The organism is Caulobacter sp. FG7 (genome assembly GCF_057808875.1).
Genome location: NZ_JBMDIW010000005.1, coordinates 169,406 through 219,954, shown reverse-complemented (window position 1 = coordinate 219,954; position 50,549 = coordinate 169,406). Strand labels below are relative to the sequence as shown.

Below are 50,549 nucleotides of genomic sequence, written 5' to 3'. Positions count from 1 at the left end.
TCGGTGCGGCGAGACAGGTAGAGTGTACGGCGGGTTTGAGCGCGTCTGATCGACGGGCGTGAGAAAGTTGGAAGTGATTGGATTTGTTCAGGAGTTTTTGGCGAGCGCCGGGGATGGACGGGGCTCTATCCCCGTCAGACCGCCTTCTCCCTTCCCCCTTGATGGGGGAAGGGCCGGGGTTGGGGGTGGTTGCGGCGGTCAGGCTTGAAACGGCGGTGCGGGTTGAACGCGCGAAGTCACCCCCATCCCAACCCTTCCCCCATCAAAGGGGGAAGGGCTTTGAGTGGCGGTGGGCGTGGGTGGAAGGTCGGCCGACGCCTCAAAAGCTGAAAACGTCCCCCCCTCCGGCCCTTCGGGCCACCTCCCCCGGAGGGGGAGGATCTATTCCACAGCAGCCAGCACCTTCCTGATCGTCTCGACGACCTGGTCGATCTGCGTCTCCTCGATGATCAGCGGCGGCGAGAGGGCGATGATGTCGCCCGTGACCCGGATCAGCAGGCCCTGGTCGAAGGCGGCTTCGAAGGCCTCCATGGCCCGGGCCGTGGGGGCGCCGGGGCGGGGGGAGAGCTCGATGCCGGCGATCAGGCCGAAGTCGCGGATGTCGATGACGTGGCGGGCGTCGCGCAGGGAATGGACGGCCGCGCGCCAGTAGGGCTCGACCGAGAGCGCGCGCTCGAACAGGCCCTCGCCCTGGTAGATCTCCAGCGTGGCCAGGCCCGCCGCGCAGGCCAGCGGATGGCCCGAATAGGTGTAGCCGTGAAAGAGCTCGATCGGTGCGTCGGCGCCGTCGAGCATGGTCTCGTAGATGGCGGTGCTGGCGGCCACCGCGCCGGCCGGCACGGCGGCGTTGGTCAGGCCCTTGGCCATGCACAGAAGGTCGGGCGTGACGCCGAAGCGGTCGGCGGCGAAGGGCGCGCCGACCCGGCCAAAACCGGTGATCACCTCGTCGAAGATCAGCAGGATGTCGTGCCGGTCGCAGATCGCCCGCAGCTTCTGAAGGTAGCCCTCGGGCGGCACGAGCACGCCGGTCGAGCCGGCGACGGGCTCGACGATGACGGCGGCGATGTTGGAGGCGTCGTGCAGGGCGACGATGCGTTCCAGGTCGTCGGCCAGGTGCGCGCCGTGCTGGGGCAGGCCCTGGCTGAACAGGTTCTCGGGCAGGCCGTGGGTATGGGGCAGGTGGTCGACGCCGGTGAGCAAGGATCCGAAATACATGCGGTTCTTGGGGATGCCGCCCACCGAGATGCCGCCGAAGCCGACGCCGTGATAGCCGCGCTCGCGGCCGATCAGCCGGGTCTTGGTCCCCTTGCCGCGGGAGCGGTGATAGGCCAGGGCGATCTTCAGCGCCGTGTCGACCGACTCCGAGCCGCTGTTGGTGAAGAAGATCCGGTCCAGGCCCTTCGGCGTCACCTGCGCCAGGCGCGAGGCGAACGAGAACGCCAGCGGGTGGCCCAGGTTGAAGCTCGGCGCATAGTCCATCTCGCCGGCCTGCCTGCGGATGGCCTGCGTGATCGCTTCGCGGCCGTGGCCGGCGTTGACGCACCACAGGCCCGAGGTGGCGTCGAGGATCTGGCGGCCGTCGGGCGTGGCGTAGTGCATGCCCTTGGCGCTGGCGAGCAGGCGCGGATTGGCCTTGAAGCGCCGGTTGGGCGTGAACGGCATCCAGTAGGCGTCGAGGTCGTTGGCGCCGAAGTCGGGCATCTCGCGCTCCAGGGTCTGAGACCTTGCATTGTGATCGCAATTATCGACTAGCTGGCAACCCCTGGATTGAGCCGGAGTGAAGAGGGGACATGGTCGAGCCGAAAACGCGCCGTTCCCTGGCCGATTCCACGGCGGTGCACGACCAAGTCTACGACTCCATTCGCCAGGCCCTGATCACCGGCAAGATCGCGCCGGGCGTCGGCGTATCCTTGCGCAGCCTGGCCGCCGAGCTGGGGGTGTCGCCGATGCCGGTGCGCGACGCCGTGCGGCGCCTCGTGGCCGAGCGGGCCCTGGCCATCAACCCGGCCAACAAGCGCCTTAGCGTGCCTTCCCTGACCGCCGAGCGGCTGGAGCAGCTGGAGCTGGCGCGCCAGTGGATCGAGCCGGAGCTGGCCGCCCGCGCCGCGCCCCGGGCCGACGAGGCCTTGGTGCGCAAGCTGAAAGCCATCGACCAGGACCTGGAAGAGGCCCTGCGGGTGGGCGACGTCGACCGCTACATGGTGGCCAACCACGCCTTCCACTTCGCCATCTACGAGCGGGCCGGAACCGATGTGCTGCTGGCCATGGCCGGCGGCCTGTGGCTGCAGATCGGTCCGTTCATGCGGGTGGTGTTCGGTCGTGTCGGCACGGGCAGCCTGCCGGCCGACCGCCACGCCGAGGCCATGGACGCCCTGAAGGCCCGCGACGCCGAGGGCGCCCGCCGGGCCATCGCCGCTGACCTGTCCGAAGGCATGGACAAGATGCGCGCGGCGGTCGAGGCCGGCGCCGGCTTGACAGTCGCTCCGGCGGGGCAAACTGTGATCACAGTTTCATGAGGCAGGACGTGAGCGTTCCCGCATCCATCTCCGAGCACCTGCGCCGCCTGGCCCTTCCTGGCCGGGCGGTGATCGACGGCGTGCTGGTCGGCGCGGCCTCGGGCGGAACCTTCGACAATGTCGGGCCGCGCGACGGGGCGGTGCTCAACACGGTGGCTGCCTGCGACGTCGCCGACGTCGAGCGCGCCGTGGCCGCCGCCCGCGCCACCTTCGAGGACGGCCGCTGGCGAGACCTGCATCCGCGCCAGAAGAAGAAGGTGCTGTTCCGGCTGGCCGAGCTGATGGAGCGGGACGCCGAGGACCTGGCCCTGCTGGAGAGCCTGGACGTCGGCAAGCCGATCCGCGATGCGCGCAGCGTGGACGTGCCCCTCGCGATCAACACCACCCGCTGGTACGCCGAGGCCCTGGACAAGGTCTATGGCGAGGTCGGCGCCTCGCCGGCGGACCGTCTTTCCTTCGCCACCCACGAGCCGCTGGGCGTGATCGGCGCGATCGTGCCGTGGAACTTCCCGCTGCACATGGCGATGTGGAAGGTCGCGCCGGCCCTGGCCATGGGCAATTCCGTCGTGCTCAAGCCCGCCGAGCAGTCGCCGCTGACGGCGTTGAAGCTGGGGGAGCTGGCCCTCGAAGCCGGGCTTCCGGCAGGGGTGCTGAACGTGGTTCCGGGCTTCGGCGCGATCGCCGGCCAGGCCCTGGCGCGATCGATGGACGTCGACATGATCGCCTTCACCGGCTCGGGCCCCACCGGCCGGCGGCTGATGGAGTACGCCGCGCAGAGCAACCTCAAGCGCGTGTCGCTGGAGCTGGGCGGCAAGTCGCCCCAGATCGTCTTCGCCGACTGCCCCGATCTCGACGCGGCCGCGGAGGCCGCCGCCTGGGGCGTGTTCTATAACCAGGGCGAGGTCTGTACGGCCGCCTCGCGCCTGCTGGTCGAGGCCTCGATCAAGGACGAGTTCCTGGAGAAGGTGGTCGCGGTCGCCAAGACAATCCAGGTCGGCGATCCGCTGGATCCGCAGACGGGTTTCGGGGCGATGGTCAGCGAGCGGCAGATGCAGACCGCGCTCAGCTATATCGACAAGGCCCGGGAAGAGGGCGGCGCGCCGGTGCTGGGCGGGTCGCAGGTGCGGATCGAGACCGGCGGGTTCTATGTGGAGCCGACCATCTTCGACGGCGTGTTGCCGAGCCACAAGCTCGCCCGGGAAGAGGTGTTCGGACCCGTCCTGGGCGTGATGAGCTTCACCGGCGAGGACGAGGCCTTCGCCCTGGCCAACGACACGGTCTATGGCCTGGCCGCCGGCCTGTGGACCAGCGACATCAATCGGGGCCTGAAGGGGGCGCGGAAGCTGAAGGCGGGCCTCGTTTGGGTCAACGGCTGGGACGCCTGCGACATCACCATGCCGTTCGGGGGCTTCAAGCAGTCGGGTTTTGGCCGCGACCGCAGCCTACATGCGTTGCACAAGTACGCCGACCTGAAGTCGGTGTCCGTAACGCTGAGGTAGCCTGCCATGACCGCCCTGAACCTTGTCGAAACCGAAGCCTTCATCGACGGCCTGTGGATCGAGGGCGAGGCGACCTTCGACGTGACCAATCCGGCCGACGGCTCGCTGATCGCCAGGGTGGCCGACCTGGGGGCGGGCGAGACGCGGATCGCCATCGAGGCGGCGCACCGGGCGTTCCCGGCCTGGGCGGGCAAGACGGCCAAGGAGCGCGGGGCGATCCTGCGCAAGTGGAGCGACCTGATGCTCGCCCACGCCGACGACCTAGCCCGGCTGATGACCGCCGAGCAGGGCAAGCCGCTGGCGGAGTCGAAGGGCGAGGTGGCCTACGGCGCCAGCTTCATCGACTGGTTCGCCGAGGAGGCCAAGCGCGGCTACGGCCACACCATTCCGACGCCGGATCCGAAGAAGCGGCTGGCCTCGATCAAGCAGCCGATCGGGGTGTGCGCGGCGATCGCGCCGTGGAACTTTCCGATCGCCATGATCACCCGCAAGGTCGGCCCGGCCCTGGCGGCCGGCTGCACCGTGGTGGTCAAGCCGGCGGCCGAGACGCCGCTGTGCGCCCTGGCCATCGCCCGCCTGGCCATCGAGGCGGGCGTGCCGGCCGGCGTACTCAACATCGTCACCGGCACGGACGCCAGCGCCATCGGCAAGGCCCTGTGCGAGGACGGCCGGGTGCGCAAGCTGTCGTTCACCGGGTCTACCCCCGTGGGCAAGGTGCTCTACGGCCAGTGCGCCGGCACGATGAAGAAGCTTTCCCTCGAGCTGGGCGGCAACGCGCCCTTCATCGTCTTCGACGACGCCGACCTGGAGGCCGCCGTCGACGGCGCGATCGCCAGCAAGTACCGCAACACCGGCCAGACCTGCGTCTGCGCCAACCGCCTGATCGTGCAGGCCGGCATCCACGACGCCTTCGCCAAACGCCTGACCGAGAAGGTCGCGGCGATGAAGGTGGGCGCAGGCACGGGCGAGGGCGTGGTGATCGGCCCGCTGATCAACGACAAGGCCATCGTCAAGGTCGAGGCCCTGGTGCGCGAGGCCGTCGCGGCCGGCGCGCGGGTCGAGGTCGGCGGCGAGCGCCACGAACTGGGCGGCCTGTTCTACCAGCCCACCGTGCTGACCGGCGCGACGGCGGACATGCGCCTGTTCAACGAGGAGATTTTCGGCCCCGTCGCGCCGATCGTGAAGTTCGAGACCGAGGACGAGGCGGTCGCCCTGGCCAACGCCACGCCGTTCGGCCTGGCGGCCTATTTCTACAGCCGCGACGTCGGCCGCTGCTGGCGCGTGGCCGAGGCCATCGAGGCCGGCATGGTCGGGATCAACGAAGGCCTGATCTCGACCGAGGTGGCGCCGTTCGGCGGGGTCAAGGAGTCGGGCCTGGGCCGTGAGGGCAGCTCCGAGGGTCTCGATGAGTATTTCGAGACCAAGTACCTGTGCTTTGGCGGGGTGGCATGAGGGGAGAGGCCGCATACGCGCTCCCTTCCCCCTTGATGGGGGAAGGGAAAAGAGGGGTGTCGGCATGATCGCTGAGCTTACCCGCACGCTCCCCGACCTCATCGCTAGCGAACGCGCCAAGTTCCTGGCCGAGCATCCGCGCAGCGTCGCCATGGCCAAGGCGGCATCGGCCGTGTGGCGCGGAGGCGTGCCGATGCACTGGATGGGCGACTGGGCCTGCCCCAGCCCGATCTTCGCCGCCCAGGGCGTCGGCGCGCAGATCACCGACGTCGACGGCAAGCTGTATGACGACTTCTGCCTGGGGGACACGCCGTCGATGTTCGGCCATGGCGACGCCTCCGTGGCCGCTGCCGTCGCGGATCAGGCCAAGCGGGGCGCCGGGTTCATGCTGCCCACCGCCTCGGCGGTGATCGTCGGCAAGCTCTTGGCCGAGCGGTTCGGCCTGCCGCTGTGGCAGGCGGCGACCACGGCCAGCGACGCCAACCGCGCGGCCATCCGCTGGGCGCGGGCGGTGACGCGGCGGCCGGTCGTGCTGGTGTTCGACGGCTGCTACCACGGCATGGTCGAGGACGCCTTCGTGGTGCTGAAGGACGGCGCGTCCGCGATGAAGCCCGGCCTGCTGGGCCAGGTGCAGGACCTGACGGCCACCACCCGCGTCGTGCCGTTCAACGATCTCGACGCGCTGGAAGCGGCCCTGGCCCCCGGCGACGTCGCCGCGGTGCTGGCCGAGCCGGTGATGACCAACTGCGGGATGATCCTGCCTGACCCGGGATTCCACGACGCCTTGCGCAGGCTGACGCGCGAGGCGGGGACACTGCTGATCGTCGACGAGACCCACACGATCTCGACCGGTCCCGGCGGCTACACGAAAGCGCATGGCCTGGAGCCCGACGTCTTCGTGCTGGGCAAGGCCGTGGCCGGCGGCGTGCCGGCCGCCGTCTGGGGCGTGACCGCCGAGCTTTCGGCGCGGATGGACGAGGCGCAAGGCCGCATCGGTCCGGGCCAGTCGGGGATCGGCACCACGCTGTCGGGCAATGCGCTGGCCATGGCGGCCATGCGGGCCATGCTGTCGGAGGTGATGACCGACGCGGCCTACGCCAGGATGCTGGCCGGCGCCGAGCGCCTGGTGACCGGGCTGAAGGGCGTGATCGCCGCGCGCGGCCTTGGGTGGTCGGTGGTGCATGTCGGCGCGCGGGTGGAGCTGGTCTTCGCCGACCCGCCGCCGCGCGACGCCGCGTCGATGCGGAAAGTTCTGGACCACGAGGCTGTCGAAGCGCTGCATCTGTGGCTGATCAACCGAGGGGTGCTGATCGCGCCCTTCCACAACATGATGCTGGTCTCGCCCGTCACCGAGGACGCGGCGGTGGACCGGCTGGTCGCGGCGGTCGATGCGTTCGCCGTGGCTGTCGGGGAGGTGTCGGCATGACGTGTTTTCACTTTCCCTCCCCCTTCGATGGGGGAGGGGCAGGGGTGGGGGTGACACCGCCGGCGGGCCTTGGCTCGGCCGCGCAGGATCACCAACCGCCGCTGTCACCCCCATCCCCGACCCTTCCCCCATCAAGGGGGAAGGGGGAGTCTTGCCTATGACCGCCGTCGCCTCTCCAGACGAATGCCGCGACTTCCTGGCCGCCAACCCGCAGGTGAAGTTCGTCGAGGTGTTCTTCACCTCGATGACCGGGGTGCCGCGCGGCAAGCGGTTGCGGGTGCACGAACTGCAGGCGATCTACGACTACGGCCGGTTCCTGCCCGGCTCGATCCTGGTGGTCGACACCGTGGGGGCCGACTGCGAGGAGACGGGCCTGGTCTGGGAAGACGGCGACGCCGACCGCCGCGCGCGGCCCGTGCCCGGGACCCTGACCCTGGCCCCGTGGCTGGGCCCCGACGTCGCCCAGGTGATGCTGTCGCTGTACGAACTGGACGGGACGCCCAACGATCTTGATCCGCGCCACGTGCTGCAACGAGTGCTCGACCGCTACGCCGCCGACGGCCTGACGCCGGTCGCGGCCTGCGAACTGGAATACTACCTGGTCGACATCGAGCGCGGGCCCGGCGGCGAGCTCCTGCCCGCCAAGTCGGTGCTGACCGGCCAGCGACCGACCGGCATCCAGGTCTATGGCCTGCCGGAGCTGGAGGCCAACGCCCCGTTCCTGCGCGAACTGTGGGACACGGCCGACGTGCTCGGGGTGCCGCTGGAAGGGGCGATCTCGGAGTTCGCCCCGGCCCAGGTGGAGCTGACCCTCAAGCACAAGCCCGACGCCCTGCGGGCCGCCGACGACGCGGTGCTCTACAAGCGCGCCGCCAAGGGAGTGGCCCTGCGCCACGGCTGCGAGGCGACCTTCATGGCCAAGCCCTGGGCCGACAAGGCGGGCAACGGCTTCCACGTGCATGTGAGCTTCAACGACGGCGACGGAAACAACCTGTGCGCCGCCGAGGATCCGGAAGGATCAAGCCTGCTCAAGCACGCCATCGGCGGCATGAAGGCGCTGCTGGGCGAGGGCATGGCGATCCTGGCGCCCAACGCCAACAGCTATCGCCGCTTCAAGGCCAATAGCTACGCGCCCGTGGCTCCGACCTGGGGCGTCAACAACCGCACGGTTTCCCTGCGCGTGCCGGCGGGGCCTGCGCCGACGCGGCACGTGGAGCACCGCGTGGCCGGGGCCGATGGCAATCCGTACCTGGTGATGGCGACGCTGCTGGCGGCCGCCCACCACGGCATCACCAACAGGATCGATCCGGGCCCGGCGGTGGTCGGCGACGGCTATGCCGCCGCGGCCAAGGAGAACGTGCGCCTGCCGTCCAACTGGTTCGCCGCCGTCGACCTCTTCGAGAAGTCCGACGTGCTGGCCGACTACCTGGGCGCGCGCTTCGTCGAGATGTTCGTCTCGGTGAAGCGCACCGAGCAGGCACGGTTCTTCGAGGTGGTCGGACAGCTCGACTATGACTGGTATCTGCGCAACGCCTGACGGCGGGACGCCAGGAGTAAGGCTTTAGGTTGAACCGGCGGCGGGGAAGGGGCCTCGTCCGCTTCATGCGAACGAAAGAGGGAGTTTCGAGGCCATGAGCACCAACCACTTCCGGGGGGCCTCGCGCCGCTCGCTGCTGACCGCGTTCGGCGCGGCGGCCATCGGCCTGTCGTTCACCGCCTGCGGCGAGAAGCCCGCGCCGTCGGAGGGCGGCGAAGAGGCCAAGCTGAACTTCTACAACTGGGACACCTATATCGGCGAAACCACGCTGGGCGACTTCAAGAAGGCCAGCGGCGTCGACGTGAACATGAGCCTGTTCGCGACCAACGACGAACTGTTCGCCAAGCTGAAGGCGGGCAATCCGGGTTTCGACGTCATCGTGCCGTCCAACGAGTTCGTCACCCGCATGGCCCAGGCCGGCATGCTGGAGGCGCTGGACCACGCCAAGGTCCCCAACATCAAGAACATCGACCCGACCTTCATGAACCCGGACTTCGACCCGGGCCGGAAGTTCTCGCTGCCCTATACCTGGCTGGTGCTGGGCATCGGCTATCGCAAGAGCAAGGTCAAAGGCGTTCCCGACAGCTGGAAGTGGCTGTTCGACAGCAACCAGTACGCCGGCAAGATCGCCCTGCTGTCGGAAAGCGCCGACCTAGTGCGCCTGTCGGCCAAGTACCTGGGCCATTCGGTCAACGACATCCCGGCCGACATGCTGCCGAGGATCGAGCAGATGCTGATAAAGCAGAAGCCGTTCGTGAAGGCCTTCCACGACGACAACGGCCAGGACCTGCTGCTGTCGGGCGAGGTGGACGTCGTGCTCGAATACAACGGCGACATCGCCCAGGCGATGAAGGACGACGACGACGTCGACTTCGTGGTGCCCAAGGAAGGCAGCCTCATCAATTCGGACTGCCTGTGCATCCCGAAGGGCGCGCCGCGTCCGAACAACGCCCACAAGTTCATCAACTACCTGCTGGACGCCCAGGCCGGCGCCGAGATCAGCAAGACGATCCTCTATCCGACGCCCAATGCGGCGGCCAAGGCGCTGATGCCGGACGACTACAAGAACAATCCGGTGATCTTCCCGCCCGCCGCCATCATGGCCAAGTGCGAGTATGGGGCCTTCGAGGGGGCGGAGAAGGCCAGCCTCTACGAGGAGATCATCACCCGCGTGCGGGCGGCGTAAGCGCGCCGGTGATCCTCCCCCTCTGGGGGAGGTGGCCCGGAGGGCCGGAGGCGGGACGTTTTCAGCTTCCGCTGAGCGTCTCGCCTTCGCAGCTACACCCCCCTCCGTCGGCTTCGCCGACACCTCCCCCAGAGGGGGAGGATCTTGGAGCTCCGTGAAAATGGAACAGAGCTGGAAGAAGGCCAAGGCGGTGTTCGCCGCCGCGCTGGGACCGCCGCTGGTCTGGCTGGTGGTGTTCTTCGTCGCGCCGATGGCGATCGTCTGGGCCTACAGCTTCGGTCACAATGTCGGGCTGACCGAGATCTCGTTCACCGGCACGATCGCCAACTACGCCCGGGCGCTGGAGCCGCTGTACCTGAAGATCTTCGTCAAGTCGGCCTGGGTGGCGGCGCTGACGACGGCGCTGTGCCTGGTGATCGGCTTCCCGGTGGCCCTGGCCATCACCTTCGCTTCGCAGAAGGCCAAGACCTGGCTCCTGCTGCTGGTCATGCTGCCGTTCTGGACCAACCTCCTGATCCGCACCTATGCGCTGATCGCGGTGCTGCGGACCGAGGGCTACGTCAACCAGACCTTCGAGTGGTTCTGGAACATCGGCGCCAAGGTCGCGCCGCTGGGCGCCTACCAGCCGCTGGAACTGCTGCACAACAATTTCGCGGTGATCCTGGGCCTCGTCTACGTGCACCTGCCGTTCATGGTGCTGCCGCTCTATTCGGCGCTGGACCGGCTGGACAAGTCGCTGCTGGAGGCCAGCCTCGACCTCGGCGCCGGGCACCTGCGCACCCTGTTCCGCATCGTCGTGCCGCTGGCCCTGCCGGGTATCGCCTCGGGCATACTGATAACCTTCATCCCGGCGCTGGGCGCCTATCTGACGCCCGACCTGCTGGGCGGCCCCGACAGCCAGATGATCGCCAACGTCATCGAGCGCCAGTTCAAGCGCGCCAACGACTGGCCGTTCGGCGCGGCCCTGTCTTTCCTGCTGATGTACCTGACCTTCATCGCCATCGCCGTGCAGGCGCTGCTGTCGAAGGGCCGGAAGAAGGAGGGCGTGGGATGAGCTCGCCGCTTCTTTCTTCTCCCTCCCCCTTTGATGGGGGAGGGGCAGGGGTGGGGGTGACCCCGTCGGCGGGCCTGGGCCCGGCCGCGCCACATCCTGAAACGCCGCTGTCACCCCCATCCCCGGCCCTTCCCCCATCGAGGGGGAAGGGGGAGGTTTTCCGATGACCAAGCGCGCTCCGCCAGGTCCGCTTGAATACCTGCGCCGCTGGCCGATCCGGCTGTGGCTGCTGGCGGTGGGGGTGTTCCTCTATGCGCCGCTGATCGCCCTGATGGCCTTCAGCTTCAACGACAGCCGGCGCAACATCGTCTGGAAGGGCTTCACGCTCAAATATTACGAGAAGGCCTTCAACAACGACGGCCTGATCGAGGCCTTCGCCAACAGCCTGACGATCGCGGCGGTCTCGACCGTGCTCAGCGTGGTGCTGGGCGCCATGGTCGCCCTGGCCCTGTGGCGGTTCCGCTTTCCGGGCAAGACGGTGGTGGACGGGGCGCTGGCCCTGCCGATCGTGGTGCCCGAGATCTGCATGGGCGTGGGCATGCTGGTGTTCTTCGCCAAGGTGCTGCCCTGGCCGCAGGGCCTGGTCTGGCCGTTGAACCTGGGGGCGATCATCATCGCCCACGTGACCTTCTCGTTCCCGTTCGTGGCGGTGGTGGTGAGGGCCCGCATGGCCAGCTTCAACCGCGAGCTGGAGGAGGCCGCGCGCGACCTGGGGGCCGGCGAGTTTCGCACCATCAAGGATGTGATCCTGCCGCACATGACCCCGTCGCTGGTGGCCGGGGCCTTGCTGGCCTTCACGCTGAGCCTCGACGACTTCGTCATCACCTTCTTCACGGCGGGCCCCGACACCGTGACCTTCCCGGTGAAGGTCTATTCGATGGTGCGCTTCTCGGTGACGCCCGAGGTCAACGCCGCCTCGACCATCCTGATCGTGCTGACCGTGATCCTGACCGCCGTGGCGCTGAAGCTGCAGGGCGATCCGGCGGCGACGGCCGGGGCGCATGGGGGGGATGGGAAATGAGTGCGCGGGAAACCCCCTCAGTCGGCTTTGCCGACAGCTCCCCCAGAGGGGGAGCATCTGCTCGGCATAGATCCTCCCCCTCTGGGGGAGGTGGCCCGGAGGGCCGGAGGGGGCCTTGGCCGCTGACGTTTTCGGGGGGAATGACGAAGTGACCGAAGCCAAATCCATCATCACCTTCGAGAACGTCACCAAGCGCTTCGGCAAGCTGGCGGCGGTCGACAACGTGTCGCTGAGCATCCGGGAGGGCGAGTTCTTCGCGCTCTTGGGGCCGTCGGGCTGCGGCAAGACCACCCTGCTGCGGATGCTGGCCGGGTTCGAGACGCCGACCGAGGGGCGGATCCTGATCGACGGCCAGGACATCTCGAACGTGCCGCCCAACAAGCGGCCGGTGAACATGGTGTTCCAGTCCTACGCGGTGTTCCCGCACATGACGGTGGCCGACAATGTCGCCTACGGCCTGAAGGTCGACCGGGTGAGCAAGGCCGAGCGCGACCGGCGGGTCGAGGAGGCGCTGGAGCTGGTGCAACTGGGCGGCCTTGGCCAGCGCAAGCCCGACCAGCTGTCGGGCGGGCAGCGGCAGCGGGTCGCCCTGGCCCGGGCGCTGGTCAAGCGGCCGCGGGTGCTGCTGCTGGACGAGCCGCTGTCGGCCCTGGACGCCAAGCTGCGCGAGCAGATGCGCACCGAGCTGTGCACCCTGCAGGAGAAGGTGGGCATCACCTTCATCATGGTCACCCACGACCAGGACGAGGCCCTGGCGCTGGCGACGCGCTGCGCGGTGATGAGCAAGGGGCTCTTGCAGCAGGTGGCCGCGCCCAACGACCTCTACGAGTTTCCCAACAGCCGCTTCGTGGCCGACTTCATCGGCAGCGTGAACCTGTTCGAGGGCGTGCTGGCGGTGGACGAGCCGAGCCACGCGGTGATCCGTTCGCCGGGGCTGCCGACCGACATCTTTCTCGACCACGGCGTGACCGGTCCGCGCGGCGGCACGGTGTGGGCGGCGATCCGGCCCGAGAAGATCGAGCTGCACAAGCGCCCCGACGACGGCGAGCCGCCGAACATGGGCGACGCGCCCAAGGGCACCAACGCGGTGGCGGGCGTCATCCGGCACGAGGCCTATCTGGGCGGGGTGTCGACCTACGAGGTGGAAATCGAGGGCGGCCGCCGCGTGAAGGTGCAGCGCCCCAACCTGACCCGCTGGGACCAGGAGGACTTCCGGCTGGGCGAGGCGGTGTGGATCGCCTGGCACGCCTGCTCGCCGGCGGTGCTGCTGTCGTGAGCACGCCCGCACATTTCCCCTCCCCCTTGATGGGGGAGGGGCCAGGGGTGGGGGTGGTTGCGGCGCTGGCGGCTGCGCCAGGTCCTGACGCGCTGTCACCCCCATCCCCGACCCTTCCCCCATCAAGGGGGAAGGGAGGAGACTGCTGATGCGACCCGTCGCCGGCGTCATCTGCTGCACCCGCACCGTCGGGATCGAGCCGGCCCAGGCGGTGATGAACCGCTATGTCGCCGGCGCGATGAAATACGCCGACGCCGCGGCCCTGCTGGTGCCGTCGATGCCGGGGCTGATGAAGGCCTCGGAGGTCGCCGCCCGGCTGGACGGCCTGATGCTGACCGGCAGCCCGTCGAACCTCGACCCCGCCTTCTACGACGAGGCGGTGGACGACGCGCCGGGGCCGTTCGACCGAGATCGCGACGTCATGACCCGGGATCTGATCAAGGCCATGCTGGATCTGGGCCGGCCGGTGTTCGGGGTGTGCCGGGGCTTCCAGGAGATCAACGTCGCCTTCGGCGGCACCCTGCGGCGCGACATGGCGACCAGCGCCGAACTGATCGCCCATCATGCGCCCGACGAGGTCGACTTCGCCGGCATGTTCGACCATCGCCACCCGGTCGACCTGACCCCCGGCGGGGTGCTGGCCACGGCGTTCGGGACCGAGCGGGCGGTGGTCAATTCGGTGCACTACCAGGGTGTCGACCGGCTGGGCGAGGGCCTGGCGGTCGAGGCTCGGGCGCAGGACGGCGTCGTCGAGGCGGTGTCGGCCAGCGTGGGCGGCGCGCCGGTGCTGGCCGTGCAGTGGCATCCGGAATGGAAGCCGGAGGAGAACCCTCAGAGCCAGGTGTTCTTCCAGCTGTTCGGCCAGGCGCTGCGCAAGGAATTCCCCTCCCCCTCGATGGGGGAGGGGGCAGGGGTGGGGGTGACTGCGGCGGTTCGGCCCGAGCCATGACCTGACACGCTGTCACCCCCATCCCCGACCCTTCCCCCATCAAAGGGGGAAGGGAGAAAAAAGAAAGTCATCGAGGAAGAGCAACCATGACCGCCCCCCTCCGCAACCACGACATCGCCGAGCTCAAGCGCCTGGACCTGGCTCACCACCTGCCGGCCCAGGCCGATCACAAGGTCATCGCCGAGCAGGGCGGCAGCCGCATCATCACGCGGGCCGAGGGCGTCTACATCCACGACGGCGAGGGCCACCGGATCCTCGACGGCATGGCCGGGCTGTGGTGCGTCAATGTCGGCTATGGCCGCACCGAGCTGGCCCAGGCGGCCTACGACCAGATGCTGGAGCTGCCGTACTACAACACCTTCTTCAAGACCGCGACGCCGCCGCCGATCCAGCTGGCGGCCAAGATCGCGCAGAAGATGGGCGGGCATCTTTCCCACGTCTTCTACAACTCGTCGGGGTCGGAGGCGAACGACACCGTCTTCCGCCTGGTGCGCCATTACTGGAAGCTCAAAGGCCAGCCGAGCCGCACGGTCTTCATCAGCCGCTGGAACGCCTATCACGGCTCGACCGTGGCCGGCGTGTCGCTGGGCGGCATGAAGCACATGCACCGCCAAGGCGACCTGCCGATCGCCGGCGTCGAGCACGTGATGCAGCCCTACCTGTTCGGCGACGGCTTCGGCGAGGATCCGGCCGCCTTCCGCGACCGGGCGGTCAAGGCGATCGAGGACAAGATCCTCGAGGTCGGGCCCGAGAACGTCGCGGCCTTCATCGGCGAGCCGGTGCAGGGGGCGGGCGGGGTGATCATTCCGCCGGACGGCTATTGGCCGGCGGTCGAGGCCCTGTGCCGCAAGTACGGCATACTGCTGGTCTGCGACGAGGTGATCTGCGGCTTTGGCCGGCTGGGCGCGTGGTTCGGCCACCAGCACTACGGGATCAAGCCCGACCTGATCGCCATGGCCAAGGGGCTGTCGTCCGGCTACCTGCCGATCTCGGCCGTGGGCGTGGCCGACCACATCGTCGCCGAGCTGCGCGAGAAGGGCGGCGACTTCATTCACGGCTTTACCTATTCGGGCCATCCGACGGCGGCGGCCGTGGCGCTGAAGAACATCGAGATCATGGAGCGCGAGGGGCTGGTCGAGCGTACGGCCACCGAGACCGGCCCCTATCTGGCGCAGGCGCTGGCGTCGCTGAACGACCATCCGCTGGTGGGCGAGACCCGCTCGCTTGGCCTGATCGGCGCGGTCGAGATCGTGCGCGAGAAGGGGACCAACCATCGCTTCCTCGACAAGGAGGGCGAGGCGGGACCGATCGTGCGCGACCTGTGTATCAAGAACGGCCTGATGGTGCGCGCCATCCGCGACAGCATCGTCTGCTGCCCGCCGCTGATCATCACCAAGGCGCAGATCGACGAGCTGGTCGGCATCATCAGGAAGTCGCTCGACGAGGCCGAGCCGGTGCTGCGGGCCCTGAAGCCGAAGGAGGGCGATGCGTGAGTATCGCCTCAGTCCGGCCCGCGCGCGCCGTGTCGGACTTCCAGGATCCAGATGGCGTCCTCGCGAACCTGGTATCGGATCAGGTAGGGAGGGACGACAGCCAATTCTCGCCGGCCGCGGCTTATCGTTCGGCCTCGATCGGAATTGGTCTCGAGAGCGTCGCCCGCCGCAATGAGGCGGTGAGCCAAGCGTTGGGCTGCGATCGGACTATGCTGGCTGACAATGTAAGCCACGACGGCTTCGATGTCGGCCAGCGCCCTGTCGGTTCAGATCACTTCCGCCACGAATACGGGGTCGGCTTCTGGTCCGGCGTGCCGACCGTCTTGAGCCACTCGCGCATGCGCTCGTGCGGAACGCCGCGACCGGCTTCGACGTCGGCGTCGGCCGCCGCTTCGGCGCGGCGTTCAGCCTCGTCGTCGACGATGTCGAAGATGGCGGGATCGGGCTCGGCCATGCCCAACACTATCACGGACACCGCCTGAGCGGAACGCCGCCGCCAAGCGTTACAATTCTCAATCAGCCCAAACTTCAGCAAGCGCGAGGAGCGCCCTCATGAAGCCCAAGCATAAGAAGAACCACGACGGTCCGAAGGTCACCCGGGGGGTAAAGACGCTGGACGAGGCCCAGGCCTGGTTCCGCAGTCAGAACATCGAGGAGATCGAGTGCGTCGTGCCCGACCTGGCCGGCGTGGCGCGCGGCAAGATCATGCCGGTGCGCAAGTTCCTGGGGACCCCTTCGATGAACCTGCCGCTGGCGGTGTTCTACCAGACCATCACCGGCGACTTTCCCGAGTTCGAGGGGGCGGTGAACGCGGTGCAGTCGGACACCGACATCTTCCTGACCCCGGACCTGGCCACCCTGGCCACCGTGCCCTGGGCCCAGGACCCGACCGCCCAGGTGATCCACGACGCCTTCCACCCCGACGGCCGGCCGGTGGAGGAGAGCCCCCGCCAGGTGCTGCGCCGGGTGCTGTCGCTGTACCGCGAGAAGGGCTGGAGCCCGATCGTGGCGCCGGAGATCGAGTTCTATCTGGTCGAGAAGAACATCGACTGGGACTATCCGCTGAAGCCGCCCGTCGGCCGGTCGGGCCGGCCCGAGAGCGGCCGCCAGGGCTATTCGATCAGCGCGGTCAACGAGTTCGACGCCCTGTTCGAGGACATGTACGAATATTCCGAGCGCCAGGGCCTGGAGATCGACACCCTGATCCACGAGAGCGGGGTGGCGCAGATGGAGATCAACCTGCGCCACGGCACGCCGCTGGAGCTGGCCGACCAGGTGTTCATGATGAAGCGCACCATCCGCGAGGCGGCGATGGAGCACGACATCTACGCCACCTTCATGGCCAAGCCGATGGCCGGCGAGCCTGGCAGCGCCATGCACGTGCACCAGTCGATCCTGACCGAGGACGGCGACAACCTGTTTTCGGATCCGAAGACCGGCGAGGCGACGCCGTCCTTCTACGCCTTCATCGCCGGGCAGCAGCGCTATCTGCCGGCGATCATGGCCATTCTGGCGCCCTACGTGAACAGCTATCGCCGCATCGCCCGCGACAGCGGCGCGCCGGTCAACACCCAGTGGGGCTACGACAACCGCACCTGCGGCCTGCGCGTGCCGCCGTCCGATCCGGCCAATCGCCGGGTGGAGAACCGCATCCCCTCGTCGGACGCCAATCCGTACCTCGCCATCGCCGCGGTGCTGGCCTGCGGCTATCTGGGCATGACCCAGAACCTGGCCCCCACGGCGCCGGTGGAGATCGACGCCGGCGCCCGGGGCATCGAACTGCCGCGCAGCCTCCTGGAGTCGGTGACGCTGTTCGAGGAGGCCAAGGCCCTGACCGACATCCTCGGCGCCACCTTCTGCACGGCCTACGCCCGGGTGAAGCAGGCCGAGTACGAGACCTTCATGCGCACCATCAGCCCCTGGGAGCGGGAGTTCCTGCTGCTGAATGTTTAGCGCCATGCAGCCCTTCCCCCTTGATGGGGGAAGGTGGCCGCCCTCGGGTCGCGCGAAGCGCGCGCCCAAGGATAAACTCCGCGGTCGGATGGGGGTGAACGCGAAGCGTTCTTTGCCGGGCCTCGGCCGCTTCACCCCCATCCCCGACCTTTCCCCCATCAAGGGGGAAGGGAGATGCTGAATACCGGCCACCCCTCAACTTCGTGGTATGCGGCGACCGCGACGCCGTTCGACCCATTGCCGGCCCTCGACGGCGACGCCACGGCCGACGTCTGCGTGGTGGGCGCGGGCTATACGGGCCTGGGCGCGGCGCTGGAACTGGCTTCGCGCGGGGTGTCGGTCGTGGTGCTGGAGGCGGCCCAGGTCGGATCCGGCGCCTCGGGCCGCAACGGCGGCCAGGTGCACATGGGCCAGCGCAACGACCAGGCCTGGCTGGAGAAGACGGTCGGCCGCGACGACGCCCTGGCGCTGTGGAAGATGGCGCTGGACGCCCGCTCGCACCTGTCGACGGTGATCGCCGAGCACGCCATAGCCTGCGACTTCGCGCCGGGCATGATCCACGCCCGTCACAAGCCGGGCGGGGAAGGTGAGGATCTCGACCACATCGAGTTCATGGCCGCCCGCTACGGCTATCACGAACTGGAGCCGATCGACGAAGACGCCCTGACCGAGGAGCTGGGCACGGGGGTCTATCACGGCGGGACGCGCGACAATGGCGGCGGCCACCTGCATCCGCTGAACCTGGCCCTGGGGCTGGCGCGGGCGGCGCTGACCAAGGGGGCGATGATCTTCGAGCGCAGCCGCGCCCGCGTCTGGCGGCGCGAGGGCGGAAGGATCGTGGTCGAGACCGCGGCCGGCCGGGTGCTGTGCGACCAGCTGATCCTGACCGGCGACGGCTACCTGGACGAACTGGCCGGCGGCGAGGCTCGCTCCCGGGTGATGCCGATCAACAATTTCGTGCTGGCGACCGAACCGCTTTCCGGGCCCTTGGGCGAGCGCGCCGAGACGATCATCCGCTCGAACGCCGCCGTGGCCGACAGCCGCTTCGTCGTGAACTATTTCCGCAAGAGCCCGGACGGCCGGCTGCTGTTCGGCGGCGGCGAGAACTATCGGCCGGGCTTCCCGCCGGACCTGCCGGGCTTCGTGCGCCGGCACATGCTGAAGATCTATCCCGGCCTGGCCGACGTGGCGGTGACCCACGCCTGGGGCGGGACGCTGGGGATCACCGTGCACCGCTCGCCCTTCGTGCGCGAACTGGCGCCGGGCGTGCGGGTCGCGGCCGGCTATTCGGGGCAGGGGGTGATGCTGGCGCCGTGGTTCGGCAAGCTCCTGGCCGATGCGGCCCTGGGCGAGACCGGCGGGGTGGAGCTGCTGTCGCGCCTGCCGACCCCGCCGTTCCCGGGCGGCCGCCTGCTGCGCTGGCCGCTGACGGTGGCGGGTCTTTCCTGGTACGCGCTGCGCGACCGGCTGTAGGGGCGGGCCTCATTCAGGCCCCGTGCATGGTCCTCGTCCTTCGACAGGCTCAGGATGAGGACCGGTTACAGGCCAGGGCGATAGAAAAACCTCATCCTGAGCCTGTCGAAGGACGAGGTTTTCGTCTCAAACGGCCTTGGACTTCGCCCGCAGCGACAGGCAGTAGCCGATCGTCACCACCAGCCCGGCCAGGATCGCGCCGCAGCCGCCAAGCACCGCCACGTCCGCCGGCGCGAACGCCCAGAGGCCGGCATAGACCAGCCCGCTCAGCGCCATCGACCAGCCGCCGACCCGGTGGACCCGCCGGGCCCAGGCGACGGGGACGAAGCGCTTGGGCATGCGGTTGCCGAACCAGGCGACCATCAGGCCGATGGCCCCCATGACCAGCCGGTTGACGGTGTCGGTGTCGATATAGCCGAGCTTGCGGGCCAGGCTGGCGGCCAGGGCCAGGACGACGATGCCGACGCCCCAGGCCAGATCGGCGATCACTTCCTTCTTCATTCCGCAACCTCCTGCTTGGACGCCAAGGCCTGCTCGCCGACGCCGAACGAGTGGACGAAGCCCAGCAGCGCCTCTTCGAGCACCGAGAGCTTCAGGTGGTAGATCACCGACTTGCCGGCTTTCTCGGCGTGCACGAGGTCGGCTTCCCGCAGCACCGCGAAGTGCGCCGACATGGTCGGCTTGGAGACGTCGAACTGGTCGCTCAGTTCGCCGGCGCTCAGCGGCCCCTTGCGCAGGAGCTGCAGCACCCGCCGGCGGGTGGGATCGGAGAGGGCCTTGAATACCTGGCTCATGATGAGATGATTAGCTAATCGTCGAAATGAGTCAAGCGGCGGCTGGCTTCGACGGGCGCGTCGCGCTAACACCGCGCCATGGCGCGAACCAAGCTGAACCCTGAATTCGAGATCGAGGTCGACGGCGAGACCTATGTCTGGCGGCTGCAACGCACGCCCCACTGGTCCAAGGACCCGACGGAACGGCACGGCATGGCCATCGCCGTGCACCACGTCGAGGGCAAGCGCGAGGTCGTCATCGAGTTTCCGCCCGGCGAGCAGCCCCGCTACGGCGCGCCGCAGCTGAAGACCGAGCAGGTGCCCAAGAAGCTGGTGGCGACCGCGATCGCCTCGGCCGTGGCGGCCGGCTGGGAGCCCTGGTCGCGCGGCAAGCCGGTGATCATCGCCGTGGACGAGACCGGGGCCTGAACTGAACCCTCTCTCTTGGAGAGAGGCAGGGACCCGCCGCGAAGCGGTGGGAGGGTGAGAGGTTTCACCCTTGGCAGCAAGGTTACCGACAATAGGCCGTCATCCCGGGCGGAGCGCAGCGGAGACCCGGGACCCAGGGGCCGCCGCAATGCGTCGGGATCCGCTGGGGCGCTTGAATTGGCGGCCATGCCCAGTCCCCTGGGTCCCGGATAAGCCCTGCGGGCTTTCCGGGATGACGAGGGTTGATGAGGGAGGGGGAGCGGCGACGGCCGCTTCGTTGGCAGGTCGAGCATCTCAACGCCGATCCGCCCTCGCCCGATTGACACCCGCCTTGCACCGCCCTCCGATGCTCGTCTTAGAGAGCGTCGCGGGGTTGCATGCAGGGGCAGGTTTCGGAGCCGACGGGCAGTCTGGCCGATGCGCTGGGCCACGCCATGCGCCTGCTGTCGCGTGATCCGGGGCTGGCGCGCGAGCAGGCTATGGCGATTCTGGAAGCCGTTCCCGGTCATCCCGGCGCCACCCTGATCCTGGCCGCGGCCCTGCGGCTGTCGGGCGACGCGGCAGGCGCGCTGGCGGTGATCGCCCCGCTGTCGCGCGGCCTGGCCCAGGCGCCGGACGTGCAGCTGGAGCACGGCCTCGTCCTGCTGGATCTGGGGCGAACCCAAGAGGCGGCGGCGGCGCTGCGGCGGGCGACGGCGCTGGATCCTGACCTCGGCGAGGCCTGGCGCGGGCTGTCGGTGGCCCTGACGGTGCTGGGCGACCTGGTCGGCGCCCAGGCGGCCGGCGACCGCCAGGTGAGGGCCTCGGTGCGCGAGCCGGCGCTGATCGCGGCGGCCTCGGCCCTGGTCGAGGGCAGGCTGCCGGAAGCCGAGCACGGCCTGCGGGCCTATCTGAAGGCCCGGCCCGACGAGCCGTCGGCGCTGCGGATGCTGGCCGAGGTGGCCGCGCGGCTGGGCCGCTACGAGGACGCCGAGCGGATCCTGACGCAGACCCTGGCCTTCGCGCCGGGCTTCACGGCCGCGCGGCACAACCTGGCGACCTTGCTCTATCGCCAGAACAAGACCCTCGAGGCGCTGGCCCAGCTCGACCTGCTGCAGGCCGCCGACCCGCGCCACCCGGCCTATGCCAACCTGCGCGCCGCGGCCCTGGTGCGGATCGGCGAGTACGAGGCGGCGACGGCGATCTATCGCGAGGTGCTGGCGCGTCACCCCCACCAGCCCAAGGGCTGGATGAGCTATGGCCATGCGCTGAAGACCCTGGGCCGCCGGGCCGAATGCGAGGCCGCCTACCGCAAGGCCGTCGAGCAGGCGCCGATGCTGGGCGAGGCCTGGTGGAGTCTGGCCAATCTCAAGACCCTGCGGTTCTCCGACGACGACTTCGCCGTCATGGAGGGCCAGCTGGCGAGCGACGACCTGGCCGACGAGGACCGCTTCCACCTGCACTACGCCCTGGGCAAGGCGCTGGAGGACGCCGGTCGGTACGAGGAGAGCTTCGGCCACTACGCCCGCGGCGCGGAACTGCGCCGTATCCAGATCCGCTACGACGCCGACGAGACCACGGCCCATGCGGCGCGCAGCAAGGCGCTGCTGACGCCGGCCTTCTTCGCCGAGCGCCGGGGCTGGGGGGCGGCCGCGGCCGATCCGATCTTCGTCGTCGGCCTGCCGCGTTCGGGCTCGACCCTGATCGAGCAGATCCTGGCCAGCCACTCGCAGGTCGAGGGCACGATGGAGCTGCCCGACGTCATCGCCATCGCCAAGCGGCTGGGCGGCAGGCGAGGCGAGGGGCTCTATCCCGAGGCGCTGGCGACGCTGGACGCCGACGCCCTGCGGGGGCTGGGCGAGGAGTATCTTGAGCGCACGCGGGTGCAGCGCAAGACCGACCGGCCGTTCTTCGTCGACAAGATGCCCAACAACTTCGCGCACGCCGGGCTGATCCACCTGATGCTGCCCAATGCGAAGATCATCGACGCGCGCCGCCATCCGCTGGGCTGCTGCTTCTCGGGCTTCAAGCAGCACTTCGCGCGGGGCCAGACCTTCAGCTACGGCCTGGAGGACATCGGCCGCTACTACGCCGACTACGTGGACCTGATGGCGCACGTCGACGCCGTGCTGCCGGGGCGCGTGCACCGGGTGATCTACGAGGCGATGGTCGAGGATCCGGAAGGGGAGATCCGCCGGTTGCTGGACCATTGCGGCCTGCCGTTCGAGGCGACATGCCTGGATTTCCACCAGAACGATCGCGCCGTGCGCACCGCCAGCTCCGAACAGGTGCGCCAGCCGATTTTCAAGGACGGGGTCGACCAGTGGCGCAACTATGAGCCGTGGCTCGGTCCGCTGAAGGCGGCGCTGGGGCCCGTCCTGGCCGCCTATCCGGACGCGCCTGTTATTTGACCACCGGAAGACGGCGCTGCCGTTTTTGCAACAGTCCGGTGAATTGCGCGACCGCCAAGCTTTGCCGGATTGTCGGACTCACGACATTGGAAGAACGTCGTTCTCTCTGGGGCCAAGGAGTGAACACGTGTCGATTAGGCGTTCAAAAACAATGCGGTCGGGCCTGCTGGTCACGGCCCTGATGTCGAGCAGCGCGCTTTGTGGGGCCGCGCTGGCGCAGGAAGGCGGGGTGGCCCTGGAAGAGGTGGTGGTCACCGCCCAGAAGCGCTCGGAGAACCTGCAGGACGTGCCGGTCAGCATCCAGGCGCTGGGCCAGGCCAAGCTGGAGCAGCTGGAGGTCGCCGACTTCGCCGACTACGTGAAGTTCCTGCCCAGCGTGTCCTTCCAGGGCTCTGGGCCGGGCTTCAACCAGGTCTACATGCGCGGCGTGGCCAGCGGCGGCGACGGCAACCACTCCGGCTCGCTGCCCAGCGTGGGCATCTATCTGGACGAGCAGCCGATCACCACGATCCAGGGCGCGCTCGACGTCCACGTCTACGACATCGAGCGGGTCGAGGCGCTGGCCGGGCCGCAAGGCACGCTGTACGGCGCAAGCTCCCAGGCCGGCACCATCCGCATCATCACCAACAAGCCCAGCACCTCGGGCTTCAAGGCCGGCTACAACATCGAGCTCAACAAGGTCGAGGCGGGCGGCACGGGCTACGTGGCCGAGGGCTTCGTCAACCAGCCGCTGTCGGACACGGTGGCCGTGCGCATGGTCGGCTGGAGCAAGCGCGACGCCGGCTATATCGACAACGTGCCCTCGACGCGGACCTATCCGACCTCGGGCGTGACCATCGACAACGACGGCGTCACCAAGAAGAACTACAACGAGGTCGAGACCCACGGCGCCCGCGCGGCGGTGAAGGTCGAGCTGGGCGAGAACTGGACGATCACGCCCCAGGTCATGGGCCAGGTGCAGAAGGCGGGCGGCTTCTTCGGCTTCGACCCCGACATCGGCGACCTGAAGGTCAGCCACTACTATCCGGAAAGCTCGGACGACCGCTGGTGGCAGGCGGCGATGACCGTCGAGGGCAAGATCAGCAACCTCGACATCGTCTATGCCGGTTCGTACCTGCAGCGTACGACCGACACCGAGCAGGACTACACCGACTACTCGTACTTCTACGACACGCTGTACGGCTACGGCGCGTACTGGACCGACGACGCCGGCAACCCTGTGGACCCGTCGCAATACATCCAGGGCAAGGACCGCTACAACAAGATCAGCCACGAACTGCGGATCAGTTCGCCGCAGGAGAAGCGCCTGCGCTTCGTCGCGGGCCTGTTCTACCAGCGCCAGGCGCACGGCATCCACCAGGACTACAAGATCGACGCCCTGGGCGAGTCGCTGTCGCCGTCGGGCCATCCGGGCACAATCTGGCTGACCGAGCAGAAGCGCGTCGACCGCGACAAGGCCGCCTTCGGCGAGGTGTCGTTCGACATCCTGCCCAACCTGACGGCCACGGCCGGCATCCGCTTCTTCGAGGCCGACAACTCGCTGGTCGGCTTCTACGGCTACGGCGCGGGCTACGGCTCGACGGGCGAGCGGGCCTGCTTCAAGGGGCCGGTGATCTCCGGCTCGCCCTGCACCAACCTCGACAAGCGGGTGAAGGAGACGGGCAACACGCCCAAGCTGACCCTCACCTACAAGATCGACCCGGCCAAGCTGGTCTACGCGACCTATTCGGAAGGCTACCGGCCGGGCGGCATCAACCGTCGCGGCACGCTGCCGCCCTACCTGTCGGACTACCTGAAGAACTACGAGCTGGGCTGGAAGACGAGCTGGGCCCAGAACCGCTTCCGCTGGAACGGCGCGGTCTATCTGGAGAAATGGAACAAGTTCCAGTTCTCGATCCTGGGGGCCAACGGCCTGACCGAGATCAAGAACGCCAACGAGGCCGAGATCAAGGGCGCGGAAACCGACCTGACGATCGCGGTCGCCGAGGGCTTCACGGTCAACGCCGCGGCCGCCTACACCGACGCCAAGCTGACGGCCAACTACTGCGGCGAGACCGACAGCGCCGGCGTGCCGATCACCGACTGTCCGGTCGGTTCGGCCGGGTTCCCCGACGGTCCGCAGGCCCCCAAGGGGACGCGGCTGCCGATCACGCCGAAGTTCAAGGCCAACCTGACCGCCCGCTACGAGTTCGACTGGAAGGACTTCGACGCCTTCGTGCAGGCCTCGGCGGTGGGACAGACCTCGTCCTATTCCGACCTGCGGACGGTCGAGGCGGCGATCCTGGGCAAGCAGCAGGGCTACGTCACCTTCGACGTGTCGTCGGGCTTCGCGCGCGACAGCTGGTCGCTGTCGGCCTTCATCACCAACCTGACGGACGAGAGGGCCAGCGTCAGCCGGTTCGTGCAGTGCGCCGAGGCGGTCTGCGCCGACAAGGTCTATGTGATCCCCAACCAGCCCCGGACCTTCGGCCTGCGGTTCGGCCAGAAGTTCTGATCGACGATGGAGCACGCGCCGCCTCCGCCTCGCGGCGGTGGCGGTTGCGCGTCCACGGCGGGGGTGAAAGCATGGCCATATGAGCAGTCCTTCGCCCAAGGCCCTCGGCTTCTGGATGTGCAGCGCCCTGGTCGTGGGCAACATGATCGGCTCGGGCGTGTTCATGCTGCCCGCATCGCTGGCCCCCTACGGCTGGAACGGCGTGCTGGGCTGGATCGTCACCATCGCCGGCGGCCTTTGCCTGGCCTTCGTCTTCGCCCGGCTGTCGGCGGCCCTGCCGCGCGAGGGCGGGCCCTATGCCTATACCCAGGAGGCGTTCGGGCGGACGGCGGGCTTCGTCGTGGCCTGGGCCTACTGGATCTCGCTGTGGGTGGGCAACGCGGCCATCGCCACCGGCGCGGTCAGCTATCTGTCGGTCCTGGTCCCGGCCATCGCCAAGACGCCGGGGCTGCACGCCCTGGTCACCCTGGCTTTGATCTGGGGCCTGATCGGGGTGAACTGCCTGGGCGCGCGCCTGGCTGGCGAGGTGCAGGTGGTGACCACGGTGCTCAAGCTGCTGCCGCTGGCGGCGGTGCTGGGCCTGTCGGCCTGGCTGCTGGGCCGCGACGGCGCCGCCGCGATCTCCGCCCCGCTGGATACGGCGCAACTGGGCGGCCCCGGCCTGGTCGCCGCCTCGGCCCTGACGCTGTGGGCGTTGCTGGGCCTGGAGTCGGCCACCGTGCCGGCCGACAAGGTCAAGGACCCGGCCCGCACCATCCCGCGCGCTACCCTGTTCGGCGCGGCCTTCACCGGCGTCGTCTACCTGCTGGTCTGCTCGGCGGTGGTGCTGCTCTCGCCCCCCGACGCCCTGACGGCCTCCAACGCCCCGATGGCCGAGTTCATCGGCCGGTTCTGGGGCTCTGGCGCGGCCATGGCCGTGGCCGCCTTCGCCGCCGTCAGCGCCTTCGGGGCCCTGAACGGCTGGGTGCTGCTGCAAGGCGAGATGCCCTACGCCATGGCCAGGGGCGGGGTGTTCCCGGCCGCGCTGGCCAAGTCGTCCAGCCGCGGAACGCCGGTGCGGGCGCATCTGGTCTCGGGCCTGTTCCTGACGGTGCTGGTCGGGATCAACTACGCCAAGTCGATGGCCGACCTCTTCACCTTCATCGCCCTGCTGGCGACCACGGCCTCGCTGTTCACCTATCTGGCCTGCGCCCTGGCGGCGCTGAAGCTGCAAAAGGACGGGCTGGTTCCCGGCTCGCGGCTGCTGACCGTGGTGGCGATCCTGGCCGGGCTCTACGCGGTCTTCACCCTGTTCGGGGCGGGCAGGGAGGCCGTGATCTGGGGCCTGGTGCTGCTCGCCGCCGGCTTGCCCGTTCACCTGCTGATGCGCCGGGCGGCGCGCCCCTGAGGACCGTTTCATGATCCTGCGCTCGATCCTGGCCGCCGGCGTCGCCGGTCTGGCGCTGCTGGCGGCGGGCGCCGCCGTCGCGCAGGTCTCCTATGTTCGGGCCGGCCGGCTGGTCGATCCGGTCGCCGGCAAGGTCTCGACCGACCGGCTGATCCGCATCGAGGGCGAGCGGATCACGGCGGTGAGCGCCTGGGCCGGCGCCCCGGCCGACGGCCCCGTGCGCGACTGGTCGGGCCTGACCGTGCTGCCCGGCCTGATCGACATGCACACCCACATCGTCGACCAGGAGCAGACCGAGAACATCGCCGAACCGCTGCTGACTACGGCCGCCGAGCAGGCCTATATCGGCGCGGCCCATGCCCGCGCGACGCTGATGGCCGGCTTCACCAGCGTGCGCGACGTCGGGACCTGGCGGGCGTTCGGCGACGTCGCCCTGCGCGACGCCATCGACAAGGGCCTGGTCCCGGGGCCGCGCATGTCGGTGGCCGGGGCCTATGTGACGACGCCGGGCGGGGGCGGGGAGGTGACCGGCATCGCCGCCGATGTCGGCATCCCGGCCGAGATGCGCCGTGGAGTCGTGCAGGATGTCGCCGATACCCACCGGAAGACGCGGGACATCCTGGTGCACGGCGCCGATTTCCTGAAGCTGATCGCCACCGGCGCGGTGCTGACCGTCGGCACCGAGCCGGGCCAACTGGAGCTTTCCAAGGAAGAGATCGAGGCCGCCGTCGAGGAGGCCGCCAAGCGCGGGACCTACGCCACCGCCCACGCCCACGGGGCCGAGGGGATCAAGGTCGCCGTGCGTGCGGGCGTACGCTCGATCGAGCACGGCTCGCTGATCGACGACGAGGGGATCGCCCTGATGAAGGCCAGGGGCGCCTGGCTGGTCGCCGACATCTACAACGGCGACTACATCGACGAGATCGGCACGAAGAACGGCTGGCCGGCCGAGACCCTGCGCAAGAACCGCGAGACCACGGACGCCCAGCGCGAGGGCTTCCGCAAGGCGGTGAAGGCCGGGGTGCGCATCGCCTATGGCACCGACGCGGGCGTCTATCCGCACGGGCTGAACGCCCGTCAGCTGCCCTACATGGTCCGCTATGGCATGACGCCGATGCAGGCGATCCAGTCGGCGACGACCAGCGCCGCGGCATTGATGGGCAAGGAAAAGGACGTCGGGTGCGCCCAGGCCGGCTGCTATGCCGACCTGATCGCGGTGGCGGGCGATCCGCTGGCCGATGTCGGCGTGCTGGCCGATGTGGCCAAGGTGATGAGGGGCGGCGTCGTCCACAAGGGCGAGGTGTTGCCGCAGAATTAACCGTTTTACCGCTGGCGCGGGTCGTGCATTGTGCGCCGCAACTCAATGTTGCTGTGCAGCATTGAAACAGCTGTCGTGAAGCGGTCCGTGGGGGAAAGCTGGCGTCAGCCTCGATGCAGGAGCCTCCCCATGGCCGACTCGAACCACTACTACGTCCGTCCCGTCGCCGGCGTCTGGCACGTGACCTGGAACGACTCGCCCGAACTGATCGGGTCCTACCCCTGCCAGCCGGAGGCCGTCGCCCTGGCCCAGCTGCTGGCCCGCCACATGACGAGCCAGGGCCGCCACGCCGAAGTGCACGTGGCCGAGCCTGAAGCCCGCCGCCCGAGCTGGGGCCGCAAGGGCCTGGCCGGCGCCGCCGCCGTCGCGGCCTGATCCTTCCATTCGAATCTAGGCCGACTTGAAGCCGCTCCGATCCGTCGGGGCGGCTTTTTCTTGTCTTGGCTCCTCCCCGCCTGCGGGGGAGGGGGACCACGAAGTGGTGGAGGCGGCGAGACTGGGCGCCGCGCCGGCCGTCGCCCCCTCCGTCACGGCGCCGATGGCGCCGCGCCACCTCCCCCGTTTTACGGGGGAGGAGCTGGGGTTCAGCGCAGCCACGCGCCGGCCGCCGTCTCCAGCGCCCGCACCGCCTCGGCGGCCGAGAACGTGCTGGCGTCCAGGCACAGTTCCAGCCACAGCCCGTCGACCATGGCCGTCAGGGCGATCGCCGCCAGCCGCCGGTCGCGCGCGCCACAGTCGGCCAGCAGGGTTTCCAGCCGCGCACGATAGGCGGCGTAGGACTGGGCGTGGATGGCGGCGATACGCGGCTTGGTCTTCACCAGCCCCCAGAAGCCGATCCAGGCGGCCAGCAGGTCGGGATCCAGCACCGGCGGCGCGAAACTGGCCGCCAGATAGGCCGAGAGGCGCGCGCGGGGATCGTTTCCGGCGCTCGCCACGGCGGCTTCCAGAGCCGCGTCGATCCGCTGGTCCACCGCCTCGTAGGCGGCGGCGATCAGGTCGTCGACGCCCTCGAAATAGTGCCGCAGCAGCCCGGCCGAGACGCCGGCCTCGGCGCAGATCGTCCGCACCGAGGTTCCCGCCACGCCCTCGCGGGCCAGCACGGCCTCGGCGGCGGCGACCAGGGCCTGGCGGCGGACGTCGGGGGCTTCGCGGGTGAAGGGGGCGCGGGTCAGGGGAGGACCCCCTCAGTCGCTCCGCGACAGCTCCCCCAGAGGGGGAGCATCTGGAGGGCGCGAACCCAGATCCTCCCCCTCTGGGGGAGGTGGCCCGGAGGGCCGGAGGGGGAGCTCACCACCCCTCCGGCGGCCGCGGCAGGCGGCTCTCGGGGATCAGCGCCCGCAGCTTGCGGCCGAAGCTGCGCAAAGACACCTCGCTGGTCGCCAGAGGCCCGGCGGTGAAGGTGCGCGAGGCCATGCCCTGCTGGACGCGGGCGACCAGTTCGGTGTCCTCGGCGTTGACCTGGCGGTTGATGCGCCAGTTCAGGTATCGCGCGGCCTTCATCTCGCGCCGCTCGTCGGGCAGGGCGTAGGCGATCTCGCGGATCATGGTCCGGCCGGCCGAGACCGGGATGAACTGCATGAAGTCCACCTGGTCGGGATAGATGTCGAAGGCGAAGTTCGGCCAGAGCTTGAAGTAGGTCCACAGCCGCTTGCGATCGCCCGGCAGGTGCGGAACGTCGGGCAGGACGTGCTGATACAGGCGCTCGGACGGGTTGTTCGACGGCTCGTCGATCAGCTGGCCCCACATCTTGTCGACGAAGGTCTGCGCCTCGACGCCATAGCCCTTGCCGAACAGGCGGGTCAGGCCTGGGTGGGCGACGGGGATGTGCAGGCCGTCGGAGTAGTTGTCGCTGATGTTCTTCCAGTTGACGTCGCGGGGGCGCAGGGTGACGCGGCCGAAGGGCTGCAGGTCCTCGAACCGGTAGTGGGCGACCTCGTGCTCGTAGGGGGCCATCATGTCCGCCACCGAGGGGCCGTCTCCCTCCAGGCGCACGAAGACGAAGCCGCGCCAGATCTCGGTGTCGAGCTTCGCCAGCCCTTCCTTGGCCATGTCGAGCGCGGGATAGTCGTCGCGCATCGGCACGCCGATCAGCCGGCCTTCCAGGTCGTAGGTCCAGGCGTGGTAGGGGCAGACGATGCGGCCGCAGCGGCCGGTGGGCCCGTCCAGCAGCCGCGCGCCCCGGTGTCGGCAGACATTGGCGAAGGCCCGCGCCCCGCCGTCCTTGCCGCGCACCACGACCAGGCTCTCGCCCACGAAGTCGAAGGTGTGGAAGTCGCCGGCCCTGGGAATGTCGTTGAGGTGGCAGACGATCTGCCACGACGGCCGGAAGACCTTGTCCTGCTCCTCGCGGAAGAACCGCTCGGAGCCGTAGATCCAGCCGGGCAGGCCCCAATTCGATTGAGGATCGGCGGAGAGGGGGTCGTGGTTGGGTATCGTGTTCATCCCAGCACCTCGCCAGCAAGAGCGCGATCCCTCCCCCTTTGATGGGGCAGGGGCAGGGGTGGGGGTGACAGCGTTTCCGGAAGAGGCGCCGTGTCGATGACGGCAGCCGCCGTGGTCACCCCCATCCCCGGCCCTTCCTCCATAGAGGGGAAAGGAAGCGCGCGCGTCTTCATCACCGCCCCACGACCGCCAGTTTCACCGCCGTGGCGAAGTCCTTGTCGCGCAGGATCTCGCGGGCGGCGTTGCGGCCGGGATTGCCCGAGACGCCGCCGCCGGGGTGCGTGCCCGCGCCGCACATGTAGAGGCCCTTGATCGGCGCACGGTGGCTGGCGTGGCCCAGCAGCGGGCGGGCGGCCCACAGCTGATCCAGGCTCATGTGGCCGTGCATGATGTCGCCGCCGATCAGACCGAACTTTCGTTCGAGATCCAGCGGCGACAGGATCACGCGGCCCAGCACCGAGGCCTTGAAGTTGGGAGCCCACCTGTCGACCGTGTCGATGATCAGGTCCGCGGCCGCCTCGCGCTCGTCGTCCCAGCCCCGGCCGTCCGGCAGGGTGGGGGCGAACTGCTGGCAGAACAGGCTGGCCACGTGCTGGACGGGCGGGGCCAGGCTGGTGTCGAGCGTCGAGGGGATCAGCATCTCGACGATCGGCGCGCGGCTCATGCCGCCCGCCTTGGCGTCGCGATAGGCGGCGTCCATGTAGTCGAGGCTGGGAGCGATGACGATCCCGCTCTGGTGATGTTCGGCGACGGCCTTGCCGGGCAGGGACGTGAAGTCCGGCAGCTCCGACAGGGCGACGTTCATGCGGAAGGTGCCCGAGCCGTTCTTGTAGCCGTCGATCGCCTTGCGGAAATCGGCCGGCAGGGCCGAGGGCGGCACGAGTTTCTTGTAGAGCAGGGCCGGATTGACGTTGGCGCTGACGATCGGGGCCATGATCTGGCGGCCGTCGACCAACTGCACGCCCACAGCCTTTCCGCCGTCGACATGTACGCCTTCGACGGGGGCGTTCAGCAGGATCTCGACTCCGGCCTTGTCGCAGGCTTTCGCCATGGCCTGGGTGATCGCCCCCATGCCGCCGACCGCGTGGCCCCAGGCGCCCTTCTTGCCGTTCACCTCGCCGAAGGTGTGGTGCAGCAGCACATAGGCCGAGCCGGGCGTGTCGGGGCTGGCGTAGTTGCCGACCACGGCGTCGAAGCCGAAGGCGGCCTTGACCGGCTCGCTCTCGAACCAGCCATTGAGGAAATCGCGGGCGCTCTTGGTGAAGAGGTCGAGCAGGTCGCGCTTGCGTTCGCGCGACAGCATGGCCAGGCGTCCGCCCTGGCGCAGGGCCCGCAGGATGCCCGGCAGGCCGTCGCCCAGGTTGGGCGGGGTTTCCTGGGCGAGATCGCGCAGCACGTCGCCGATCTCGTCGAGCATGGCGTAGTAGGCCGGCAGGATCTCGGCGTCGCGGCGGCTGAACTTGCGGAACTCGGCTTGGGTGCGCTCCAGGCCGCCGCCGAGCTTCAGGTGCTTGTCGTCGCTGATGGGCAGGAAGTTGGAGATCGGCCGTTCCAGGAAGGTCAGGCCAAACCCGTGCAGGTCCATGTCGGCGATGACCCGCGGATTGAGCAGGCTGACCGTGTAGCTGGCCACCGAGTTGCGGAAGCCGGGATGGAACTCCTCGGTCACGGCCGCCCCGCCGACCACGCCGCGCGCCTCGCAGACGGTGACCTTCATCCCGGCCCTGGCCAGGTAGAAGGCGCAGACGAGGCCGTTGTGGCCTCCGCCGATGATCACGGCGTCACGGGTGTGGGTCATCGTCTCTCTCCCAGGAGGCGGCTGGGAAGAGGTTGCTATACGAGTGTAAAATAGTCCAGCGCCCCAGTGAAACCTCTCCCATAGGGAGAGGGAGGGATCAGGAACTAGTGCTTCCCGCGATCGCGCCCGAAGTTCGGCTCGGCGCTTTCCTGGCCGGCCGCCACGATGCCGCGGCGGATGGCCCGCGTGCGGGTGAAGTGGGCGTGCAGGGTGTCGGCGTCGCCCCAGCGGATGGCGCGGCTCATGGCCTGCAGGTCCTCGGTGAAGCGGCCCAGCATCTCCAGCACCGCGTCCTTGTTGGCCACGAAGATGTCGCGCCACATGGTCGGGTCGCTGGCGGCGATGCGGGTGAAGTCGCGGAAGCCCGAGGCCGAATACTTGATGACCTCGTTCTCGGTGACGTTCTCCAGGTCGGCCGCGCTGCCGACGATGGTGTAGGCGATCAGGTGGGGCAGGTGGGAGACGACGGCCAAAACGAGGTCGTGGTGCTTTTCCTCCATCAGCTCGACCTGGGCGCCGAACGAACGCCAGAAGGCCGACAGCTTGGCGACGGCGGCGGCGTACGCCTCGTCCTCGCGGTCGGCCAGCGGGGTCAGGATGGTCCAGCGGCCCTCGAACAGCTCGGCGAAACCGGCGTCGGGACCCGACTGCTCGGTGCCGGCGATCGGGTGGCCGGGGATCGGGAACACCTTGGCCAGGGCGGGCGAGCGGAAGGCCTCGGCGATGGTGGCCTTGGTCGAGCCGACGTCGGTCAGGGTCGCGCCCGGCTTCATGTGCGGGGCGACGGCGGCGGCGACCTCGCCGATCGACAGCACGGGCGTGGCGATGACCACCAGGTCGGCGTCCTTGACCGCCTGCGCCAGGTCGCCGGTGACGTGGTCGGCCAGGCCGATCTCGAGCGCACGGGCGCGGTGGGCCTCGCTGGCGTCGACGATGGTGACCTGGCCGACCACGCCGTGGGCGCGGGCGGCCAGGATCACCGAGCCGCCGATCAGGCCGGCGCCGACGACGGTCATCTTGGGATAGAGCAGGCCGGTGGGAGACATGGTTTCTGTCTTATACGCCCTCCCCCTCGATGGGGGAGGGTTGGGTGGGGGTGACGCGGCGGTTTGTCTGGTTGCGGCGGAACGGTGGGTGGTCACCCCCATCCCCGACCCTTCCCCCATCAAGGGGGAAGGGGGATCTCATCACCGCCCCACGAACTGCGCCAGCAGGTCCACGACGGCGCGGTTGTGTTCCTCGCGGCCGATGGTGATGCGGATCGACTCCGGCAGGCCGTAGTTGGCCACGGCGCGGACGAGATAGCCCTTGCTCGCCAGGAACGCCTCGGCGTCGAGCGCGGTCTTGCCCGGCGTCGTGGGGAAATCGACCAGCACGAAATTGGCGGCCGAGGGCGTGACGGTCAGGCCAAGACCGCCCAGCTGCTGGGCCAGCCACGGGCGCCACTGCTCGACCAGGGCCACCGAGGCGGCCTCGAACTCGCGGTCGGCGAGGGCGGCGATGGCGGCGTCCTGGCCGGGGATCGAGGTGTTGAACGGCGGGCGGATGCGCTCGATCGGATCGATGATGCCGAAGTCGGCATAGCCCCAGCCCACGCGCAGCGCGGCCAGGCCGTGGATCTTCGAGAAGGTGCGGGTGACGATGACGTTCTGCGTCTCGCGCGCCAGGGCCAGGCCGTCCTCGAAGCGCGGATCGGTGCAGAACTCGGCATAGGCGCCGTCCAGCACCAGGATCACCGACGGCGGCAGGGCCGCGTGGATGGCGCGGATCTCCTCGCCGGTCAGCCAGGTGCCGGTCGGGTTGGCCGGGTTGGCGATGAAGACGAGGCGCGTGCGCTCGTCGACTTGCTTGAGGGTCTCTTCCAGATCGATGCGGCGGTTCGGCTCCCTGGCGAAGCGGACCTCCGCCTGGCAGGCGCGGGCGCCGATCGCATAGGCGGCGAAGCCGTGCTCGCCCTGGACGATGTTGTCGCCCGGCTCGAGATAGACCTGGCACAGCAGGGCGAAGATCTCGTCGCTGCCGTCGCCGAAGGTCAGGCGCTCGGGCTCCAGGCCGTAGCGCTCAGCCACGGCGGCGCGCAGGGCGTTCGACTTGCCGTCCGGATAGACGTGCAGGCGGTCGACCGCGTCGCGATAGGCGGCCTTGGCCTTGTCGCTGCAGCCCAGGACGTTCTCGTTGCTGGACAGCTTCACCGGATGGGCGATCCCCTCGATCTTCGACTTGCCGCCCACATAGGCGGCGATGTCGAGGATGCCCGGCTTGGGCAGCGGACGAGGCGAGGCGGAACGGTCGGAAGCGGTCATCACGGGTCTCAGGCGGGCCATGAGGCCCTTGCGAAAAACGGGGCCTTCTTACACGTCGAAGGGAACCGGCGCAGCCCCGATGACGCCGGTCAGTTGGCCCGGCGCGCGGGCCAGGCGCTCGTCGTTGCGCTGGTAGAAGCCAGACAGCGAAAAGAGCTTCAGGCCGCCGGCCTCGGCCAGCGGTTCGGCCGCCACGCCGTCGGCGCCCAGGGCCTCGACGATGGCGCTGGCGCTCTTGGCGCTGTCGGTCACCCAGAAGGTCTGGTCGCCGCCGGTGGGTTCGACCTCGACCTGGGCCACCGCGAAGGCGGCCTGCGGGCCCCAGCGGGTCAGGCAGGGCAGGGCGGCGAAGATGTTCAGCGTCGGCTCGGCCAGCAGGCGCGCCCACCAGGCGTTGCCCGGCTGCAGGGCCAGCACCGAGACGGCCCATGGCGTCTTGGCGGCGGCCAGCGCGTCCTTGTCGGCGGCGACCACGCTCATCGGCGGGGCGGCGCCGAAGCGCGAGCGCGCCAGTTCGACGGTGCGGCCGTCGCCCCAGACGGTCAGGTGGAAGGGCCCCTGGCGCGACAGGCTGTCGGCCATCAGCTCGCGCCAGATGCGGATGACGAGAGCGTCGGGGGCGTCCTTGCGCTCCGCCGACAGCAGCTTGCGGACGATCAGGGCCTCGCGGCCCGGGCGCAGGCCAAAACCGGTGTCGCCGGCGGCCTGCTTGGCGGCGGCCACGGCGCGCGACAGGCCTGCCCGCTCGTCGATCAGCGCGAGCAGTTGGTTATCGATGGCGTCGATGCGCCATCGGACCTCGTCCAGCGAGGGCGGCGTCTCGTCCGCGTCGCGACCCATGTCTATCCCCGAAAATGAGGGGCGGAACATAGTCCTTGCCGCGAAGGGTGCAATAGCCGCGTCGCCGGGGAAGGAAATTGCGTGGTTTTATGATCCCTCTCTCAAAGAGAGAGGGTTCGGTTTAGCGCGGCACGTAGACCTGCGGCGACGGGCCGGTGTCGAACGGGCCCAGGCGTGTGCGGCCGTTCTGGAACTCCAGGGTGGCGCTGAGCGTCGGGTCCTTGCCGGCGGCGGCGGCCACCGCCGCCACGGCCGAGCGGGCGTCGGTGATGGCCTCGGCGGTGGTCGGCTTCTCGCGCACGGTGACGTCGAGCGCGCCCTGCAGGCGGCCCTGGTTGTCGACGGTCAGGGCGCCGGACCTGGCCTCGATCAGCGCGTCGCCGGCGGTCAGCTTGCCGCTCTCGACGGTGATGGCGCCGCCGGCGGCCGTCCAATCACGAACGGCGTCGGTCCAGTTGTCGCCGCGCAGGGCCGGCGCCTTCGACAGGCGCGAGTCCCAGTAGAGCGAGGCGGTGCGGTCCTGGGCGATGCGGCCGAGCAGGCCGGTGAAGGCCACCTTGGCGCCGTCGGCCTTGAACAGGATCGCCCCCTGCTGGTCGGGGCCGGGGCGCAAGTGCAGCTGCAGGGCCTCGGTGGAGCTGATCGGGAACGGCTCGACGTCGGCGGCGGTGGTGAAGAGCAGTTTCGCGCCCTCGACCGAGATGCGCGGCGGGTACTGGTCGAAGCCGGCCAGGCTGGCGCGCAGGGCCTGCCCGGTGATCGTCACGTCGCCCTTCTCGGGACGGGTCAGGACGACGCCGGCCGGGGCGACGATGATCCAGTGGCCGATGCCGTAGATCATCGCCTCGCCCTTCAGCTGCGGTGCGCGCACGGCCCAGCCGGTGGGCTCGGCGACTCGGGCGTTCTCCAGCTGCACGTCGAGGCGGAAGGGAAAGCCGGTGACCTCGCGCTTCGTCCACGACAGGTCGTAGCCCTCGGCCTTCAGGTGGGCCGAAGTGGCGTCCATGCGCTTGACCATCTCGTTGCGCAGATAGAACCAGCCGACGCTCCAGACGATGCAGACCAGGGCCGCGAGCACGAAAGGCAAGACGAGGCCGCGACGGCGGGGCTTGCGGGACGGCGTCGGGTCGCTATGGGTCATGGGCGAAGGGGCTGTTCCGGTCGGTGAGGGTTTTGGGCGTGTCGAGCGAGCAGCCGGAAGGCGGCGATCGTTGGGTGTTCGGTTACGGATCGCTGATGTGGCGGCCCGGGTTCCCGTTCATAGACCGAAGAACCGCGGTTCTCCATGGGCGCAGGCGCGCCTTCTGCATCTATTCGGTGCATCATCGCGGCACCTACGACCGGCCGGGCCTGGTGCTGGGCCTGGCTCCTGGCGGCGCCGTGCGCGGCGTGGCCTATCGGGTCGCCGAGGCCGCCTGGCCCGAGGTCTACGCCTATCTGCGCGAACGCGAGCAGCCGACCGAGACCTATTTCGAGGCCTGGGCCAAGCTGAAGATCGACGGCGACGGAGAGGTTCCGGCCCTGGTGTTCCTGTCCGACCGCAAGCACGGTCAATGGGCCGGCGCGCTGACCCTGGAGCAGCAGGCCGAACTGATCGCCGGCGCCAGGGGGCTGTCGGGGCCGAACATCGACTACCTGCGCGACCTGGTCGGCCACCTGCGCGAGGACGGGGTGCGCGACCACGCCATGGAGGCGTTGCTAAAGATGGTGGAGGCGAGGGAGGCTTGAGCCTCCCTGGCGGGCGGCCCCCTCCGGCCCTCTGGGCCACCTCCCCCAGAGGGGGAGGATTTGGCAGGAAAGATGCTCCCCCTCTGGGGGAGCTGTCGCGGAGCGACTGAGGGGGATCTTAAACCCCCTCGTCCTCCAGCGCCTTGGTCGCGCCGTCGATCCGGGTCTGCAGTTCGCGCATGAACTCGCCGCGCTTGAGGCCGGCGGGGATGGGCGGCAGGTATTCGAAGACGATGACGCCGGGCTGGATCAGAAGGCTCTTGTGCAGCCAGTGCTGGCCGCAGTTCAGGGCCAGCGGGGTGACCGGCAGTTCCAGTTCGCGATAGAGCGCGGCGATGCCGGGCTTGTAATCGCCGGGCTCGCCGACCTTGCCGCGGGTGCCTTCGGGGAAGATCACCACCTGGCGGGTTTCCTTCATGCGGTCGACGCTGTCGCGCACCAGCTTCTTCAGGGCCGCCGAGTGGCCGTCGCGGTCGACGACGATCATCCTGGCCTTCAGGCCGTGCCATCCGAACAGCGGCACCATCAGGAGCTCCTTCTTCATCACGAAGCAGGCGTCGGGCAGGATGGCGAACTGGCTGAAGACGTCGAACATCGACTGGTGCTTGGCGGCGACCAGGGCCGGGCCGGTCGGAACCTGACCGCGCACCTCGACCCGCACGCCCGCCAGCCAGCGCAGCCCCTGGATCACGCCCTGCGACCATAGCCGCATGGCGGCCCGGTTGACCGGGCGCGGCAGGATCAGGGTCACCAGCATCAGGATGGCCATGGTCGCCGACCACAGCCAGAAGAACAGCTGGAACAGGAACGAGCGCAGATAGATCAAGAGTCTTTCCCCGTTGCCGACGTCTCGGCGGGCCCGGTCTCCGACGTCTCGGCGGGCTTGTCTTTCGGACCCAGGTTCAGGAACGCCTCGCGTCCCAGGATCGCCAGGTACTTGCAGTATTCCACGATCATCCGCCGGGCCGTGTGCGAGCGCTTCCACCAGCGGCGGGCGTTCAGGCTCTCGGTGGCCACCGGATAGGCGGAGAGTTCGACGTCCGGCATGGTGGCGCGCAGTTCGAGCATCGAGCGCGGCATGTGGTAGTCGGCGGTGACGACGATCAGGCTCTTGTAGCCGCGGGCCTTGGCCCATTCGGCGGTCTCGCGGGCGTTGCCGACGGTGTCGGCCGCGGCGAACCCCAGGTCGACGCAGCAGTCGTAGATCGGCTTGACGGCCTTGGTGACGTCGAGGACGTCGGCGCGGGTGGCCTCGCGGTTGACGCCGGAGATCAGCAGGCGCTTGCCCTTGCCGGCCTCGAGCAGCTTGGTGGCCGCCTCCAGCCGCAGGTTCGAGGCGCCGGTCAGCACCACCACGCCGTCGGCGACGGGCGGGTCGGCGGCCGGGGTCGAGCGCTCCACCCGCGAGGTGAAGGCCAGCAGGCCCAGCACCCAGATCATCACCACGATCAGGAAGGCGGCGATGCTCTTCACGGCATGTCCTTCAGCAGGCGGAGGGCCGCGGCGCGCGCGGCCAGCCCCGCGACCAGCGCGGCGATCAGCGGGCAGGGCAGGGGCGCCAGAAGGTCCACCCAGGCCAGAGGCAGCACAGGGGTAAAGCCCGAACCGCCCCCCGCCAGCCGCGCCGCGATCCCGACCATGACCGCCGCTGCGCCGCCGAGCAAGCCTGCGCTGGCGGCCATGGCCGCGAACCGGTTCTGGAACAGCCTGGCGATGAAGCCGGCCTCGGCGCCCGAGTGGTGAAGCACCTCGATCACCTCGTGGCGGGCGGCCAGGCCCGCGCGGGTGGCGAAGGTGATGACGGCGGCCGTGGCTGCGGCGATCAGGCCGAACACGCTGAGCGCCGCCCAGCGGGCCAGGCCCGCGCCGCGCTCGATGTCGGCGATCCAGCGGCTGTGGTCGTCGACCACGGCGTCGACGGCGGCCTCGTGCAGGGCCTTGGTCAAGGCCTCGGCGGTGGCGGGGGCCTTGGGGTCGAGATCGAGGGTGACCAGGCGCGGGGTGGGCAGGTCGGCGACCAGGGCGTCGCGGCCGATCCACGGCTCCAGCAGGGCCTCGGCCTTGTCCTTGGTCAGGGCCTGGGCCTGGACCACGCCCTTGACCCCGGCCAGGGTCTCGGCGGCGCGGGCGGCGGCGCTGTCGGGCGTCTCGCCGGCCTTGGCGCGGACGACGACGGTGGCCGAGCCGGTCAGCTGCGAGGTCCAGCCCTCGGCGGCGCGGTTGGCGGCCAGGGCGGCCAGGGCGGTGAGGCAGGCCAGGAAGCACAGCATGGCGACGACGAAGACCAGCGCCCCGTCGCGGGCGTCGCGCGGCGGCAGCAGCGGGCCGGGCTTCCAGCGGTTGATGTCGAACGGACCGCTCATCGCGCCTCGCCCGTATCGACCAGGCGGCCATGCTCGAGGTGCAGCACCGGGCGGCCGGCGCGGGCCACCAGTTCCTCGTCGTGGGTGGCGATCAGCACCGTGGTGCCCAGGCGGTTGAGTTCGACGAACAGGCGCAGCAGGCGCAGCGACATGGCCGGGTCGACGTTTCCCGTGGGTTCGTCGGCCAGCAGGATGTCGGGCCGGTCGACGACGGCGCGGGCGATGGCCAGGCGCTGCTTCTCGCCGCCCGACAGGGTGGCCGGCAGGGCGTGCATCCGCTCGCCCAGGCCCACCCAGTGCAGGAGCTCGGCCACGTCGTCGCGATAGGTCTGCGGCTTTCGGCCGGCGATGCGCAACGGCAGGCCGGCGTTGTCGAACACCGACAGGTGCTCGAGCAGGCGAAATTCCTGGAACACCACGCCGATGCGACGGCGCAGGAACGGCAGGTCGGCGCCCGGAACCAGGTTCACGTCGCGTCCGAACAGCTCGACGCGACCCCGTGACGCACGGTGGGCCAGATAGATCAGCTTGAGCAGCGAGCTCTTGCCCGCGCCAGACGCGCCGGTCAGGAAGTGAAACGAGCCTGGGGCAAGGGAAAACCCGATGTCGCGCAGGGTTTCGGGACCCCGCCCGTAGCGCATGGAGACGCCTTCGAAACGGACCACGGGGACGGCGTCGGGGTCTTGATCTGCGCCGGTCCGCAAGGGTGTGTCGATGGGGTTTCTGGACATCAGGGTTAAAATCGGCGACCTCCAATGCTGTAAAGCGGGGATGACCGATTCGCGGCCATGATACTGACCTGTCCGGAGTGCGCCAGCCGCTATTTCGTCGACGACGCCAAGGTCGGTTCGACCGGACGTGTCGTGCGTTGCGCCTCGTGCGGCGCGCGCTGGACCGCGCGTAACGAAAGCGCCGCCGACGAAGACCTGTTCGACGCGCCGTCTGCCGCCGCAGCGGCTCCGGGGGCGGCTAACGACGCCGCGGTCTCGGCGGCGCTCGACCCGCTGCACGCCCTCGAGGATGAGCCCGAGCCGCCGGTCAGCGCCCTGCCGGGCGAAGAGCTGCCCAAGGTGTTCCGCGCTCGCGCCGACGCCGAGCGTCGCCTGAAGGAAGCCAAGACCACCGGCATCGTCTGGGCCTCGATGGCCGCCTTCGTGGTGCTGGTGCTGGGCTGCGCCTGGGTCTTCAACCTCAATATCGGCAAGCTGATGCCCGGCACGGCCGGCGCCTACGCGATGATCGGCAAGCCGATCAACACCGTGGGCCTGATCGTCGAGGAAAGCAGCATCCGCGCCCAGCCCTCGATGCACGACGGCCGCGCCGCCCTGACCGTCACCGGCGTGATCCGCAACATCACCGACAAGCCGGTCTCGGCCCCGCCGCTGCGCATCGCGCTGCTGAACAAGGGCCAGAAGCGCGTGGCCGGCCAGCTGGCCGCGGCCGCCGATCCGATCATCCCGCCTGGCCAGACCCGCCACTTCTCGGTCACGCTGCTGGACCCGCCGTCCAGCGCCCAGATCCTGGAGGTCGGCTTCGCGGTCGAGAAGGGCGCGGCCCACGCCGTCAAGACGGGCCTGGGGCCCGCCAAGGCCGGCCACGGCGAGCCCGAACTTCGCGGCGCCCAGGACACGCCGACGACGGATCATGCCGCCGAAGAGGCTCACGGGGCCGATTCCGCGGCGGAAGGGGCTGGACACGGCGCCCCTGGTCATGAGACCGGAGCGGCCGAACCGGCCGCCGCCGACCATCATTGACCAAGATCCCCTGACATGACCGAGATCCACCGCCCCGAAGTGCTCATTTCCGAGCAAGAAATCGCCGAGCGGGTGGAAGCCCTGGCCCGTCAGATCGCCCCGCGCATCGACGACGACACCGTCGCCGTCTGCCTGCTGACCGGCGGCCTGTGGTTCGCCGCCGACCTGACCCGCGCCCTGTGGAAGGCCGGCCGCAACGTCCGCTTCGACGCCCTGTGGCTGGCCTCGTACCATGACGAGCGCAAGAGCACCGGCCGCTGCGAAGTGCGCGCCGACCTGCAGCGCCCGCTGGTGGGCCGTCGCGCCCTGGTGGTCGACGACGTGTTCGACACCGGCCTGTCGCTGTCGGAAGCCGCGCGCCTCGTGAAAGACGCCGGCGCCAGCGAAGTGCTGACCGCCGTCTTCGCCCGCAAGCCCTGGCCGACCTCGCGCGGCATGGAGCCCGACTTCGTGGCCTGGGAAGCCCCGGCCCGCTACCTCGTCGGCTACGGCCTCGACGACGAAGGCAAGAGCCGCGGCCTGCCGTACATCGGCGCGCTGGACTGAGGTCCGGCGCAAGACCCCCTCAGTCGCTCCGCGACAGCTCCCCCAGAGGGGGAGCATCTGGTTCGGCATAGATCCTCCCCCTCTGGGGGAGGTGCCCCGGAGGGCCGGAGGGGGCGCGCGAAGCGCTAATCCATCGCTCTCTGCGTCGTCGCAATAAACCCGCCGCCGAGCACGCGCTCGGGATCGGCCGGGTCGTAGAGCACGCAGGCCTGGCCGGGGGCGACGCCTTCTTCCAGGACGTCGAACACCAGGCGCACGCCGCCGTCTTCCAGCGTCAGGCGACCGGGCACCGGCTCGCGGGTCGAGCGCACGCGGGCGAGCACGGGCGCATTGGCCTTGGCCGCCGCGATCAGGTCGTCCTCGCCGCCCAGCCAGTTGTCTTCCTTCAGGGTCAGGGCCTTGGTCAGCAGAGCCTCGCGCGGGCCGACCACGACATGGCGCTTTTCGGCGTCGATGCGGACGACGAACAGCGGCTCGCCCGTGCCGCCGCCCACGTTCAGGCCGCGGCGCTGGCCGATGGTGTAGCGGGTGACGCCCTCGTGGCGGCCCAGCACCTTGCCGTCCAGGTGCACGATGTCGCCCGCTTCCGCGCCCTGCGGGCGGATGCGGTCGATGACCGTGGTGTATTTGCCCTCGGGCACGAAGCAGATGTCCTGGCTGTCGGGCTTGTCGGCCACCGACAGGCCCAGCGCGGTCGCCACGGCGCGGACCTCGGGCTTTGAGAACCCGCCCAGCGGGAAGCGCAGGAAATCGAGCTGGTCGCGCGTGGTGGCGAACAGGAAGTAGGACTGGTCCTTGGCCGGGTCGGCGGCGCGGCGCAACTGCGGGCGGTTGCTGGCGGCGGTAAAGCCGCGCTGCACGTAGTGGCCGGTGGCCATGGCCTCGGCGCCCAGGTCGCGGGCCACGTCCAGCAGGTCGCGGAACTTGACGGTCTGATTGCAGCGCACGCACGGGATCGGGGTCTCGCCGCGCAGATAGGCGTCGGCGAACTCCTCGATGACCTGCTCCTTGAAGCGGCTTTCGTAGTCGAGCACGTAGTGCGGGATGCCGATGCGCTCGGCCGCCATGCGGGCGTCCATGATGTCCTGGCCGGCGCAGCAGGCGCCCTTCTTCGAGATCGCCGCGCCGTGGTCGTAAAGCTGCAGGGTCACGCCCACCACGTCGTAGCCGGCGCGGGCCAGCAGGGCGGCGGTGACGGTGGAATCCACGCCGCCGGACATGGCCGCGACGATCCGGGTTCCCTCGGGCAGGCCGACGGCCTGCCTGGCGGCCTCGGCGGCGCGCGCGATCAGGGCGTCGCCCTCCGGAACGGGGGCGTGGGCGGGGTCGAAACGGGCGAGGTCGGCGTCCATCGGCGCTATTTAGAGCCTCGACCCCGATTTTGCGAGGTGGAGCAGCGCCGCAGTCTGCTCGCGACCTATTTCAGCACGTTCAGCAGCGACGAGGCCTGGAGCGAGGAGAACACCTGAGCCGAGGCCTGCACGGCCAGCTGGGCGGCCTGCAGGCGGGTGACGGCTTCGGCCATGTCGACGTCGACGACGCCGCCGATCATCACCGTCAGGCTGTCGGACTGATCCTGCAGCGAGACCTGGGCGTCCTCGAAGCGCTTCTGGTTCAGGCCGTTCTTGCCCTGGGCGGTGACCAGGTCCTTGTGGGCGCCGTCGAAGGCCGGCAGCAGGCCCTTGAGGAAGGTCGACTGGGCGTCGGTCAGGTTGCCGGTGAACGGGCCGTTGGCGTCGACATAGGCCTGGACCTGCTTGAAGGCGTCGAACAGGTCGGTCCCCAGGGCGTCGCCCAGCACGCCGGTCGAGACCGTGGTCGACTCGTCGATGCGGTTGGTCGTGACGTACTGGTCGTTCTGGAACAGCGAGGCGGTGCTGGGCGCCGCCGTCAGGTCGGCCATGGTCGTGGCCGTGGTCGTGGCGGTGTCGTTCTTGGCGCCCGAGAACACGTAGTAGCCGTTGGACTTGGTGTTGAGGCCCTGCACCGCGTCGCCAAAAGCGTTCTGCAGCTGCTGCATCAGCGTGGTGGCGTTGCCGGCCGCCAGGGCGTTGGCGATAGCCTCGCGGGCGCCGGTGGCCGAGTTGGCCAGGCGCTCGATGCCCATGTCCTGCATCTCCAGGCGGTTGGAGACGAGCTTGGTCTGGTCGAGGAAGCCGTCGATCTTGGCCTGGGCGCTCTTCATCGCCGTCAGCATCTCGGCGTTCTTGGAATAGCCCTTCAGGTCGCTGGCGACCTTCTGGCTGGAGACCTGTTCGCCGATCTGGTTCTGGCGCACCTGCGCCAGCATCAGGTTCGACGTCATCACGCCGTAGTTGCCGGAGGTGGAGACACGGGTCATGGCGGACCTCAGATGATGTTCACGAGGACGTCGTACATGTCCTTGGTCGCCTGGATCAGGCGGGCCGAGGCGTTGAACGCCTGCTGGTACGTCGTCAGATTGATGAGCTCTTCGTCGAGATTGACGCCCTCGTGCGACTGGCGCTGGGTGTCGACCTCGACCTTCACCGAAGCGGTGGCGTCTTTCTTGGACTCTGCGGCGGCCGCCTTGCGGGCGATCGAGCCGGCGAAGTCGGCGCCGTAGCGCAGCACGCTGCTGGTGGCCGCGCCGACGCCGCCGGCCGAAGAGAAGTTCACCGCGCTGTCGCCGGCCTTGGCCAGGGCCAGGGCGCCGCGGGCGTCGCCGACGGCCAGGGCCGAGGTCCCGGCGGCGGCGGTCAGGTCGAGCTTGGCGAAGGGCAGGCGGGCCGGGTTGCTGTTCATGGCCGCGTCGACCGTATAGCCCGAAGCCCGCGTGCTGCGCTCGGACGGGCCCAGGCCGAACAGCTGGCTCAGCGACGGGCCGCCGGTCCCGCGCTGGGTGCCGTCCTCGACCACCGACAGGGTCACGGGCGAGGCGCTGTTGGAGCCGAAGCTCAGCGCGCCCTTGGAGTCGAGCGCGAAGGTTCCGTACTGGCCCGCGCCGTCGCTGCGCGAGTTCAGGGCGTTCAGCATGTCCTGCATGGTGCCGCCGGCCGGCACGGTGACCTTCACGTCGCGGATGCGGCCGCCCTCGATGTCGGTCAGGCGCAGGGTGATCTCCTCGCCCGGCGTGAAGCCGTGCGGCGAGGCCGTGGTCATGCCCGTCTCGTAAGGCGAGTAGCCGTTCTGGCGGACGATGTCGTTCATGCCGAAGAAGTGGCTGAAGCCCTTGCCGGCCTTGGTCGACGGATTGGTCGGGTCGTCGGCGATGGCCACGCCCAGGCCGCCGTTGGCCGACAGGCTGAGGGCGCCGTTCGAGAAGTTGGCCTGGCCGTCGGCGCCCAGGGCGCTGTTCAGCTGGGTCAGGAAGTTGGCCGGGGTGAAGGCCGGGCCGGCGACGCCGTCGACCGTCATCGAGCCGGCGCTGAAGTCCACCTCGATGCGGCGCTGGATGACGCCGGCCGAGTTGGTCAGGGCGATGGTAGTCTTGCCGGTGAAGCCGGTGAGGGCCGTGGTGGCGTCCAGGCCGGTGTCGCGGCCGGTCATGGTGGCCGGGGCGGGGACCGACGAGTTGGCGTTCGAGGCGCGGTTCAGCTCTTCGGTGGCGCGGGTGACGAATTCGCCCAGCTGGTCCGACAGGGCCGGCAGCTCGGTGTTGCGCAGTTCCAGCAGGCCCTTGATCTCGCCGCTGCTGATATAGAGCGGGCTGGCCTGGCCGCCGCTGTTGGCCGAGGTGACCGTCAGGAAGCCGTTGGCGGTGGGCGACTGCTCGTACTTGATGACGGCCGCGCCTTCGCCGGCCAGGCTCATGCCCTCGGTCGAGCGGATCAGCACGCCGCCGTTGGCGCGCTGGCTGACCTGCACGTTCATCAGCGACGACAACTCGTCGATCAGGCCGCTCTGGATGTTCTCCGAACCGGTCGCGTCGACGCCGGTGGTCTTGGCGCGGGTGATGTCGGCGTTCAGCTCGTCGATCTGCTTGAGCAGCACGTTGACGCGGTCGACGTCGGCCGAGATCTTGGTGTCGGCGTCCTTGCCCAGGCTGGACAGGCCGGCGGTGATGCGGCTGCTCTCACCCAGGAAGTCCTCGACCTTGGTCAGGGCCTGGGCGCGCAGCAGCGACGAGGACGGCTCGTCGGCGGCCTGCGAGAAGGCGCTGAACACATCGTCGAGCATCGAGAAGAAGTTGGTCTTGGCGCTGGGGTCGCCGAACAGTTCCTGGGCGTTGTCCAGCGCGCTCGAGAGCGCGGAGGCGCGGCCGGCGTCCGAGGCGGCGTTCAGGCTGGCCGACTGCAGGAAGCGGTCGGTGGCGCGCTTGATGGCGTCGATGTTGACGCCCACGCCCATGCCGTTCGACACGAGGTTGGACTGGCTGACCGTCTTGCGGACGTAGCCGGCCGTGTTGACGTTGGCGATGTTGTCGGAAACGACGCGCATGCCCGTCTGGGCGGCCATCATCCCCGACGTCGCAGTGTTCAGGATGGTGTTCAGCGACATCAGCGATCTCCTGTCCGCTCGGCAAAGCACGGACCACGCGACGCGACCTTGCCCGGCGAAACTTGCCGGGTGGGCGTCGAGAGCGTCTCGTTTCCGTTGTGCAAACCGTTGAAATACAAGGCGTTGAGTTCCATGCGCCGTGCGGACGACGAGGAGGGGAGCGCAAGGATGGCGCCAACCCGGCCAGCAGCCCGGCTGCGACGTCCCGACGCGGCAAGGGACGGGTCATTCTTTCCGTTTCCGCTCGGCAAAAACCTCCGCAACCTGCCGAAGTCAAAGGGTAAATCGGAAGTTAAAGTCTTTTATATCAATGGCTTGAAGGAAATTTCCGGGTTGGCCCGGCGATTGCTCAGGGGACGTCGGATCAAGGCGTGCTCCATCCGAGCCGTCGTCCAGCCAGAGCGTACCGACCCGCATGACCGCGATCGCCGCCTCTCTTCCGCTCCCGACGCCCGTCCAGGGCGGCGCCGGCGCGTCCGACGCCTCGAGCGCCGGCGACGTCTTCGGTGCGCTGCTGGCCGCCAAGGGCGCCAGCGAAGAGACGACGCAGGAAAAGCCGGCCGCCCGTCCCGCGAGCGGAAACAAGGCGCAGGCCAAGCCCGCCGCCGACCGCAAGGCTGACGACAACAAGGTCGGCGACGAGGCGGCCGGCCAGGACGCCGCCGCGGCCCAGGCCGGCGCGGCCGTGGTCGCCGCCATGAGCGCGCAACAACAGCAGCAGCCCGTCCCCACCGGCCAGGTCGCCGAGACCGTCGCCGTCGACGCCGCCGCCGCCGAGACCGCGGGCTCCACCGATCTTCTGGCTAAGGCCGCCGACCTGGTCGGCGACGTGGCCGAAACCGTTTCCGACGCCGCCAAGCTGGCCGGCGCCGCCCCGGTCGTCGCCGCCGCCGAGACCGTGCAGGCCGCTGCCGACCTGGTCGCCGACGCGGCTGCGCCGCAGGTCGACGCCGAGGCTGTCCTGCCGGTCGTCGCCGACGCGGCGGACGTTCCGGCCATCGACCTGAGCAAGCTGGCCGCCCAGCCGCAGGCCGCCGCGACCACTGAGACGCCCGCCGCGCCGAAGGCCGAGCCCCAGGCTCAAGCGCAGGCCGCAACCGACGCCGCGCAACCGGCCGTCGCTTCGCTGGGCGACGAGATCGTCAGCCTGAAGGGCGTGCAGGTTCCCGCCGATGACGCCGCGACTACGGTCGCCACGACGCCGGTCGACACCGCCGAGGTCGCCGCGCCGGTCGAGGCCCAGGCCGCCGCCGTCGAAACCGCCAAGCCCGCCGAGACCCAGGCGCTGGCGCCCAAGACCGGCAAGGTCGAGGTCGCCGCCAAGGGCGAGGCCGTCGTCACGGCCCACGCCGTCGCCGCCGATCAGGCCGCCCACGACGCCGCGACCAACAGCGACACCGGATCGCAGGGCGGCGGCGCCGACGCCTTCGCCCAGATGGCCGCCGACGCCGCGCCGGTCGACGCCGCCGCGCCCAAGGCCGAGGCGAGCTTCGCCCCGACCGTGCAGGCTCAGGCGGCCGCCACGGCCCAGGCGCCGGCCGAGGCCATCGTGCGCGGCTCGCCCGAGACCGTCGCGGCCATGTCGGCCGAGATCGCCAAGAAGCTCGAGGCCAAGTCCACGCGCTTCGACATCGTCCTGACGCCGGAAGGCCTGGGCAAGGTCGACGTGCAGGTGCGCATCGGCGCCGAGGGCAAGCTGACCGCGACCCTGGCCTTCGAAAATCCGCAGGCCGCCGCCGACCTGCGTCACCGCGCCGGCGAGCTGCGCCAGGCGCTGAGCCAGGCCGGCTTCGACGTCGCCGACAACGCCCTGAAGTTCGACGTGTCGAGCCAGGGCGGCAACGGCGGCCAGAGCCAGCAGCAGAACGCCTTCTTCGATTTCCAGGGCGGCGACCACGGTCGCCGCGCCTTCGCCGGCCGCGCCTTCGCGGGCGCCATGGCCGAGGACATTTCCACCCTTTCGGCTGCGTCGCTGATCCCGGGCTACCGCTTTGCGGAGTCTGACGGCGTCGACGTGAAGATCTAGGAGTTTAGCGTCATGGCCACGACCAGCGCGACGTCCGGCACCTCGGTGATCGACAAGATCAACAACTCGAGGAACCAGCTGGCCAGCAGCGAAGAGACCTTCCTCAAGCTGCTGACCACGCAGATGAAGAACCAGGATCCGTTGTCGCCGATGGATTCCAACGCCTTCACCGGCCAGATCGTCCAGATGACGGGCGTCGAGCAGCAGCTGGTCACCAACGACCTGCTGGCGGCCCTGGTCGGCATGAACGACGGCGGCATCGCCGACGCGGTCAACATGATGGGCAAGCAGGCCACGGCCGAGACCGACACCTCGGTGCTCAAGGACGGCAAGGCCAACTGGAGCTACACCATCGGCCGCAACGCCACTTCGGTGAAGATCGAGGTGCTCGACAAGTACGGCGCCGTGGTCGCCACCAAGCTGCCCGACGACATGAGCAAGGGCGACCACACCTTCGAGTGGGACGGCAAGGACAGCACCACCGGCGTCCAGCAGCCCAACGGCGCGGCCTACACCCTGCGCATCACCGCCGTCGACGGCGAAGGCACGAAGATCGCCACCACCAACAAGGGCCGCATCGAAGGCATCGTGACGGCGGTGACCAGCGAGAGCGGCCAGAACATGGTCACCATCGACGGCGTGAAAGTGCCGATCAGCCAGGTGATCGGCGTCACCAACCCTCCGGACAAGACGGCGGACGCCTCGGACAAGACGCCCGAGGACACCGCAGAGGCCGCCTAAGGCCTCCAACGAATGAACCGGGCGTCAGAATGACGCCGACGCGGTTCCCAACCGAGCCAGACGGCCGACCCGGAACCCAAACGCAAACTGCGCTGAACCCCGCCAAACAAACCTCACGAGCAGGATTTCAGTCATGTCCATCAACAGCGCCATGCTCTCGGGCGTCTCCGGTCTGGTCGCCAACTCGTCGGCCCTGGCCGCGATCTCGGACAACATCGCGAACGTCAACACCGTCGGCTACAAGCGCTCGTCGGCCAATTTCTCGACGCTGGTCACTTCGCAAAGCAAGAACAACACCTACAGCGCCGGCGGCGTGAAGTCGCTGACGCACCAGTTCATCAGCCAGCAGGGCCTGACCCAGTCGACGACCTCGAGCCTCGACCTGTCGATCGCCGGCTCGGGCTTCTTCGTCGCCACCGAGAAGCCGGAAGGCCTGACCGCCACCGACACCCGCTCGTTCACCCGCGCCGGTTCGTTCCAGCTGGACAACCTGGGCTACCTGAAGAACGACGCCGGCCTTTATCTGCAGGGCTGGCTGGCCGACCCGGTGACCGGCGCCATCACGCCCGATCCGTCGGACCTGACCCAGCTGTCGTCGATCAACGTCGGCAGCGTCGGCGGCACCGCCGAGAAGACCACCCGCGTCGGCGTCAACGCCAACCTGCGTTCGGAACAGGCCGTGTCGGCCGCCGCCAACGCCCTGTCGACCAAGACGGGCGTCGCCGACTCGAACGCCGTCACGGCCGACTACGCCGTCCGCTACAGCCCGACCGGCAACGGCAACGAATATCAGGTCGAAGTCCGCCGCGCGGGCGTCGTTGTCGACACCGGCACGGCCGTGTTCGACCCCGCCACGGGCGCCCTGACCAGCTACACCCCCACCGGCGCGACCGTGCCGGCCGGCTCGATCAACGCCGGCGGCGGCGCCACCGTGTCGTTCGCGGCCCTGGGCCTGAACACCAAGACCGACGCCGTGAACGCCGGCGCCTACGACCCGACCACCCGCTCGATGTCGGACTACGCCGAGGACCCCACCACCGGCGTCAAGCCGGACTTCGAGATCCAGATCCCGGTCTCGGACTCCAAGGGCGGCCAGCGCACCGTCACCCTGTCGCTGCTCAAGGGCCCCGGCCCGAACGAGTGGTTCGCCGAACTGCGCGCCAAGCCGGGCGACCTGGACAACAACACCAACGGCCTGATCAGCTCGGGCAAGATCACCTTCACCACGGACGGCAAGCTGGCTTCGGTCGGCAACCTGTTCGGCGGCGTGACCCCGACGGCGATCCACATCGGCGCTTCGGACCCGACCGCCACGGGCGCGGGTCCGCGCTGGGCCGACGGCCTGGGCATCGACTCCCAGGACATCCAGATCGACCTGGCCAACGCCGCCGGCGGCCTGACCCAGTATAACAGCCAGTCGGTCGTGCAGTCGGTGAACACCAACGGCACCGCGTTCGGCAACCTGACCAACATCGAGGTGGATGAAGACGGCTACGTCTCGGCCATCTTCGACAACGGTGTGACTCGCCGGATCGCCCAGGTGGCCATCGCGACCTTCTCGAATCCCAACGGCCTGAAGGGCGTTAATGGCAACGCCTACCGCGTCACCAATGAAAGCGGCACCTACAGCCTCAAGACCCCGGGCCAGGGCGGCGCAGGTTCTCTGGCTCCCTCGACGCTGGAAGCTTCGACTGTCGACCTGTCGACTGAATTCACCGGCCTGATCACTACGCAACGCGCGTACTCGGCCTCGTCGAAAATCATCACTACCGCTGATCAGATGCTGGAAGAACTTCTGAGCATTAAGCGCTGATCATAGGTATTAACTTGTATTAATCAGAGTGTGTCACATCGATACACTCTGGTGGATGGAGGAAGTCCCTTGTTTAGGTCTTTCTTTACTACCGGAATTAAGCCGTCGTTA

The 50,549-nt window shown here is 69.2% G+C and carries 44 protein-coding genes; 25 read left to right on the top strand and 19 right to left on the bottom strand.

What is annotated here, in order from left to right; translation table 11 throughout:
• Positions 1 to 381: 381 nt before the first annotated feature.
• Positions 382 to 1,701, bottom strand: a complete 1,320-nt coding sequence (gene aptA, locus ACODR1_RS06455; protein WP_488879707.1) for an omega-aminotransferase AptA — start codon at positions 1,699 to 1,701, stop codon at positions 382 to 384.
• An 89-nt stretch (positions 1,702 to 1,790) separates the two neighbouring features.
• Between aptA and ACODR1_RS06450 the strand changes: the two genes are divergently transcribed.
• The 11 genes from ACODR1_RS06450 to ACODR1_RS06400 all read left to right on the top strand — a co-directional run bounded on the left by ACODR1_RS06450 (position 1,791) and on the right by ACODR1_RS06400 (position 15,409).
• Positions 1,791 to 2,516: a GntR family transcriptional regulator gene (locus ACODR1_RS06450; RefSeq protein WP_488879706.1), complete on the top strand. Its 726-nt coding sequence runs from the start codon at positions 1,791 to 1,793 to the stop codon at positions 2,514 to 2,516.
• A gap of 8 nt (positions 2,517 to 2,524) precedes the next feature.
• Positions 2,525 to 4,015, top strand: coding sequence for an aldehyde dehydrogenase (locus tag ACODR1_RS06445; protein ID WP_488879705.1), 1,491 nt, complete (start codon positions 2,525 to 2,527; stop codon positions 4,013 to 4,015).
• 6 nt (positions 4,016 to 4,021) lie between these two features.
• Positions 4,022 to 5,467 carry an NAD-dependent succinate-semialdehyde dehydrogenase gene (locus ACODR1_RS06440; RefSeq protein ID WP_488879704.1) on the top strand — a complete coding sequence of 482 codons (1,446 nt, stop codon included), beginning with the start codon at positions 4,022 to 4,024 and terminating at the stop codon, positions 5,465 to 5,467.
• A gap of 64 nt (positions 5,468 to 5,531) precedes the next feature.
• A complete protein-coding gene (locus ACODR1_RS06435) occupies positions 5,532 to 6,893 on the top strand; it encodes an aspartate aminotransferase family protein (RefSeq protein WP_488879703.1) in 1,362 nt (453 codons plus the stop codon).
• A 157-nt stretch (positions 6,894 to 7,050) separates the two neighbouring features.
• Positions 7,051 to 8,430 (top strand): glutamine synthetase family protein, encoded by a 1,380-nt coding sequence (locus ACODR1_RS06430; RefSeq protein WP_488879702.1) that lies wholly within the window; start codon positions 7,051 to 7,053, stop codon positions 8,428 to 8,430.
• Positions 8,431 to 8,524: 94 nt separating this feature from the next.
• Positions 8,525 to 9,616 carry an ABC transporter substrate-binding protein gene (locus ACODR1_RS06425; protein ID WP_116565033.1) on the top strand — a complete coding sequence of 364 codons (1,092 nt, stop codon included), beginning with the start codon at positions 8,525 to 8,527 and terminating at the stop codon, positions 9,614 to 9,616.
• A 160-nt stretch (positions 9,617 to 9,776) separates the two neighbouring features.
• Complete coding sequence (locus ACODR1_RS06420) at positions 9,777 to 10,670, top strand: ABC transporter permease (protein ID WP_488879701.1); 894 nt, start codon at positions 9,777 to 9,779, stop codon at positions 10,668 to 10,670.
• Positions 10,671 to 10,833: 163 nt separating this feature from the next.
• Complete coding sequence (locus tag ACODR1_RS06415) at positions 10,834 to 11,691, top strand: ABC transporter permease (protein WP_488879700.1); 858 nt, start codon at positions 10,834 to 10,836, stop codon at positions 11,689 to 11,691.
• 148 nt (positions 11,692 to 11,839) lie between these two features.
• Positions 11,840 to 12,967 carry an ABC transporter ATP-binding protein gene (locus ACODR1_RS06410; RefSeq protein ID WP_488879699.1) on the top strand — a complete coding sequence of 376 codons (1,128 nt, stop codon included), beginning with the start codon at positions 11,840 to 11,842 and terminating at the stop codon, positions 12,965 to 12,967.
• 148 nt (positions 12,968 to 13,115) lie between these two features.
• Positions 13,116 to 13,916, top strand: coding sequence for a gamma-glutamyl-gamma-aminobutyrate hydrolase family protein (locus ACODR1_RS06405; RefSeq protein ID WP_488879698.1), 801 nt, complete (start codon positions 13,116 to 13,118; stop codon positions 13,914 to 13,916).
• 86 nt (positions 13,917 to 14,002) lie between these two features.
• The gene (locus ACODR1_RS06400; protein WP_488879697.1) at positions 14,003 to 15,409 is read left to right on the top strand and encodes an aspartate aminotransferase family protein; all 1,407 of its coding nucleotides are present in this window, start codon (positions 14,003 to 14,005) and stop codon (positions 15,407 to 15,409) included.
• Positions 15,410 to 15,417: 8 nt separating this feature from the next.
• Here ACODR1_RS06400 and ACODR1_RS06395 read toward each other — a convergent pair whose 3' ends face one another.
• Complete coding sequence (locus tag ACODR1_RS06395) at positions 15,418 to 15,663, bottom strand: type II toxin-antitoxin system RelE/ParE family toxin (protein WP_488879713.1); 246 nt, start codon at positions 15,661 to 15,663, stop codon at positions 15,418 to 15,420.
• A 17-nt stretch (positions 15,664 to 15,680) separates the two neighbouring features.
• A complete protein-coding gene (locus ACODR1_RS06390) occupies positions 15,681 to 15,863 on the bottom strand; it encodes an antitoxin (RefSeq protein WP_488879696.1) in 183 nt (60 codons plus the stop codon).
• 98 nt (positions 15,864 to 15,961) lie between these two features.
• Here ACODR1_RS06390 and ACODR1_RS06385 point away from each other — a divergent pair, with 98 nt between their 5' ends.
• Positions 15,962 to 17,362: a glutamine synthetase family protein gene (locus ACODR1_RS06385; RefSeq protein ID WP_277793839.1), complete on the top strand. Its 1,401-nt coding sequence runs from the start codon at positions 15,962 to 15,964 to the stop codon at positions 17,360 to 17,362.
• A 174-nt stretch (positions 17,363 to 17,536) separates the two neighbouring features.
• Entirely contained in the window at positions 17,537 to 18,835 is a 1,299-nt protein-coding gene (locus tag ACODR1_RS06380) for an NAD(P)/FAD-dependent oxidoreductase (protein WP_488879695.1), read from the top strand.
• 126 nt (positions 18,836 to 18,961) lie between these two features.
• On the opposite strand, the gene ACODR1_RS06375 is transcribed toward ACODR1_RS06380, so the two are convergent.
• Together ACODR1_RS06375 and ACODR1_RS06370 are read right to left on the bottom strand one after the other, a co-directional pair.
• Entirely contained in the window at positions 18,962 to 19,336 is a 375-nt protein-coding gene (locus tag ACODR1_RS06375; RefSeq protein ID WP_488879694.1) for an SdpI family protein, read from the bottom strand.
• Positions 19,333 to 19,629 carry an autorepressor SdpR family transcription factor gene (locus ACODR1_RS06370; protein ID WP_488879693.1) on the bottom strand — a complete coding sequence of 99 codons (297 nt, stop codon included), beginning with the start codon at positions 19,627 to 19,629 and terminating at the stop codon, positions 19,333 to 19,335. The genes ACODR1_RS06375 and ACODR1_RS06370 overlap by 4 nt, the downstream gene beginning before the upstream one ends.
• Positions 19,630 to 19,707: 78 nt before the next feature.
• On the opposite strand from ACODR1_RS06370, the gene ACODR1_RS06365 reads away from it, so the two are divergent.
• The 6 genes from ACODR1_RS06365 to ACODR1_RS06340 all read left to right on the top strand — a co-directional run bounded on the left by ACODR1_RS06365 (position 19,708) and on the right by ACODR1_RS06340 (position 28,001).
• Complete coding sequence (locus tag ACODR1_RS06365; protein WP_488879692.1) at positions 19,708 to 20,037, top strand: hypothetical protein; 330 nt, start codon at positions 19,708 to 19,710, stop codon at positions 20,035 to 20,037.
• A 377-nt stretch (positions 20,038 to 20,414) separates the two neighbouring features.
• Positions 20,415 to 22,427 carry a sulfotransferase gene (locus tag ACODR1_RS06360; protein WP_488879691.1) on the top strand — a complete coding sequence of 671 codons (2,013 nt, stop codon included), beginning with the start codon at positions 20,415 to 20,417 and terminating at the stop codon, positions 22,425 to 22,427.
• Between the two features lie 151 nt (positions 22,428 to 22,578).
• Positions 22,579 to 24,921 carry a TonB-dependent receptor gene (locus tag ACODR1_RS06355; RefSeq protein ID WP_488879690.1) on the top strand — a complete coding sequence of 781 codons (2,343 nt, stop codon included), beginning with the start codon at positions 22,579 to 22,581 and terminating at the stop codon, positions 24,919 to 24,921.
• Positions 24,922 to 25,000: 79 nt separating this feature from the next.
• Positions 25,001 to 26,308, top strand: coding sequence for an APC family permease (locus ACODR1_RS06350; RefSeq protein ID WP_488879689.1), 1,308 nt, complete (start codon positions 25,001 to 25,003; stop codon positions 26,306 to 26,308).
• Between the two features lie 10 nt (positions 26,309 to 26,318).
• Complete coding sequence (locus tag ACODR1_RS06345) at positions 26,319 to 27,626, top strand: Xaa-Pro dipeptidase (protein ID WP_488879688.1); 1,308 nt, start codon at positions 26,319 to 26,321, stop codon at positions 27,624 to 27,626.
• 129 nt (positions 27,627 to 27,755) lie between these two features.
• A complete protein-coding gene (locus tag ACODR1_RS06340) occupies positions 27,756 to 28,001 on the top strand; it encodes a hypothetical protein (protein WP_488879687.1) in 246 nt (81 codons plus the stop codon).
• 209 nt (positions 28,002 to 28,210) lie between these two features.
• On the opposite strand, the gene ACODR1_RS06335 is transcribed toward ACODR1_RS06340, so the two are convergent.
• The 7 genes from ACODR1_RS06335 to ACODR1_RS06305 form a co-directional block, all read right to left on the bottom strand.
• A complete protein-coding gene (locus tag ACODR1_RS06335) occupies positions 28,211 to 28,798 on the bottom strand; it encodes a TetR/AcrR family transcriptional regulator (protein ID WP_488879712.1) in 588 nt (195 codons plus the stop codon).
• A 115-nt stretch (positions 28,799 to 28,913) separates the two neighbouring features.
• On the bottom strand, positions 28,914 to 30,068 hold the full coding sequence (locus tag ACODR1_RS06330) for an aromatic ring-hydroxylating oxygenase subunit alpha (protein WP_488879686.1): 1,155 nt from the start codon (positions 30,066 to 30,068) through the stop codon (positions 28,914 to 28,916).
• Positions 30,069 to 30,240: 172 nt separating this feature from the next.
• Positions 30,241 to 31,866 carry a phytoene desaturase family protein gene (locus ACODR1_RS06325; RefSeq protein WP_488879685.1) on the bottom strand — a complete coding sequence of 542 codons (1,626 nt, stop codon included), beginning with the start codon at positions 31,864 to 31,866 and terminating at the stop codon, positions 30,241 to 30,243.
• Between the two features lie 104 nt (positions 31,867 to 31,970).
• Positions 31,971 to 32,912 (bottom strand): prephenate/arogenate dehydrogenase family protein, encoded by a 942-nt coding sequence (locus tag ACODR1_RS06320; protein WP_488879684.1) that lies wholly within the window; start codon positions 32,910 to 32,912, stop codon positions 31,971 to 31,973.
• A gap of 141 nt (positions 32,913 to 33,053) precedes the next feature.
• Positions 33,054 to 34,169, bottom strand: coding sequence for a histidinol-phosphate transaminase (hisC, locus tag ACODR1_RS06315; protein WP_488879683.1), 1,116 nt, complete (start codon positions 34,167 to 34,169; stop codon positions 33,054 to 33,056).
• A gap of 48 nt (positions 34,170 to 34,217) precedes the next feature.
• Entirely contained in the window at positions 34,218 to 35,009 is a 792-nt protein-coding gene (locus ACODR1_RS06310; RefSeq protein WP_488879682.1) for a chorismate mutase, read from the bottom strand.
• Positions 35,010 to 35,130: 121 nt separating this feature from the next.
• Complete coding sequence (locus ACODR1_RS06305) at positions 35,131 to 36,150, bottom strand: DUF2125 domain-containing protein (RefSeq protein WP_488879681.1); 1,020 nt, start codon at positions 36,148 to 36,150, stop codon at positions 35,131 to 35,133.
• Positions 36,151 to 36,188: 38 nt separating this feature from the next.
• Between ACODR1_RS06305 and ACODR1_RS06300 the strand changes: the two genes are divergently transcribed.
• Entirely contained in the window at positions 36,189 to 36,737 is a 549-nt protein-coding gene (locus tag ACODR1_RS06300; protein WP_488879680.1) for a gamma-glutamylcyclotransferase, read from the top strand.
• Positions 36,738 to 36,855: 118 nt separating this feature from the next.
• On the opposite strand, the gene ACODR1_RS06295 is transcribed toward ACODR1_RS06300, so the two are convergent.
• The 4 genes from ACODR1_RS06295 to ftsE are packed head-to-tail and all read right to left on the bottom strand — an operon-like array spanning position 36,856 to position 39,831.
• Complete coding sequence (locus ACODR1_RS06295; RefSeq protein ID WP_488879679.1) at positions 36,856 to 37,563, bottom strand: lysophospholipid acyltransferase family protein; 708 nt, start codon at positions 37,561 to 37,563, stop codon at positions 36,856 to 36,858.
• Positions 37,560 to 38,210 carry a YdcF family protein gene (locus tag ACODR1_RS06290; protein ID WP_116488107.1) on the bottom strand — a complete coding sequence of 217 codons (651 nt, stop codon included), beginning with the start codon at positions 38,208 to 38,210 and terminating at the stop codon, positions 37,560 to 37,562. The genes ACODR1_RS06295 and ACODR1_RS06290 overlap by 4 nt, the downstream gene beginning before the upstream one ends.
• A complete protein-coding gene (locus ACODR1_RS06285; protein ID WP_488879678.1) occupies positions 38,207 to 39,100 on the bottom strand; it encodes a cell division protein FtsX in 894 nt (297 codons plus the stop codon). Before ACODR1_RS06285 ends, ACODR1_RS06290 begins: the two co-directional genes overlap by 4 nt.
• Positions 39,097 to 39,831 carry a cell division ATP-binding protein FtsE gene (gene ftsE, locus ACODR1_RS06280; protein ID WP_488879677.1) on the bottom strand — a complete coding sequence of 245 codons (735 nt, stop codon included), beginning with the start codon at positions 39,829 to 39,831 and terminating at the stop codon, positions 39,097 to 39,099. The genes ACODR1_RS06285 and ftsE overlap by 4 nt, the downstream gene beginning before the upstream one ends.
• Before the next feature lie 57 nt (positions 39,832 to 39,888).
• Here ftsE and ACODR1_RS06275 point away from each other — a divergent pair, with 57 nt between their 5' ends.
• Both ACODR1_RS06275 and ACODR1_RS06270 read left to right on the top strand, forming a co-directional pair.
• Entirely contained in the window at positions 39,889 to 40,854 is a 966-nt protein-coding gene (locus ACODR1_RS06275) for an MJ0042-type zinc finger domain-containing protein (RefSeq protein ID WP_488879676.1), read from the top strand.
• A gap of 15 nt (positions 40,855 to 40,869) precedes the next feature.
• Entirely contained in the window at positions 40,870 to 41,400 is a 531-nt protein-coding gene (locus tag ACODR1_RS06270) for a phosphoribosyltransferase (RefSeq protein WP_488879675.1), read from the top strand.
• Between the two features lie 125 nt (positions 41,401 to 41,525).
• Here the strand turns inward: ACODR1_RS06270 and mnmA are convergent, their stop codons facing one another.
• The 3 genes from mnmA to flgK form a co-directional block, all read right to left on the bottom strand.
• Positions 41,526 to 42,752 (bottom strand): tRNA 2-thiouridine(34) synthase MnmA, encoded by a 1,227-nt coding sequence (mnmA, locus tag ACODR1_RS06265; protein ID WP_488879674.1) that lies wholly within the window; start codon positions 42,750 to 42,752, stop codon positions 41,526 to 41,528.
• Positions 42,753 to 42,817: 65 nt separating this feature from the next.
• Positions 42,818 to 43,741 carry a flagellin gene (locus tag ACODR1_RS06260; RefSeq protein WP_488879673.1) on the bottom strand — a complete coding sequence of 308 codons (924 nt, stop codon included), beginning with the start codon at positions 43,739 to 43,741 and terminating at the stop codon, positions 42,818 to 42,820.
• 8 nt (positions 43,742 to 43,749) lie between these two features.
• Complete coding sequence (flgK, locus tag ACODR1_RS06255) at positions 43,750 to 45,858, bottom strand: flagellar hook-associated protein FlgK (protein ID WP_488879672.1); 2,109 nt, start codon at positions 45,856 to 45,858, stop codon at positions 43,750 to 43,752.
• A gap of 415 nt (positions 45,859 to 46,273) precedes the next feature.
• On the opposite strand from flgK, the gene ACODR1_RS06250 reads away from it, so the two are divergent.
• The 3 genes from ACODR1_RS06250 (at position 46,274) to flgE (ending at position 50,438) form a co-directional block, all read left to right on the top strand.
• On the top strand, positions 46,274 to 47,884 hold the full coding sequence (locus ACODR1_RS06250; RefSeq protein WP_488879671.1) for a flagellar hook-length control protein FliK: 1,611 nt from the start codon (positions 46,274 to 46,276) through the stop codon (positions 47,882 to 47,884).
• Positions 47,885 to 47,896: 12 nt separating this feature from the next.
• Positions 47,897 to 48,625 (top strand): flagellar hook assembly protein FlgD, encoded by a 729-nt coding sequence (locus ACODR1_RS06245; RefSeq protein WP_488879670.1) that lies wholly within the window; start codon positions 47,897 to 47,899, stop codon positions 48,623 to 48,625.
• A 133-nt stretch (positions 48,626 to 48,758) separates the two neighbouring features.
• On the top strand, positions 48,759 to 50,438 hold the full coding sequence (flgE, locus tag ACODR1_RS06240; RefSeq protein WP_488879669.1) for a flagellar hook protein FlgE: 1,680 nt from the start codon (positions 48,759 to 48,761) through the stop codon (positions 50,436 to 50,438).
• Positions 50,439 to 50,549: the final 111 nt, after the last annotated feature.

Coding starts and splice junctions, on each gene's coding strand:
- ACODR1_RS06400 (WP_488879697.1), top strand. CDS start 14,003: ATGACCGCCCCCCTCCGCAACCACGACATCGCCGAGCTCAAGCGCCTG.
- ACODR1_RS06340 (WP_488879687.1), top strand. CDS start 27,756: ATGGCCGACTCGAACCACTACTACGTCCGTCCCGTCGCCGGCGTCTGG.
- mnmA (WP_488879674.1), bottom strand. CDS start 42,752: ATGGACGCCGACCTCGCCCGTTTCGACCCCGCCCACGCCCCCGTTCCG.
- ACODR1_RS06305 (WP_488879681.1), bottom strand. CDS start 36,150: ATGACCCATAGCGACCCGACGCCGTCCCGCAAGCCCCGCCGTCGCGGC.
- ACODR1_RS06275 (WP_488879676.1), top strand. CDS start 39,889: ATGATACTGACCTGTCCGGAGTGCGCCAGCCGCTATTTCGTCGACGAC.
- hisC (WP_488879683.1), bottom strand. CDS start 34,169: ATGACCGCTTCCGACCGTTCCGCCTCGCCTCGTCCGCTGCCCAAGCCG.
- ACODR1_RS06425 (WP_116565033.1), top strand. CDS start 8,525: ATGAGCACCAACCACTTCCGGGGGGCCTCGCGCCGCTCGCTGCTGACC.
- ACODR1_RS06325 (WP_488879685.1), bottom strand. CDS start 31,866: ATGACCCACACCCGTGACGCCGTGATCATCGGCGGAGGCCACAACGGC.
- ACODR1_RS06330 (WP_488879686.1), bottom strand. CDS start 30,068: ATGAACACGATACCCAACCACGACCCCCTCTCCGCCGATCCTCAATCG.
- ACODR1_RS06285 (WP_488879678.1), bottom strand. CDS start 39,100: ATGAGCGGTCCGTTCGACATCAACCGCTGGAAGCCCGGCCCGCTGCTG.
- ACODR1_RS06380 (WP_488879695.1), top strand. CDS start 17,537: ATGCTGAATACCGGCCACCCCTCAACTTCGTGGTATGCGGCGACCGCG.
- ACODR1_RS06415 (WP_488879700.1), top strand. CDS start 10,834: ATGACCAAGCGCGCTCCGCCAGGTCCGCTTGAATACCTGCGCCGCTGG.
- ACODR1_RS06430 (WP_488879702.1), top strand. CDS start 7,051: ATGACCGCCGTCGCCTCTCCAGACGAATGCCGCGACTTCCTGGCCGCC.
- ACODR1_RS06270 (WP_488879675.1), top strand. CDS start 40,870: ATGACCGAGATCCACCGCCCCGAAGTGCTCATTTCCGAGCAAGAAATC.
- ACODR1_RS06405 (WP_488879698.1), top strand. CDS start 13,116: ATGCGACCCGTCGCCGGCGTCATCTGCTGCACCCGCACCGTCGGGATC.
- ACODR1_RS06420 (WP_488879701.1), top strand. CDS start 9,777: ATGGAACAGAGCTGGAAGAAGGCCAAGGCGGTGTTCGCCGCCGCGCTG.
- flgE (WP_488879669.1), top strand. CDS start 48,759: ATGTCCATCAACAGCGCCATGCTCTCGGGCGTCTCCGGTCTGGTCGCC.
- ACODR1_RS06440 (WP_488879704.1), top strand. CDS start 4,022: ATGACCGCCCTGAACCTTGTCGAAACCGAAGCCTTCATCGACGGCCTG.
- ACODR1_RS06360 (WP_488879691.1), top strand. CDS start 20,415: ATGCAGGGGCAGGTTTCGGAGCCGACGGGCAGTCTGGCCGATGCGCTG.
- ACODR1_RS06260 (WP_488879673.1), bottom strand. CDS start 43,741: ATGACCCGTGTCTCCACCTCCGGCAACTACGGCGTGATGACGTCGAAC.
- ACODR1_RS06385 (WP_277793839.1), top strand. CDS start 15,962: ATGAAGCCCAAGCATAAGAAGAACCACGACGGTCCGAAGGTCACCCGG.
- ACODR1_RS06365 (WP_488879692.1), top strand. CDS start 19,708: ATGGCGCGAACCAAGCTGAACCCTGAATTCGAGATCGAGGTCGACGGC.
- ACODR1_RS06310 (WP_488879682.1), bottom strand. CDS start 35,009: ATGGGTCGCGACGCGGACGAGACGCCGCCCTCGCTGGACGAGGTCCGA.
- flgK (WP_488879672.1), bottom strand. CDS start 45,858: ATGTCGCTGAACACCATCCTGAACACTGCGACGTCGGGGATGATGGCC.
- ACODR1_RS06375 (WP_488879694.1), bottom strand. CDS start 19,336: ATGAAGAAGGAAGTGATCGCCGATCTGGCCTGGGGCGTCGGCATCGTC.
- ACODR1_RS06250 (WP_488879671.1), top strand. CDS start 46,274: ATGACCGCGATCGCCGCCTCTCTTCCGCTCCCGACGCCCGTCCAGGGC.
- ACODR1_RS06450 (WP_488879706.1), top strand. CDS start 1,791: ATGGTCGAGCCGAAAACGCGCCGTTCCCTGGCCGATTCCACGGCGGTG.
- ACODR1_RS06355 (WP_488879690.1), top strand. CDS start 22,579: ATGCGGTCGGGCCTGCTGGTCACGGCCCTGATGTCGAGCAGCGCGCTT.
- aptA (WP_488879707.1), bottom strand. CDS start 1,701: ATGCCCGACTTCGGCGCCAACGACCTCGACGCCTACTGGATGCCGTTC.
- ACODR1_RS06345 (WP_488879688.1), top strand. CDS start 26,319: ATGATCCTGCGCTCGATCCTGGCCGCCGGCGTCGCCGGTCTGGCGCTG.
- ftsE (WP_488879677.1), bottom strand. CDS start 39,831: ATGTCCAGAAACCCCATCGACACACCCTTGCGGACCGGCGCAGATCAA.
- ACODR1_RS06350 (WP_488879689.1), top strand. CDS start 25,001: ATGAGCAGTCCTTCGCCCAAGGCCCTCGGCTTCTGGATGTGCAGCGCC.
- ACODR1_RS06370 (WP_488879693.1), bottom strand. CDS start 19,629: ATGAGCCAGGTATTCAAGGCCCTCTCCGATCCCACCCGCCGGCGGGTG.
- ACODR1_RS06435 (WP_488879703.1), top strand. CDS start 5,532: ATGATCGCTGAGCTTACCCGCACGCTCCCCGACCTCATCGCTAGCGAA.
- ACODR1_RS06245 (WP_488879670.1), top strand. CDS start 47,897: ATGGCCACGACCAGCGCGACGTCCGGCACCTCGGTGATCGACAAGATC.
- ACODR1_RS06390 (WP_488879696.1), bottom strand. CDS start 15,863: ATGGCCGAGCCCGATCCCGCCATCTTCGACATCGTCGACGACGAGGCT.
- ACODR1_RS06320 (WP_488879684.1), bottom strand. CDS start 32,912: ATGTCTCCCACCGGCCTGCTCTATCCCAAGATGACCGTCGTCGGCGCC.